The 55,908-nt window shown below is 62.0% G+C and carries 57 protein-coding genes (2 of these 57 running past the window's edge); 29 read left to right on the top strand and 28 right to left on the bottom strand.

Annotation, left to right across the window (positions count from 1 at the left end; translation table 11 throughout):
• A protein-coding gene (locus NE851_RS04645; protein ID WP_063476151.1) for a GntR family transcriptional regulator crosses the window boundary here: on the bottom strand, positions 1–613 show its 5' portion. It extends 53 nt beyond the left edge of the window; only the first 613 of its 666 coding nucleotides appear in the window; its start codon is at positions 611–613; its stop codon lies beyond the left edge, outside the window.
• Between the two features lie 130 nt (positions 614–743).
• On the opposite strand from NE851_RS04645, the gene NE851_RS04640 reads away from it, so the two are divergent.
• Together NE851_RS04640 and NE851_RS04635 are read left to right on the top strand one after the other, a co-directional pair.
• A complete protein-coding gene (locus tag NE851_RS04640; protein ID WP_097543978.1) occupies positions 744–1,940 on the top strand; it encodes a Tm-1-like ATP-binding domain-containing protein in 1,197 nt (398 codons plus the stop codon).
• Positions 1,933–2,775, top strand: coding sequence for a phosphoenolpyruvate hydrolase family protein (locus NE851_RS04635; RefSeq protein WP_132573461.1), 843 nt, complete (start codon positions 1,933–1,935; stop codon positions 2,773–2,775). Before NE851_RS04640 ends, NE851_RS04635 begins: the two co-directional genes overlap by 8 nt.
• A gap of 63 nt (positions 2,776–2,838) precedes the next feature.
• On the opposite strand, the gene NE851_RS04630 is transcribed toward NE851_RS04635, so the two are convergent.
• Positions 2,839–3,756, bottom strand: coding sequence for an NAD(P)-dependent oxidoreductase (locus tag NE851_RS04630; protein ID WP_097543980.1), 918 nt, complete (start codon positions 3,754–3,756; stop codon positions 2,839–2,841).
• A gap of 160 nt (positions 3,757–3,916) precedes the next feature.
• Between NE851_RS04630 and NE851_RS04625 the strand changes: the two genes are divergently transcribed.
• From NE851_RS04625 to NE851_RS04585, 9 genes are all read left to right on the top strand, one after another.
• The gene (locus NE851_RS04625; protein WP_097543981.1) at positions 3,917–4,384 is read left to right on the top strand and encodes a universal stress protein; all 468 of its coding nucleotides are present in this window, start codon (positions 3,917–3,919) and stop codon (positions 4,382–4,384) included.
• Between the two features lie 141 nt (positions 4,385–4,525).
• Positions 4,526–5,440, top strand: coding sequence for a DnaJ C-terminal domain-containing protein (locus NE851_RS04620; RefSeq protein ID WP_097543982.1), 915 nt, complete (start codon positions 4,526–4,528; stop codon positions 5,438–5,440).
• Between the two features lie 2 nt (positions 5,441–5,442).
• Positions 5,443–5,766, top strand: a complete 324-nt coding sequence (locus NE851_RS04615) for a chaperone modulator CbpM (protein WP_097594764.1) — start codon at positions 5,443–5,445, stop codon at positions 5,764–5,766.
• Positions 5,767–5,917: 151 nt separating this feature from the next.
• Positions 5,918–6,112, top strand: coding sequence for a periplasmic nitrate reductase, NapE protein (gene napE / locus NE851_RS04610; RefSeq protein WP_097544073.1), 195 nt, complete (start codon positions 5,918–5,920; stop codon positions 6,110–6,112).
• 3 nt (positions 6,113–6,115) lie between these two features.
• Positions 6,116–6,619, top strand: coding sequence for a ferredoxin-type protein NapF (locus tag NE851_RS04605; protein ID WP_132573463.1), 504 nt, complete (start codon positions 6,116–6,118; stop codon positions 6,617–6,619).
• The gene (locus NE851_RS04600) at positions 6,612–6,896 is read left to right on the top strand and encodes a chaperone NapD (protein WP_097543985.1); all 285 of its coding nucleotides are present in this window, start codon (positions 6,612–6,614) and stop codon (positions 6,894–6,896) included. Before NE851_RS04605 ends, NE851_RS04600 begins: the two co-directional genes overlap by 8 nt.
• On the top strand, positions 6,871–9,375 hold the full coding sequence (napA, locus tag NE851_RS04595; protein WP_254955475.1) for a periplasmic nitrate reductase subunit alpha: 2,505 nt from the start codon (positions 6,871–6,873) through the stop codon (positions 9,373–9,375). The genes NE851_RS04600 and napA overlap by 26 nt, the downstream gene beginning before the upstream one ends.
• Positions 9,345–9,845 (top strand): nitrate reductase cytochrome c-type subunit, encoded by a 501-nt coding sequence (locus NE851_RS04590; RefSeq protein WP_097622801.1) that lies wholly within the window; start codon positions 9,345–9,347, stop codon positions 9,843–9,845. The genes napA and NE851_RS04590 overlap by 31 nt, the downstream gene beginning before the upstream one ends.
• Before the next feature lie 5 nt (positions 9,846–9,850).
• Positions 9,851–10,561 carry a NapC/NirT family cytochrome c gene (locus tag NE851_RS04585; RefSeq protein ID WP_164735902.1) on the top strand — a complete coding sequence of 237 codons (711 nt, stop codon included), beginning with the start codon at positions 9,851–9,853 and terminating at the stop codon, positions 10,559–10,561.
• 18 nt (positions 10,562–10,579) lie between these two features.
• Here NE851_RS04585 and NE851_RS04580 read toward each other — a convergent pair whose 3' ends face one another.
• From NE851_RS04580 to NE851_RS04570, 3 genes are read right to left on the bottom strand one after another with little or no spacing between them, the layout of a single operon-like run.
• Positions 10,580–11,509: a phosphatidate cytidylyltransferase gene (locus NE851_RS04580; RefSeq protein ID WP_097543988.1), complete on the bottom strand. Its 930-nt coding sequence runs from the start codon at positions 11,507–11,509 to the stop codon at positions 10,580–10,582.
• Positions 11,506–12,126 carry a lysophospholipid acyltransferase family protein gene (locus tag NE851_RS04575; RefSeq protein WP_097543989.1) on the bottom strand — a complete coding sequence of 207 codons (621 nt, stop codon included), beginning with the start codon at positions 12,124–12,126 and terminating at the stop codon, positions 11,506–11,508. Before NE851_RS04575 ends, NE851_RS04580 begins: the two co-directional genes overlap by 4 nt.
• The gene (locus tag NE851_RS04570) at positions 12,123–12,752 is read right to left on the bottom strand and encodes a CDP-alcohol phosphatidyltransferase family protein (RefSeq protein WP_132573465.1); all 630 of its coding nucleotides are present in this window, start codon (positions 12,750–12,752) and stop codon (positions 12,123–12,125) included. Before NE851_RS04570 ends, NE851_RS04575 begins: the two co-directional genes overlap by 4 nt.
• 235 nt (positions 12,753–12,987) lie before the next feature.
• Here NE851_RS04570 and NE851_RS04565 point away from each other — a divergent pair, with 235 nt between their 5' ends.
• From NE851_RS04565 to NE851_RS04535, 7 genes are all read left to right on the top strand, one after another.
• Entirely contained in the window at positions 12,988–13,974 is a 987-nt protein-coding gene (locus NE851_RS04565) for a BMP family protein (protein WP_047613180.1), read from the top strand.
• An 8-nt stretch (positions 13,975–13,982) separates the two neighbouring features.
• Positions 13,983–15,395: an amidase gene (locus tag NE851_RS04560; RefSeq protein ID WP_063476141.1), complete on the top strand. Its 1,413-nt coding sequence runs from the start codon at positions 13,983–13,985 to the stop codon at positions 15,393–15,395.
• Entirely contained in the window at positions 15,392–16,924 is a 1,533-nt protein-coding gene (locus NE851_RS04555) for an ABC transporter ATP-binding protein (RefSeq protein WP_183907609.1), read from the top strand. The genes NE851_RS04560 and NE851_RS04555 overlap by 4 nt, the downstream gene beginning before the upstream one ends.
• Positions 16,914–17,963, top strand: a complete 1,050-nt coding sequence (locus NE851_RS04550) for an ABC transporter permease (protein WP_097543991.1) — start codon at positions 16,914–16,916, stop codon at positions 17,961–17,963. The genes NE851_RS04555 and NE851_RS04550 overlap by 11 nt, the downstream gene beginning before the upstream one ends.
• Entirely contained in the window at positions 17,960–18,904 is a 945-nt protein-coding gene (locus tag NE851_RS04545) for an ABC transporter permease (protein WP_063476138.1), read from the top strand. The genes NE851_RS04550 and NE851_RS04545 overlap by 4 nt, the downstream gene beginning before the upstream one ends.
• A gap of 25 nt (positions 18,905–18,929) precedes the next feature.
• Positions 18,930–20,219: an amidohydrolase family protein gene (locus NE851_RS04540; RefSeq protein WP_183907597.1), complete on the top strand. Its 1,290-nt coding sequence runs from the start codon at positions 18,930–18,932 to the stop codon at positions 20,217–20,219.
• Positions 20,220–20,552: 333 nt separating this feature from the next.
• Positions 20,553–21,545: a carbon-nitrogen hydrolase family protein gene (locus NE851_RS04535; RefSeq protein ID WP_097594771.1), complete on the top strand. Its 993-nt coding sequence runs from the start codon at positions 20,553–20,555 to the stop codon at positions 21,543–21,545.
• A 292-nt stretch (positions 21,546–21,837) separates the two neighbouring features.
• Here NE851_RS04535 and NE851_RS04530 read toward each other — a convergent pair whose 3' ends face one another.
• Positions 21,838–22,431, bottom strand: coding sequence for a TetR/AcrR family transcriptional regulator (locus NE851_RS04530; RefSeq protein WP_088930365.1), 594 nt, complete (start codon positions 22,429–22,431; stop codon positions 21,838–21,840).
• 109 nt (positions 22,432–22,540) lie between these two features.
• Here NE851_RS04530 and NE851_RS04525 point away from each other — a divergent pair, with 109 nt between their 5' ends.
• Entirely contained in the window at positions 22,541–23,602 is a 1,062-nt protein-coding gene (locus tag NE851_RS04525; protein WP_183907595.1) for an SDR family oxidoreductase, read from the top strand.
• A gap of 87 nt (positions 23,603–23,689) precedes the next feature.
• On the top strand, positions 23,690–24,094 hold the full coding sequence (locus NE851_RS04520) for a nuclear transport factor 2 family protein (RefSeq protein ID WP_132573471.1): 405 nt from the start codon (positions 23,690–23,692) through the stop codon (positions 24,092–24,094).
• A 351-nt stretch (positions 24,095–24,445) separates the two neighbouring features.
• On the opposite strand, the gene NE851_RS04515 is transcribed toward NE851_RS04520, so the two are convergent.
• Both NE851_RS04515 and NE851_RS04510 read right to left on the bottom strand, forming a co-directional pair.
• Positions 24,446–25,144, bottom strand: coding sequence for a ribonuclease activity regulator RraA (locus tag NE851_RS04515; protein ID WP_132573473.1), 699 nt, complete (start codon positions 25,142–25,144; stop codon positions 24,446–24,448).
• A gap of 27 nt (positions 25,145–25,171) precedes the next feature.
• Complete coding sequence (locus tag NE851_RS04510) at positions 25,172–25,957, bottom strand: SDR family oxidoreductase (protein ID WP_132573475.1); 786 nt, start codon at positions 25,955–25,957, stop codon at positions 25,172–25,174.
• A 93-nt stretch (positions 25,958–26,050) separates the two neighbouring features.
• Between NE851_RS04510 and NE851_RS04505 the strand changes: the two genes are divergently transcribed.
• Positions 26,051–26,923 carry a LysR family transcriptional regulator gene (locus NE851_RS04505; protein ID WP_063476130.1) on the top strand — a complete coding sequence of 291 codons (873 nt, stop codon included), beginning with the start codon at positions 26,051–26,053 and terminating at the stop codon, positions 26,921–26,923.
• A gap of 6 nt (positions 26,924–26,929) precedes the next feature.
• Here NE851_RS04505 and msrA read toward each other — a convergent pair whose 3' ends face one another.
• Positions 26,930–27,439 (bottom strand): peptide-methionine (S)-S-oxide reductase MsrA, encoded by a 510-nt coding sequence (msrA, locus tag NE851_RS04500; protein ID WP_018448987.1) that lies wholly within the window; start codon positions 27,437–27,439, stop codon positions 26,930–26,932.
• Positions 27,440–27,626: 187 nt separating this feature from the next.
• Between msrA and NE851_RS04495 the strand changes: the two genes are divergently transcribed.
• From NE851_RS04495 to NE851_RS04480, 4 genes are read left to right on the top strand one after another with little or no spacing between them, the layout of a single operon-like run.
• Positions 27,627–28,772 carry an extracellular solute-binding protein gene (locus NE851_RS04495; protein ID WP_183902959.1) on the top strand — a complete coding sequence of 382 codons (1,146 nt, stop codon included), beginning with the start codon at positions 27,627–27,629 and terminating at the stop codon, positions 28,770–28,772.
• Positions 28,772–29,662: an ABC transporter permease gene (locus tag NE851_RS04490; RefSeq protein WP_183902960.1), complete on the top strand. Its 891-nt coding sequence runs from the start codon at positions 28,772–28,774 to the stop codon at positions 29,660–29,662. Before NE851_RS04495 ends, NE851_RS04490 begins: the two co-directional genes overlap by 1 nt.
• Positions 29,659–30,486 (top strand): ABC transporter permease, encoded by an 828-nt coding sequence (locus NE851_RS04485; RefSeq protein WP_132573481.1) that lies wholly within the window; start codon positions 29,659–29,661, stop codon positions 30,484–30,486. The genes NE851_RS04490 and NE851_RS04485 overlap by 4 nt, the downstream gene beginning before the upstream one ends.
• 34 nt (positions 30,487–30,520) lie before the next feature.
• Positions 30,521–31,600 (top strand): ABC transporter ATP-binding protein, encoded by a 1,080-nt coding sequence (locus tag NE851_RS04480; RefSeq protein WP_063476125.1) that lies wholly within the window; start codon positions 30,521–30,523, stop codon positions 31,598–31,600.
• Between the two features lie 19 nt (positions 31,601–31,619).
• On the opposite strand, the gene NE851_RS04475 is transcribed toward NE851_RS04480, so the two are convergent.
• From NE851_RS04475 to NE851_RS04400, 16 genes are all read right to left on the bottom strand, one after another.
• Positions 31,620–32,453, bottom strand: a complete 834-nt coding sequence (locus NE851_RS04475) for an inositol monophosphatase family protein (protein WP_132573483.1) — start codon at positions 32,451–32,453, stop codon at positions 31,620–31,622.
• A 97-nt stretch (positions 32,454–32,550) separates the two neighbouring features.
• The gene (locus tag NE851_RS04470; RefSeq protein ID WP_132573484.1) at positions 32,551–33,444 is read right to left on the bottom strand and encodes a ribokinase; all 894 of its coding nucleotides are present in this window, start codon (positions 33,442–33,444) and stop codon (positions 32,551–32,553) included.
• A gap of 23 nt (positions 33,445–33,467) precedes the next feature.
• The gene (locus NE851_RS04465) at positions 33,468–34,115 is read right to left on the bottom strand and encodes a TenA family protein (protein ID WP_047613150.1); all 648 of its coding nucleotides are present in this window, start codon (positions 34,113–34,115) and stop codon (positions 33,468–33,470) included.
• Between the two features lie 2 nt (positions 34,116–34,117).
• Positions 34,118–34,960 carry a BtpA/SgcQ family protein gene (locus NE851_RS04460; protein WP_254955474.1) on the bottom strand — a complete coding sequence of 281 codons (843 nt, stop codon included), beginning with the start codon at positions 34,958–34,960 and terminating at the stop codon, positions 34,118–34,120.
• A 35-nt stretch (positions 34,961–34,995) separates the two neighbouring features.
• Positions 34,996–35,769, bottom strand: coding sequence for a glutamine amidotransferase (locus NE851_RS04455; RefSeq protein ID WP_127430081.1), 774 nt, complete (start codon positions 35,767–35,769; stop codon positions 34,996–34,998).
• Between the two features lie 36 nt (positions 35,770–35,805).
• Positions 35,806–36,885: a phosphotriesterase family protein gene (locus NE851_RS04450; RefSeq protein WP_097544005.1), complete on the bottom strand. Its 1,080-nt coding sequence runs from the start codon at positions 36,883–36,885 to the stop codon at positions 35,806–35,808.
• Between the two features lie 4 nt (positions 36,886–36,889).
• On the bottom strand, positions 36,890–37,894 hold the full coding sequence (locus tag NE851_RS04445) for an ABC transporter permease (protein WP_063476118.1): 1,005 nt from the start codon (positions 37,892–37,894) through the stop codon (positions 36,890–36,892).
• Entirely contained in the window at positions 37,891–38,712 is an 822-nt protein-coding gene (locus NE851_RS04440) for an ATP-binding cassette domain-containing protein (RefSeq protein ID WP_047613142.1), read from the bottom strand. The genes NE851_RS04445 and NE851_RS04440 overlap by 4 nt, the downstream gene beginning before the upstream one ends.
• Entirely contained in the window at positions 38,709–39,662 is a 954-nt protein-coding gene (locus NE851_RS04435; protein WP_097544007.1) for an ABC transporter substrate-binding protein, read from the bottom strand. The genes NE851_RS04440 and NE851_RS04435 overlap by 4 nt, the downstream gene beginning before the upstream one ends.
• A 38-nt stretch (positions 39,663–39,700) precedes the next feature.
• Complete coding sequence (locus tag NE851_RS04430) at positions 39,701–40,723, bottom strand: LacI family DNA-binding transcriptional regulator (RefSeq protein ID WP_183907593.1); 1,023 nt, start codon at positions 40,721–40,723, stop codon at positions 39,701–39,703.
• Between the two features lie 226 nt (positions 40,724–40,949).
• Positions 40,950–42,020 carry an ABC transporter ATP-binding protein gene (locus tag NE851_RS04425; protein WP_063476115.1) on the bottom strand — a complete coding sequence of 357 codons (1,071 nt, stop codon included), beginning with the start codon at positions 42,018–42,020 and terminating at the stop codon, positions 40,950–40,952.
• On the bottom strand, positions 42,017–42,844 hold the full coding sequence (locus NE851_RS04420) for a carbohydrate ABC transporter permease (protein WP_047613138.1): 828 nt from the start codon (positions 42,842–42,844) through the stop codon (positions 42,017–42,019). Before NE851_RS04420 ends, NE851_RS04425 begins: the two co-directional genes overlap by 4 nt.
• Positions 42,841–43,743 carry a carbohydrate ABC transporter permease gene (locus tag NE851_RS04415; RefSeq protein WP_047613136.1) on the bottom strand — a complete coding sequence of 301 codons (903 nt, stop codon included), beginning with the start codon at positions 43,741–43,743 and terminating at the stop codon, positions 42,841–42,843. Before NE851_RS04415 ends, NE851_RS04420 begins: the two co-directional genes overlap by 4 nt.
• Positions 43,744–43,918: 175 nt before the next feature.
• A complete protein-coding gene (locus NE851_RS04410; RefSeq protein ID WP_183907591.1) occupies positions 43,919–45,151 on the bottom strand; it encodes an ABC transporter substrate-binding protein in 1,233 nt (410 codons plus the stop codon).
• Between the two features lie 62 nt (positions 45,152–45,213).
• The gene (locus NE851_RS04405; protein WP_047613133.1) at positions 45,214–46,116 is read right to left on the bottom strand and encodes a sugar phosphate isomerase/epimerase family protein; all 903 of its coding nucleotides are present in this window, start codon (positions 46,114–46,116) and stop codon (positions 45,214–45,216) included.
• Between the two features lie 11 nt (positions 46,117–46,127).
• A complete protein-coding gene (locus NE851_RS04400; RefSeq protein WP_183907589.1) occupies positions 46,128–47,162 on the bottom strand; it encodes a Gfo/Idh/MocA family protein in 1,035 nt (344 codons plus the stop codon).
• Between the two features lie 238 nt (positions 47,163–47,400).
• Here NE851_RS04400 and NE851_RS04395 point away from each other — a divergent pair, with 238 nt between their 5' ends.
• Positions 47,401–48,444: a substrate-binding domain-containing protein gene (locus NE851_RS04395; RefSeq protein WP_183907587.1), complete on the top strand. Its 1,044-nt coding sequence runs from the start codon at positions 47,401–47,403 to the stop codon at positions 48,442–48,444.
• Positions 48,445–48,507: 63 nt separating this feature from the next.
• On the opposite strand, the gene NE851_RS04390 is transcribed toward NE851_RS04395, so the two are convergent.
• Positions 48,508–49,842, bottom strand: a complete 1,335-nt coding sequence (locus NE851_RS04390) for an LLM class flavin-dependent oxidoreductase (RefSeq protein WP_063476110.1) — start codon at positions 49,840–49,842, stop codon at positions 48,508–48,510.
• A gap of 323 nt (positions 49,843–50,165) precedes the next feature.
• Between NE851_RS04390 and NE851_RS04385 the strand changes: the two genes are divergently transcribed.
• Entirely contained in the window at positions 50,166–51,383 is a 1,218-nt protein-coding gene (locus tag NE851_RS04385; protein WP_183907585.1) for an SfnB family sulfur acquisition oxidoreductase, read from the top strand.
• A gap of 81 nt (positions 51,384–51,464) precedes the next feature.
• Here the strand turns inward: NE851_RS04385 and NE851_RS04380 are convergent, their stop codons facing one another.
• Both NE851_RS04380 and NE851_RS04375 read right to left on the bottom strand, forming a co-directional pair.
• Positions 51,465–52,673, bottom strand: a complete 1,209-nt coding sequence (locus NE851_RS04380; RefSeq protein WP_097594790.1) for an acyl-CoA dehydrogenase family protein — start codon at positions 52,671–52,673, stop codon at positions 51,465–51,467.
• 76 nt (positions 52,674–52,749) lie between these two features.
• A complete protein-coding gene (locus NE851_RS04375; RefSeq protein ID WP_063476107.1) occupies positions 52,750–53,796 on the bottom strand; it encodes a substrate-binding domain-containing protein in 1,047 nt (348 codons plus the stop codon).
• Between the two features lie 233 nt (positions 53,797–54,029).
• Here NE851_RS04375 and NE851_RS04370 point away from each other — a divergent pair, with 233 nt between their 5' ends.
• Together NE851_RS04370 and NE851_RS04365 are read left to right on the top strand one after the other, a co-directional pair.
• Positions 54,030–55,514 carry a sugar ABC transporter ATP-binding protein gene (locus NE851_RS04370; protein ID WP_097594791.1) on the top strand — a complete coding sequence of 495 codons (1,485 nt, stop codon included), beginning with the start codon at positions 54,030–54,032 and terminating at the stop codon, positions 55,512–55,514.
• Positions 55,511–55,908: the start of an ABC transporter permease gene (locus NE851_RS04365; RefSeq protein WP_097594792.1), read on the top strand. The gene runs 664 nt beyond the window's last position; the window shows 398 of its 1,062 coding nt (coding positions 1–398); the start codon lies at positions 55,511–55,513; its stop codon lies beyond the right edge, outside the window. The genes NE851_RS04370 and NE851_RS04365 overlap by 4 nt, the downstream gene beginning before the upstream one ends.

Raw genomic sequence — 55,908 nt, 5'->3', positions numbered from 1 at the left:
CGCTGATATGAGCGTGCATCAGGGTCTTTGCGCGGGTAATGTCGCGTGCCCGGAACGCCTGCAGGATCTGATCGCGCTCCTCGGCCGCCCTCTCGGCCAGATCGCGGCTCTCGTTGGCGATCGAGCGGCAAATCTGGATCTGCAGCGCGAGCCGCGCCAGCGTTTCGATCAACGGCGCGCTTCCCGAAAGCTCGGCGATGGTCTCGTGAAACTCCTTGTCGCGAATGCCGTAGGTCTCCATGTCGCCGCGGCGAAGTGCCGCCACCGCCTCATCGAGGATGCGCTCGAAACCGGCGATGTGCCGGTCGCTCATCTGTGGAACGGCGAGCTCGACGGCGAAGCATTCAAGCGTCTTGCGTAGATCGTAGAGATCGTCGATCTCCTTCGGCGTGAAGCTGCGCACGAAGAAGCCGCGATACGGCTTGATCTCGATCAGCCCTTCCTTGGCGAGCGTGCCGATCGCTTCGCGAAACGGTGTGCGGCTGACCTGCAGGCGCTCCGTCAGTTCCTTTTCATCGATCGAGACGCCGCTCGGCAGCTCGCCGGAGACGATCAGGCGAACGATTTCCTCGTAAATCCGCTCGCGAAGGGTGAGGTGGCGCGGTGCGTTCATGGTCTCCATTTCCGTCTGGCATTCGTGATTTGAGTATGCAATATACGAAAGAATATACAATATGGAAAATACAAAATCGGGAATTTTATCTAGAGAATGTCGGAGATCGATCAAAAAGGGAGGAAAACCAATGGGAAAGGTCTATATCGTCGGCACTTGCGACACCAAGGGTGCTGAACTGAGCTACGCCAGGGAGGTGGTTCTTTCGGCCGGAACCGAGGCTGTTCTGGTCGATGTCGGCACGCTTAGGGAAGGCACCGGCGCCGATGTCCAGGCGCGTGACGTCGCCGCATTTCATCCTGAGGGCGCTGCGGCCGTGCTCGGGCAGACCGATCGGGGAGCGGCGGTTTCGGCCATGGCCAAAGCGCTGACGGCATTCCTGAAATCGCGCAACGACATCGGCGCCGTGCTCGGCCTTGGCGGCACCGGCAATACCGCGCTGGTGACGGAGGCGATGCGAACGCTTCCGATCGGCCTGCCGAAACTGATGGTCTCGACGGTCGCCTCGGGCAATGTGGCGCCCTATGTCGGCCCGAATGATCTCACCATGATGTATTCGGTCGTCGACATCGCCGGCTTGAACGCCATCTCGCGCAAGGTAATCGGCAATGCGGCAAATGCGGCGGCCGGCATGGCCCGCAACCCCATCCCCGTCTCCAGCGATGATCGGCCGGGCATCGGCATGACCATGTTCGGCGTCACCACCTCCTGCGTCACCCAGCTCCGCGAAATGCTCGGCAAGACGCATGAAATCTACGTCTTCCATGCGACCGGCGTCGGTGGCCAGTCGATGGAGAAGCTTGCCGATTCCGGTCTGTTGCAGGGCGTAATCGATGTGACGACGACGGAGGTGCCCGACCTTCTCATCGGTGGCGTCTTTCCGGCGACCGAGGATCGCTTCGGCGCCATTATCCGCACCGGCCTGCCCTATATCGGCTCGGTCGGCGCCGTCGATATGGTGAATTTCGGCGCGCGGGACACCGTGCCGGCGCCCTTCCGCGACCGCAGGCTGCACGTCCACAATGCACAGGTGACCCTGATGCGCACCACCCCGGAGGAAAACCGCAGGATCGGCGCTTTCATCGTCGAGCGGCTCAACCAGATGCAGGGTCCGGTCCGCTTCCTGCTGCCGCTTCAGGGCGTTTCAGCGATCGACGCCGCCGGTCAGCCATTCCATGATCCCGAAGCCGACGAGGCGCTGTTTTCTGCCATTCGTGGCGGCTGGCGCGAGGCGCCGAACAGGCGCCTCGTCGAGATAGACGCCCATGTCAACAGTCCGGAATTCGCCACGGCACTCGTTGCCGGCTTCCATGAGATCCATGCCTGAGGAGAGAGTTTTGACCCGCATCGACAGAAACGACATTCTGAGCGAGCTTCGCCGCAAGATCGCCGAAGGCCTGCCGATCATCGGCGGTGGCGCCGGCACCGGCCTTTCCGCCAAGAGCGAAGAGGCCGGCGGCATCGATCTGATCGTGATCTATAATTCCGGCCGCTACCGCATGGCCGGCCGCGGCTCGCTTGCCGGCCTGCTCGCCTATGGCAATGCCAACGAGATCGTCAAGGAGATGGGCCGCGAGGTCCTGCCGGTCGTGCGCCACACGCCGGTGCTTGCCGGCGTCAACGGCACCGATCCTTTCATGCTGCCCGATCACTTCCTCGACGAGCTGAAGGCAATGGGTTTTGCCGGCATCCAGAACTTCCCGACCGTCGGGCTGATCGACGGCACGTTTCGCGCCAATCTCGAAGAGACCGGCATGGGCTTCGATCTGGAAATCGATATTATCGCCCGCGCCAACGCCAAGGACATGCTGACGACACCCTATGTCTTCAGCAGCGAGGACGCGATCGCGATGACCAAAGCCGGCGCCGACATCGTCGTCTGCCATCTCGGCCTGACCACAGGCGGCGCGATCGGCGCTGAAACGGCGCTGACCCTCGATGGATGCGTGGAGAAGATCAACGAATGGTCGGATGCCGCAAGGTCGATCCGCGACGACGTCATCGTGCTCTGCCATGGCGGGCCGATCGCCATGCCCGCGGACGCGGCCTATGTGCTTGCACGCTGCAAGGGTTGCAACGGCTTTTACGGCGCGAGTTCGATGGAGCGTTTGCCGACCGAGGTCGCGATCAGGGCGCAGGTCGAGGACTTCGTGAAGATATAGGCGCGGCTTGGACCGGCCGTACACCAGCTGCCGGTGCCTCCATTGCCAGCGCCGGCAGCGACATTATGGCATGACCATCGCGTCGCGGGTTTCCCTGGAGCCAAGGATCTCGTCCAGCTGACCGACAAGAACACGGCTGCCCTCCACGTCGGAAGCCATCCTGGAGAAGAGGTCCGCCATGCCGCGGAAGATGGTCGCCGCCGGATCATCTTCTCCCAGGAAATCGGCAATCTCCTGCATTTCGGCGACCCATCGATAGGCTTTCGGGTACATGTCGGGAATGGATTTCGACAGCTTGCGGTCGACGTCGGGAAGGCTTTCGGAGAGTTCGGCTTTCAGGCTTTCGGCAGCACCCGAACGCGATGCGGCAAGCAGCATGGCAGTGCCGAGGCCGATAAATCCCTTGTTGATGCCGGCATAACACATCTTCAGTGCCGAGGCGGCGCCGAGCGGTCCGTCGAGCCTGCGGATCCTGAGGCCGCAATCCTCAAGCAGCCGGCTCCGCTCGGCACGATCGCCGCTGATATAGATGGTCGGACCTGATTTGCCGGGAACCGGCGGCCCGCCGATGATCGCGCCATCGAGCACCTCCACGCCGCTGCCGTCGAACCGTGCCGCCAAAGCCTGCATGGTTTTTGGCGCAATCGCGTTGAGGTCGATGAAGGGCGGCGGCGCCGGCATCCTCGACGATATGTCCGCGACGAATTCGGCGACCTTGATCGCCTGCGCCGGCGGAACGATCGACAGGATCAGCTCGGCCTTTGTCAGCTCCTGGCGTCCGACCGGCACCATGCCGGCTGCCATTGCCCGCGCAATCGTCTGCTCGCTTCTGCCCTCGAGATGGGTCAGCACCGTGGCGCCGCGGTCGATCAGCCGTTTGGCGACAGCGCTTCCCATCGCACCCGATCCGATAATCGCAAAATGCGGCATGTGAACCTCAATAAGTGACGACATCGGGTTAGAACTGTTGCTGATGGCCATATCGTCAACTGCGACGATTCAGCCGGAGGTCCCGTTCTAAGCAAATGGCGGTTTTGTGAGGGCTACCGTTGCGAGGCCTTTCCTTGACATTCGTCAATGCCGCGAAGGTTGAGACCGGTATGATCGGCGCTATCATTCGCATTCGAGGATATGGATTTCAATGTATCGAACAATCATCTGCGGCATCGGCACGGGTTCGAGGCAAACGGCAATCCGGCTTTTGCGCCGGGCTGCGGCATTGGCGGATGAAGGCGGAAGCATCGTCGTCATGCATGTCATCGAGAATATCCCGCGCCGTCACCTGACGGAGCTTCCCGAGGCATTCGAAACGACCGCCATCGTCGACGCCGAAAAGAAACTTGCATCGCTCTGCAAGGAAATGGGGATTTTGGCGACGATCGAGGTTCGCATCGGCATTGCCGCTTCCCAGCTCGTTTCCGTCGCAAGGGAGAAGTCGGCCGATCTCATCCTGCTGTCGTCGCATGTGACCGATATCACCGACTACGTCTTCTCCTCGATTGTCGACAAAGTCGTGCGCCACGCCGGGTGCTCGGTTCTCATCGATCGGCGTTTAGATCACGCATATGAGGGCGCGGCGTCTCAAGCCGAAGACGTGGCATTGTTCTAATCTCCACTGCGCTGGCGTGACCGCAGTGGCTTTGTCGCGCTGATATCGTCCGGCGACCAATTTACCCTCCCCGGCGGCGGCCCGGCAACCTATATCATCCCCAAGCCAACCAGCAGTATACGCTGCCCTCAGGAGATATGTATGAGCCAGGATCCCTATGAGCTTCTGGGCGTGAAACGGGATGCGACGCAAAAGGATATTCAAAGCGCGTTCCGCAAGCTCGCCAAGAAACTTCACCCCGACCTCAACCCCGGCGACAAAAAGGCAGAGGAGCGGTTCAAGGAAATTTCAACCGCTTATGAGATCTTGAGCGACGAGGAAAAACGCGGGCGTTTCGACCGCGGCGAGATCGATATTTCAGGCGCCGAGCGGGCGCAGCGCAATTATTACCGCGACTATGCCTCGAAGAGCGGCCCTGGCGATCCCTACCACAACAGTGCCGGATTTGCCGATTTCGGCGATGCCGACGATGTCTTTGCCAACTTCTTTTCACGCCGGGCCGGAGGCGGCCAGAGCCGTGGTCGTGGCCGGGACCGCCAGTTCTCGATGGAGGTCGATTTTCTCGAGGCCGTCAACGGCACCAGGACCGAGGTCAAGCTTCCTGGCGGCCCAGCGCTTGACGTGCAGATCCCGCCGGGAACGCGCGATGGCCAGACCTTGCGGCTGCGCGGCAAGGGCGAGCCGGGCATCGGAGGCGGTCCGGCGGGTGATGCCCTGATCGAAATCCGTGTAGGCCCGCACCGCTTCTTCACGCGAGACGGCGACGATATCCGCCTGGAACTGCCGATCTCGCTCAATGAGGCCGTGCTCGGCGGCAAGGTTCGTGTGCCGACGCCGTCTGGGCCGGTCAATCTGACGCTGCCGCCGCATTCGAACACCGGCAAGGTCCTGCGCCTCAAGGGCAAGGGTGTTGCAAAACGCAGCGGCGGACATGGCGACGTTTATGTCTCCCTGAAGATCGTGCTGCCTGACAATCCCAACGAGCGGCTGACGGATCTGGTGAAGGAATGGGCGACGGCAAACTCGTATGATCCGAGAAAGAACATGGAGGCTTGATCATGGATGATCTCGAATTCCGTCTTTACTTGAAAATCGACATCGACCAGCTCGACCTCTGGATCGAACAGGGTTGGTTGATCCCCGAGACCTCAGGCGGCCAACGGCAATTTCGCGACGCCGACGTCGCGCGAGCGCGGCTGATCCTGGACCTCATGGGAAACATGGGCGTCAACGAAGCCGGCGTCGATATCGTCATGGAGCTGGTCGACGAGTTGCACGGCCTGCGGGGAACGATGGGCAAGTTGATGACCGCCATCGGCAGGCAGGAGCGGGATGTTCAGCGCCGGCTGTTCGACAGCCTCGAGGAGGTCGACCGGGTCTAGAGTTACTTGCGTGCAGGCGTTTTCTTACGACGCTCCATGACGGCGACAATGCGAGCCTGCTGCCTGCGAGAGGAGGCAGCAGGCTAGTGGAATGCAAGTCATCTGGTCATGGATGACTGGGCATGGTATCGTCCGCGCCTGGGGGCCTGTCATGTCTGAATTGCTTCAAAAAGCATCGGGGCAGAGCGATCCGCGCGCGAAGCGCCGGGCGGAAGTGCTGGCTTTCCTTATCCTTGCATTCGGAATATGGCCTCTGGTCGCCGTGGGTGTCGTCGGCGGCTACGGTTTCCTCGTATGGATGTTTCAAATCGTGTTCGGCCCTCCGGGGCCGCCGGCGGGGCATTGAGCCATGTCCCAAGTGCCGATGTCTCGACGTCAATTCCTCTCAGTCCGGCCGGCAACGACCGATCACAGGATTTGTCCGCCAGGAGCATCGATGCAAAGCCTTGCCGCGGCATGCACGGGGTGCGGACGATGCGAGGAGCGATGTCCCACCAAGATAATCCGTCTGGTGGACGGACTGCCGTTGCTCGACTTTATGCGAGGCGAATGCACGTTTTGCGGTGAATGCGCGGCATTGTGCCCGCAACCCGTTTTCACCACAGAGCGGATCGATCGTTTTGCCCATGTCGCCGCGGTTGGTGATACCTGCCTGGCGAAGCGCGGCATCACCTGTCAGTCCTGCGGAGAAGCTTGCCCTCAGCAGGCGATCCGTTTCCGGCCCCGCGTCGGCGGCCCGTTTCTTCCGGAACTTCGCACCGACATTTGCAATGGATGCGGAGGGTGCATCGCCGGATGTCCCGTCAACGCCATCGTGTTGCAGCCGAGCGGGATGGAGGCGGCCGATGCCTGAGCGGGGTCTGCGCTATCACATATCGAGTGCCGTGATCGCGACCATGCCGGCCCGCACCGGGGCTGTGCTGGCGGCCATCGCCGAGATGCGGAATGTGGAAGTCCACGCTCACGCCAACGGAAAGATCGTCGTCACTATCGAGGGAACGAGCACGGGCATGCTCGGCGATCGTCTATCGCAAATCTCGCTCCTGGACGGCGTGATTGCGGCAAACATGGTGTTCGAGCATGTCGAGGAGGAGATGCAAGGCCATGACGGGAGAATTGAACAGGCGTGAGCTTCTGAAGGCCCAGGCCGCCGCCATCGCCGCGGCCGCTGCCGGAATAGCGATGCCGGCTGTCGCGCAGCCGGTGCCCGGCGGCGTCGGTGCATTGGAAATCAAATGGTCGAAGGCCCCCTGCCGCTTCTGCGGCACCGGTTGCGGCGTCATGGTGGGCGTCAAGCAAGGTCAGGTCGTTGCAACGCATGGAGACATGCAGGCGGAGGTCAATCGCGGCCTTAACTGCATCAAGGGCTATTTTCTCTCCAAGATCATGTATGGCGAGGACAGGCTTCAGACCCCTCTGCTGCGAAAGCGGGACGGCCGCTACGCCAAGGACGGCGAGTTCGAACCGGTGAGCTGGGACGAGGCCTTCGACGTGATGGCCGAGCAGTGCAAGAAAGTGCTCGAGGACAAAGGCCCGACGGCTGTCGGCATGTTCGGCTCCGGCCAGTGGACGATCTTTGAAGGATATGCCGCGACAAAGCTGATGCGGGCCGGCTTTCGTTCCAACAATCTGGACCCCAATGCCAGACACTGCATGGCCTCGGCCGCTTACGGGTTCATGCGGACCTTCGGCATGGACGAGCCGATGGGCTGTTACGACGATTTCGAAAACGCGGACGCCTTCGTGCTCTGGGGCTCGAACATGGCGGAGATGCATCCGATCCTCTGGACACGCCTCGCCGACCGCCGGCTTGGGCAACCGCATGTGCGCGTCGCGGTGCTTTCGACCTTTACGCACAGGAGCATGGATCTCGCCGATATTCCCATCGTTTTCAAACCGGGAACAGATCTGGCGATTCTGAATTTCATTGCCAACCACATCATTCAAACAGGACGTGTGAACGAGGACTTCGTCCGCGACCACACGAAGTTTGCAAAAGGCGTCACCGATATCGGCTACGGCCTGCGCCCGGACAATCCGGTTGAAATCGCAGCGGCCAACGCCAGCGATCCCGGCAAGACCGAACCGATGGATTTCGACGCCTTCAAGGCGTTCGTTAGCGAGTACACGCTGAAGAAGACGTCCGAACTCACCGGGGTCGATCCCGAATTCCTGGAGCAGCTTGCGGAACTCTATGCCGATCCTGACCGCAAGGTGATGTCGCTTTGGACGATGGGATTCAATCAGCATGTCCGCGGCGTTTGGGCGAACCAGATGGTCTACAACCTGCATTTGCTCACCGGGAAGATCTCCGAACCGGGCAACAGCCCGTTCTCCCTCACCGGTCAGCCCTCGGCCTGCGGGACGGCCCGTGAAGTGGGAACCTTCGCGCATCGCCTTCCCGCCGACATGACGGTGACGAACCCCGAGCACCGCAAACATGCCGAAGAAATCTGGCGTGTCCCGCAGGGGATCATTCCGGAGAAGCCAGGATATCATGCAGTCCAGCAGGACCGCATGCTGAAGGACGGCAAGCTGAATTTCTATTGGGTGCAGGTCAACAACAACGTCCAGGCCGGACCGAATACGAGCAACGAAACCTGGCAGGGTTATCGCAACCCCGAGAATTTCGTCGTGGTTTCGGATGCCTATCCGACCATAACGGCGATGAGCGCAGACCTGATCCTTCCTGCGGCGATGTGGGTCGAGAAGGAAGGCGCCTATGGAAACGCCGAACGGCGCACCCATGTCTGGCATCAACTCGTTCAGGCCAAGGGCGAGGCGCGATCCGACCTCTGGCAGATCGTCGAATTCTCGAAGCGATTTACCACCGATGAGGTCTGGTCGAAGGAAATCCTCGATGCCAATCCGGCGTATCGAGGAAAAACGCTTTTCGACGTGCTCTTTCGCAATGGCGAGGTCGACCGGTTTCCGCTTGATGAGATCAGGGCCGAATACGACAATGCCGAGGCCAAGGCGTTCGGATTCTACATCCAGAAAGGCTTGTTCGAGGAGTATGCCTCCTTCGGGCGCGGGCACGGACACGATCTGGCGCCCTATGACCTCTATCATGAGGTCCGTGGACTGCGCTGGCCGGTGGTCAACGGCCAGGAGACGCGCTGGCGATACCGGGAAGGTTACGACCCCTATGTGAAGCCCGGCGAGGGCGTGAAATTTTATGGTCAGAAGGACGGCAGGGCCGTCATTCTGGCCGTGCCCTACGAGCCGCCGGCCGAATCTCCCGACGACGAATTCGATTTTTGGCTGGTTACCGGCCGTGTGCTCGAACACTGGCACTCGGGATCGATGACCATGAGGGTGCCGGAGCTTTACCGGGCATTTCCCGGCGCGCGATGTTTCATGAATGCCGAGGATGCCCGCAAGCGCGGCATCAATCAGGGGGCGGAGGTGCGGATCGTTTCCCGCCGCGGCGAGATCCGCTCGCGCATCGATATCAGGGGCAGGAATCGAATGCCGCCCGGCGTCATCTTCGTCCCCTGGTTCGACGCCAGCCAGTTGATCAACAAGGTCACGCTCGACGCCACCGATCCCATCTCCAAGCAGACGGATTTCAAGAAATGCGCGGTCAAGATTCTCCCCGCCGTTTAAGGCGACCGGAATGGCAGGCAATCGCAGCCGGCGTCGTCGTTTTCCTCGCGACGGCCGCCTTCGGTCAGGTGATGCAGCAAACCGTCCCCCAGCTGGAGGGCCCGACGCCCTCGATGGAAACAGGGGCCGCCAAGCCGCTGCCGAAATGGATCGTCGACGACAAGCGCAGGATGCGCGCCTATCCCGACCAGCCGCCGATCATTCCGCATTCGATCGAAGGTTACGAACTGTCGGTCAACGCCAACCGCTGCCTCTCCTGCCACAAGCGGGAGTTCACGCAGGATAGCGGCGCGCCGATGATCAGCGTCACCCACTATATGACGCGCGACGGCCAGATGCTCGCCGACGTCTCCCCTCGCCGCTACTTCTGTACGGCGTGCCATGTGCCGCAGGCGGACACCCAGCCACTCGTCCCCAATGCGTTCAAGGACATGAGCGAGCTCGGTTTCAAGCCGGCCGGAAGCGAGTGACCGTCATGATCGCATTTATCAGGAAAGCGGTTCTGTGGGCGTGGTCGATCCTGACGACGCCGGCGGCAACGATCGGGCTCGGCGTCCTGACGCTGGGCGGCTTCGTTGGTGGCGTTCTCTTCTGGGGCGCGTTTAATACCGCGCTGGAACTGACCAATACCGAAAACTTCTGCACCTCCTGTCATGAAATGCACGACAACGTCTATCAGGAGCTTTCGCGCACCATCCATTTTTCCAACCGATCGGGGGTGCGGGCGACATGCCCGGACTGCCACGTGCCGCATCAATGGACCGACAAGATCGCCCGCAAGATGCAGGCCTCCAAGGAGGTCTGGGGCAAGATATTCGGCACGATCAACACCCGGCCGAAGTTTCTGGAAAAGCGGCTGGAACTTGCGCAGCATGAATGGGCGCGCATGAAGGCCAATGACAGTCTGGAATGCCGCAACTGCCATTCGTCGGTGGCGATGGATCTGCAGAAGCAGACACAACGCGCCGCCGAGATCCATACCCGATATCTGCTTTCCGGCCAGGCGACCTGCATCGACTGCCACAAGGGTATCGCTCACGAATTGCCGAACATGGAAGGCATCGATCCCGGCTGGAAAATGCCGAAGGAACTCGAGGGCAGGAAGATGGTGAATGCGACGCCTATCGCCGACCTTCAGGAGGCCATGGCGAGGGCTCACGCGTCATCCATGGAGGATGCGAGATAGGCTTTCGCGGATGAATTGTCAGACGGTGTACCAGTAGCGGACGATGTGGAAGAACAGCGGCGCTGCGAAGGTGATGGAATCCAGCCGGTCGAGCACGCCGCCGTGACCCTCGATCACATAGCCCCAGTCCTTGGCGTTCAGATCGCGTTTGATGGCCGAGAGCACGAAGCCGCCGAAGAAGCCCGCGACGACGATGACCGTGCTGATGGCCGCCGCCTGCAGCGGCGAGAACGGCGTCAGGCGATAGAGCAGCGTTCCCACAAGGATGGCCGAGGCGCCGCCACCGAAGAGGCCTTCGAGCGTCTTCGATGGGCTGATGTTCGGCGAGAAGCGATGCTTTCCCAGGAGCTTGCCCCAGACATACTGGAAGACGTCGCTGAGTTGCACCACGATGACGAGATAGACGAGAAGCAGGGCGGATGGCGTACCGGTCTGCAGCATCAGAAGTGCGGGAGCATGGCTGATCGAATAGACCGTCAGCATCAATCCCCATTGCACCCTGGCGGTCCGGGCCAGGAATTCGTTGACGTCGCCCGTCAAGGTCGCCACCGCCGGCAGGATCAGGAAGGCATAGACCGGGATGAAGATCGCAAATAGGCCGTACCACGCCGTTCCGAGCAACAGGTAATGAAGTGGCAGGACGACGAAGAAGGACAGGAACAGCGCCAGGTGATCGCCGCGCCGCGATGGCGTCAGCGTCCAGAATTCGCGAAGCGCCATGAAGGACAGGAATGCGAACAGGACGACCACCGCGGTATCGCCGAGCAGAATCGCGCCGCCGAATATCGCGACCATGATCCACCATGAGCGAATTCGGGCATTGAGATTGTGGACGGTAGCGACGGATCCGGGCTCGGTCGCCCGCCGCTGAAGGGTGAAGCCAATGGCCGAGGCGACGGCCAACAGGCCGAGGATCGCGGCAAGCACGATGGAGAAATGGCTGGTCATGCGATGCGTTCTCCGTCTGCTAGCTCGATGACCGCGGCACGGGCGCGGGCCAGGAACGCGTCTTTTCCTTCGCCCGGTTCGACGCGGAGCGGCTTGCCGAAGCGCGCCGTGCAGGTGATCGGGACGATCAGCCAGCTTCCCTTGGGCAGGATGCGCTGAAGATTGTCGAGATGGATCGGCACGAGATCGACATCGGGGAAACGGCATGCAAGGCGATAGATGCCGCTGCGGAAGGGGGCGATCTCATCGCTGGCGCTTCTCGTGCCTTCCGGGAAGATCAGGACCGAGCGCCCCTCCTCGAGCAGGCGCTCGATCGGCTCCAGCGGGTTGCTGTCGGGCAGAGGCTTGCGGTCAATCAGGACGGCGCGCAGGCCTTTCTCGGCGATGAAACGGCGAAAGGCGGTCGTTCCCCAATAATCGCGCGCCGCAACCGGATGGGTCAGCCGTCGCACCGGCCACGGCAGGGCGGCCATGACGGCGACGGTGTCGACATGGCTGTTGTGATTGGCAAAATAGATGCGGCGGCGGGGGTCGGGCGTGCAGCCCCGCCACTCGCTGCGGGCGCCGACCACGATGCGGACGAAAAGCACGAGAAGGCGACGGATGAGTGCGATCATAATCTCTCCAGCGAGCGGGCAAGTCTTATCGTCCGCGTGGTGCAGGTGACGAGGCTTCCCGCCGCGATGATGACGGAGGCAAGGAGCAGCGACCAATGGCTGGCCGATATCAGCGTCTCCACGCTCTGGGCGACGAGGCCCGCCGTCAGTACCGCCATGCGGCGCTGCTTGGCCATGATGCCGCTGAAGTCCTGGGGAAGACCGACCGCTCCTCCGAAGACCCTGATATAGGCGGTGAGTGCGGCGAGCAGCGCAGCCAGCCAGCCGAGCCAGGCAAAGCCGCAGGCATAACCGGCTGCGACGAGAAGCAGGCTGTCGGCGATCCGGTCGGGGAATTCATTGTAGAGCGGCCCGCTCTTGGTTTTCTTGCCGCCTTCGATCGCGACCATGCCGTCCAGCAGATTGCAGACGAGCCGCATCTGCACCGAGATCGCGGCGCAAACCATGGCGATCGGATGGGCCGTGAAGAGGATGAGCGCCGCGCCGAGGCTGGCAAACAGGATCGAGAAAAGCGAAATGCCGTTTGGCGTGACACCGGTGCGTGCCAGCCACGCACTCAGGCCGATCGCCCAGGACGACGACCGGCTCGCGATCGGCCGCCGCGAGGCGTCTTCTTCATCACCCATTTCAATTTCCCCAACCCGATAGTTCTATGCATATCCTGCCGGAGTCGTCGCGCCAAGCCCCTGTAGATCCTGCCCGGCAAGCACGGTGGCGCCGAGCGTGCAGCCTGCCATGCCTCGTTTTTTCAGTCAGGTCGCGGTGGCCGATCAGCCTGATTTTTAAGCCCATTCGCGGCTTGACACATTTTTAGGCGCTACTATGATTTTTGAACCAAATGGTAAAAAAGGGGAACAATCAATGACCAAAGATATCCTGATTTCACGCCGGGCAGTGATCGCATCCGGCATTGCGCTTGGGGTCAGCGGCTTTGCCCCGCTGGCAAGAGCGGCCGCGCCGCTGAAAGTTGCCGGCATTCATGCCTCGCCGGTTGAAAATGCCTGGAACTCCTGTCTGCACAAGGCCCTGCAGGACGCGGCCAAGGAAGGCGTTATCGAATATGTCTTCTCCGAAGGTGTTTCCGGCACCGATTATCCCCGCGCCATGCGCGAATATGCCGAACAGGGCAACAAGCTGATTATCGGCGAGGCCTATGCGGTGGAGAAAGAGGCCCGGCAGGTCGCGGCCGACTATCCCGATACCGCCTTCGTGCTGGGTTCGAGCGGCGAGCAGGCCGGCGATAATTTCGGTGTCTTCGGCACCTGGAACCATGACGGCGCCTATCTTGCCGGCATGCTGGCGGGCAAGATGACCAAGTCGAATATCGTCGGTTCGGTCGGCGCTATTCCGATCCCCGAGGTCAACATGTTGATCAACGCGTTCGCGGCCGGCGTCAAGGCCGTCAACCCGGAGGCAAAACACCTCGTCTCCTTCATCGGCACCTTCTTCGATCCGCCGAAGGCCCGCGAAGCCGGTCTTGCCCAGATCGACGCCGGCGCCGACATCCTGTTCGGCGAACGTATCGGTACCGCCGATGCCGCCAAGGAACGCGGCATCAAATCGGTCGGCTCGCTGATCGACTATACGCCGCGCTACCCTGACACTGTGTTTGCCAACGCCATGTGGTATTTCCGCCCGATCCTCAACGCTGCGATCGCCGATGTCGCGGCCGGAAAACCGGTCGGTAGGAACTACACCTCCTACGGCCTGATGAAGGAAGGCGGCAGCGATATCGTCTTTGTGAAGGGCGTGGCGCCCGCCGATGCGGAGGCTGCGATGGAAGCCAAGCGGGCGGAGATCAAGGCCGGCACCTTCGAGGTTCCGAAGATGATGGACGAGCCGAAGTAATTCGACTCATGCAAAGCGATGCGACCGACCTGGCGGCAGCGATCCGGCATGGCAAGCTGAGCGCTGCCGAGGCGATGCAGGCTTCTCTTGAGGCCGCTGCGCGGCAGGCGGCGCTCGGCGCGCTCGCCTATCTCGATGCCGCCATGGGCCTTGCCTCGGCGGACGACCGCGACCGGGAGCGGCGGAGCGCGCCGGATCGCTTTTCCATCAGGCCCTTTGCCGGTGTGCCGAGTTTGGCGAAAGATCTTGGCGGCCCCTTCGCCGGTCTGCCGGTCACCGCCGGTTCCCGTCTCTTCGAAAGAAAGGGCGGCGAAGCGGATTCCGATCTGGCTGCTCGTTTCCGCGACGCCGGCTTCTGCCTGTTCGGCCTGACGACGAGCCCGGAATTTGGGCTGTCGCTTGCCAGCGAACCGGCGATCGGGCCTCTCTGCCGCAACCCGCTCGATCCGGCCCGAACCGCGGGCGGCTCCTCCGGCGGTGCGGCGGCTGCGGTTGCCGCCGGGATCGTTGCGATCGCACATGCCACCGACGCGGGCGGCTCGATCCGTGTGCCCGCCGCCTGCTGCGGCCTCGTCGGAATGAAGCCGACGCGCGGCGCCATCCCGGGCGGCCCCTCCTTTGGCAACCACCTCGCCGGTATCGCCAGCGAACTCGCGGTCTGCCGTTCGGTGCGGGATACGGCGCTGATATTCGACGGGTTGGCCGGCGATTCACGAGGACCTTTTCCGGACCCCTCCTCTGTCGATAGCAACGACGGTCGTTTGCGAGCCGGCCTGCTGGTTGATACTGGGCCGGTCTATCCGACGGAGGGTGATCGGCTCGCAGCCGTCGAGGATGCGGCTCGTGCGCTCGAGAATGACGGACACCTGATCGTTCCGTTGAGCTGGGCCGAGTTCGAAGGAAGCGTCACGTCAAGCGGCCGCGCCTTCGCCGATATCGTCTCCGCCAACCTTGCGGCGCTCATCGAGGCGGCGGCTCTGGATGAAAGCAGGGCCGAGCCTCTGACGCAGGCTTTTGCTGCGCGCGGACGAGGGCTTTCGGTCACATCGCTCTGGAACACGCTGAACGAGGCCGTTCTGGTGAGCCATAAGCTCTGGACGCTGTTCGACAAGGTCGATTGCATTCTCATGCCGATGCTTTCGTCTGCGCCTCTTGCGATCGGCTCCTTTCCGTCCGATCATACCGACACGGATCTGCATCTCGAGCGGATGACGGCCTTTGCGCCGCTTGCCTGCCTCGCCAATATTTCGGGTTTTCCTGCTTTGACGCTGCCTTTCGGACAGGATGAGCACGCCCTGCCGCTGCCGGTGCAGATCATGGCGCCGATGGGTCACGAACCGCGCCTCCTGTCGCTTGCCGCACGCTTGGAGTCCGAGGGGCGGTGGCAGCATCGGTTTCCCGTCGCGGGACTGCCGTCATGACCGGGCCGGTGCTGGAGATCACAGGCGTCAGCAAGCGTTTCGGCGCCAATCTCGCCAATGACGATATTTCCATGACTCTTGCCAAGGGTGAGGTCGTGGCGCTGCTTGGCGAGAACGGTGCGGGCAAGACCACGCTGATGAGCATCCTTTTCGGCCATTACATGCCGGATGCCGGCCGAATTCTGATCGAAGGCAGAGAGGTGCCGCAGGGCAAGCCGCGCGCGGCGATCCAGGCCGGCGTCGGCATGGTGCATCAGCATTTCTCGCTCGCGCCCAATCTGACCGTTCTCGAAAATGTCATGACCGGCACGGAAAGACTGTGGTCCTGGCGCTCGGGAACTTCCGCGGCGCGCAAGAAGCTGCTGACGATATCCGAGCGCTTCGGCCTCAAGGTCGATCCGGATGCGCGCCTTGGCGACCTGTCGGTCGGTGAGCAGCAACGCGTCGAGATCCTCAAGGCGCTCTATAACGATGCCCGCATCCTGATCCTCGACGAGCCGACGGCGGTGCTGACCAATATCGAGGCCGAACGACTGTTCACGACGCTGAGGGAAATGGCCCGCCAGGGCCTTTCGTTGATCTTCATCTCGCACAAGCTCGACGAGGTGATGGCAGCGGCCGACCGCATCGTGGTCTTACGCGGCGGCAAGATGGTCGCCGAACGCAAGACGTCGGACACCAGCAAAGAGGAACTCGCCGAACTGATGGTCGGGCACCGTGTGACGCGGCCCGTGCGCGAGCCGTCGACAGCCGGCGCCATTGCCCTCGAAGCGGCCGATGTGACGGTGCGCAGCGGCGGCGTCGATCGGCTGAAGTCGATCAGCTTCCGGCTGCATGCGGGAGAAATCCTCGGCATCATCGGTGTTTCGGGCAATGGTCAGGCGACATTGGCGCATCTTCTCTCCGGCATGCTGGCGCGCAGCGCCGGCGACCTTCTGCTGTTCGGGGAAGCCGTCGGCAATCTCGGTGTCGCCGATGTCGTCGACGCCGGCATCGGCCGCATTCCCGAGGATCGCAACGAGGAAGGCGTAATCGGCGAAATGGCGATCTGGGAAAACGCCGTGCTGGAACGCATCGCCTCATCGGCCTTTTCGCGCCGTGGTCTCGTCAATCGCAAAGCGGGCATGGCCTTCGCCAGGGAGATCATCGACGGATTCGATGTCCGCGGCGGCGGCCCGGCCATTCGCACCCGGCTGCTCTCCGGCGGCAATATGCAAAAGCTCATTCTCGGCCGCAACCTGCATCGGCGGCCGCGGATCCTGATTGCGGCGCAGCCTGCGCGCGGTCTCGATGAAGGGGCGGTGGCAGCCGTGCACGCCCGCTTGCTCGAAGCCCGCAGGCAAGGGACCGCCGTGCTGCTGATCTCCGAAGACCTCGACGAGGTGATCGCGCTTGCCGATCGCATACAGGCGATCGTCGGCGGCCGGCTGTCGCCGCCCGTCGAGGCTGAAGACGCCGATGCGCGCAGGCTGGGGCTGATGATGGCCGGCGAATGGCAGCAAAACCCAGAGGCCGGCCATGCGATTTGAGCGCCGCGAACACCGTCCGCTTTCCCTGCTGATCGTCACGCCCGTCATCGCGGTGATCGCAGCCCTGGCGCTTTCGGGCATCCTGATATCAATTGCCGGCGCGCCCGTGCTCGATGCCTATTGGCGCATCCTGACCGGTGCTTTCGGCTCGCGGCTGTCGGCAACCGAAACGCTGACGCGGGCAACGCCGCTGATGCTGACCGGGCTTGCCGCGGCCGTCGCCTTCCGGGCACGACTCTGGAATATCGGCGCCGAGGGCCAGTTCTATCTCGGCGCCATCGCCGTTGCGGCGGCAAGCTCGAAACTGCTCGGCAATCTTCCCGCCCCCATTCTCATTCCATTGCTACTGCTGATCGGCGCCATTGCCGGCATGGTGCTGATCCTGATCCCGCTCTGGCTCAGGCTGCGCTTCTCGGTCGATGAAGTCGTCACCAGCCTGCTGTTGAACTTCATCGCCGTGCTCTTCGTCTCGATGCTGATCGATGGCGTTCTCAAGGATCCGCTCGCCTTCGGCTGGCCGCAGTCGCAATCGGTCAGCGATCACGCCATGCTGCCGAAGCTGATCGCCCGTTCGCGCCTGCATATCGGCTTTGCGATCGCAATCGCGCTGGCGATCCTCGTCCATTTCATCCAGTCGCGCACCGTGTTCGGCATGCAGTCGCGCGCGGCCGGCCTCAATCCGGGCGGCGCTGTTTTTGCGGGCGTGCCCCTCGGCAGAACGCTGGTGAAGGTCGCCTGCCTCTCCGGCGGGCTTGCAGGGTTGGCAGGAGCGATCGAGGTGATGGGGGTCAAGGGTTACGTGACGACCGACCTGTCGCCCGGTTTCGGCTATGCCGGTATCGTCGTCGCCATGCTCGCCAACCTCAATCCACTCGGCGTCGTCTTTGCCGCCATTTTCACCGCCACCATGTTCGTGGGCGCCGATGGCATGAGCCGAGGCCTCGGGATCCCGACCTATATCGCCGACGTCACCGTGGCGCTGTCGCTGCTGACGATGCTGATCGCATTGTTCTTCACCCAATACAGGATCCGGCGATGATGCAGCTCTTCGACATCATCGCCTCCGCTGGGCTCTGGGCGGCAATCCTGCGGATCGCCACACCGCTGATTTTCGGCACGATCGGCGCCCTGCTCTGCGAACGGGCCGGCGTGCTCAATCTCGGCATCGAGGGCATCATGACCTTCGGCGCGATGATCGGCTGGCTTTCCGTCTATCACGGCGCCGATCTCTGGACGGGCCTGCTGATTGCCGCCATTGCCGGCGGCGTCTTCGGCCTGCTGCATGCGGGCCTGACAGTGACGCTCGGCCTCTCCCAGCATGTCGCTGGTCTCGGCGTCACCCTCTTTGCCTCCAGCTTCAGCTATTATGTCTTCCGGCTGATCGTGCCGCTTGCCAATACGCCGCCCACCATCGTGCCGTTCCAGCCGATCGCCATTCCGGGTCTTTCGACTCTGCCTTTCATCGGGCCAGCCTTCTTCACGCAGACGGCGCCGACCTATCTCGCGATCGCCATCGCCCTACTGATGGCCTACATCATCTTCCGCACGCCCGTTGGGCTTGCGATCCGCATGACCGGTGAAAATCCGCATGCGGCGGAAGCGCAGGGCGTCAATCCGATGAAGGTGCGCTATGGCGCGGTGATTGCCGGAAGCGCACTGATGGGAATGGGCGGCGCCTTCCTGACCCTGTCGGCGTTCAACAGCTTTTTCCCGACCATGGTGCAGGGGCGCGGCTGGATCTGCATCGCGCTCGTCGTCTTCGCTTCCTGGCGGCCCGGTCGCGCGCTGTTCGGCGCCCTGCTCTTCGCTTTCTTCGATGCCTTCCAGCTCCGGCTGCAAACCGCGCTGAGCGGGCTTGTACCCTATCAGCTCTTTTTGATGACGCCCTATATCCTTTCCATTGCCGCCCTTGCCGTCATGGCCCGCCGCGCCCGCGTACCGCAGGCACTGATGCAGCCCTATCGTCGCGGCGAACGCTGAACCACTTCTGTCCAATGAGGCTCCGATGTTCGATCTGATCGTCAGAAATGCAAATCTCCCTGATGGCCGAAAGGGCGTCGATATCGGCATCCAGGGCGGCAAGATCATCGCGGTCGAGCCCAATCTCCAGGCGCAGCCGAGGGAAGAAATCGACGCGTCAGGCCGGCTGGTCAGCCCGCCCTTCGTCGATCCGCATTTCCATATGGACGCGACCCTGTCGCTCGGCCTGCCGCGCATGAACCTATCCGGCACCCTGCTCGAGGGCATCGCACTCTGGGGAGAGTTGCGCCCGATCGTGACGAAGGAGGAACTGGTCGATCGTGCACTGCGCTATTGCGATCTGGCGGTCACGCAGGGCCTGCTCTTCATCCGCAGCCATGTCGACACCAGTGATCCGAGGCTTGTGACCGTCGAGGCGATGATCGAGGTGCGCGAGAAGGTCGCGCCCTATATCGATCTGCAGCTGGTCGCCTTCCCCCAGGACGGTTATTACCGCTCGCCGGGGGCGATCGACGCGCTCAACCGCGCCCTCGACATGGGCGTTGATATCGTCGGCGGCATTCCGCATTTCGAACGGACGATGGGTGAAGGCACGGCGTCGGTCGAGGCGCTCTGCCGCATCGCCGCCGATCGCGGCCTGCCGGTCGATATGCATTGCGACGAAACCGACGATCCGCTCTCGCGCCATATTGAGACGCTGGCTGCGGAAACCATCCGCTTCGGCTTACAGGGACGCGTCGCCGGCTCGCATCTGACCTCGATGCACTCGATGGACAATTATTATGTCTCCAAGCTCATTCCGCTGATGGCGGAGGCCGAGATCAACGTCATCCCCAATCCGCTGATCAACATCATGCTGCAGGGCCGGCACGACACCTATCCGAAACGCCGCGGCATGACCCGCGTGCGGGAGCTGATGGATGCCGGGCTCAATGTTTCCTTCGGGCACGACTGTGTCATGGACCCCTGGTATTCGATGGGATCGGGCGACATGCTGGAGGTCGGCCATATGGCAATCCATGTCGCACAGATGGCCGGCATCGACGACAAGAAGAGGATCTTCGACGCGCTGACCGTCAATTCGGCGAAGACGATGGGGCTTGAAGGCTACGGCCTGGAAAAGGGATGCAAGGCCGACCTGGTCATCCTTCAGGCGAGCGACACGCTGGAAGCGCTGCGGCTGAAGCCGAACCGGCTGGCGGTGATCCGTCGCGGCAAGGTCATCGCCCGCTCGGCGCCGCGCATCGGCGAGCTTTTCCTGGAAGGGCGCCCAGCCCGGATCGACGGCGGTCTGGATTACGTGCCTCGTTGTTGAGGTGTCGTGGAGGCTACCGGCTTACCGGAGCAGCTTCCATCTGCGCCAAAACAAAAAGGGCCGCGCGCCTGACCGTCGCATCACATCGGGTTTTGCGACATCGCAAATATCATTCGCAAAACCATCGCTTCAATCGGGATTATCGCAACAGCTTGACGAATCAGCATCTGCTCGACAATTTTATTTCGGCGTGGCCTGCGCCTAACCTCCCAGACCTTCCCCAGCATGGTCTTGAACGGAGGCAAAGGGACTTTCGTCTCAGTCCGTTGTCTTGGTCCGATCGTTTCGGGCGGGTTGCTGGGGAACTGCGTCCGAGGCGTGAAAGGCCTGACAATGACGCAAAACGGAAATCTCAAACGCCTTGTACGTGCTCGCGCAGCCAAAACCGGCGAATCTTACACCGCAGCTCTTCAACATATCCGCCAACGACCGGACGAAGCCGTGATCCGTTCGATACGGATCGCTGTCGCCCAAACATCGCTGTTCAACGATCCTCGTGATATTTCGGCGCTCCGTGCCAGCGGAGTGGAAATGCGCCGCCTTATGGAGGAAGCGCATAAGACAGGCGCTCGCCTCATACACTTCCCCGAGGGAGCGACCTGTTCGCCAAACAAACGCATCATGTCTGAGAATGGGCCTCGGGAAATTGGCCCGTCCAATTGGACGCGCTGCGAATGGAGTATTTTGCGGGAGGAACTGGAGGCAACCAGAAAATTTGCGAGCGAACTTAAGCTATGGACGATATTCGGCTCCGTCCATCAGCTCACTTCGCCACATCGACCGCATAACAGTCTCTACGTGATATCCGATCGTGGAGAACTGGTGACACGCTACGACGAGCGTCTGCTATCGAATACGAAAATCTCTTTTATGTACTCGCCGGGAAAAAATCCGGTGACCTTTGAGGTGGATGGTCTCCGTTTCGGCTGCTCGATGGGCATGGAACTGCATTATCCGGAAATTTTCACAGAATATGAGCGGCATGATGTCGATTGCGTCCTCTTCTCCACCACAGGCGAGGCGCCTTCAGCGCCTTCACTGGCTTTCGCCGCGGAGGCATTGGGACACGCTGCAAGCAATTCCTACTGGATCAGTTTTTCAGCTCATGCGCCGCAGAGCGTCACGGTCCCTTCCGGAATAGCTGCGCCTGATGGGCAATGGGCGGTACAATGCCCCACAAGTGGGGAAGCTGCGATCGCTGTTACGACCATCAGAAATGATCCGGAGTCTCCCGCAAGACCTTGGCGGCGAAACGCCCGTGCCAACCTTTACACGCCACACCAGATAGATGGTGATCCGAGGAGTGACGGTCGCAACCTATTCTGACGAATAGGTATTGGTCAGCGGGGTGGTTTACCCGCTGACCTCCCGGTGCGCGGCAAGGAACTTTTCTGCCTTGTCGCGAAGATCCTGACTTTCGAACGCGGCAAAAGCCGGGACTTTTGCAGCACACGGGTAGCGGCACAGATGGGGGAAGCGGAAACGGCTTTTGGACGAGCTCGTGACAGAGCTGACGTTGATACGATTGCTGATGTGTGGCCGGCCGTGTCGGCCCGACAGATTCGGTTGCCTAACAGCAAAAAGCGGGTACCGGGGCTTGGCAATAGCGTAAATGCGCCTACTGGCTAGTCCTTGACGTCACGGCCACCCGCAGGAGGCGCATGAATAGTTTCGTGTCGTCCGCAAGGCTGGAGCCGTCAACTCGCGCGTGTTTGATCCCATCCATTGCAGCCACAATGATATTGGCCAGTTGCGCGGGCGGGGCCTGCAGCGGTTCAAGTTCGATCTCATCGCTCTCCACGGCGGCTATCAAGGTCTGTGTCAGCATGCTTAATAGCTTAGTCCGCGCCTCGAGCGTGATATCCGCAGCCAAGGCCATATTGGCAGCAAACAGCTCTTCCGGATCGGCACTACCGCCAAAGGGGGCGATCAACTCCCGCTGAAAGACCGATATGGCCATTTCTATTCGATCAATTGCCCTCCCCTTGCCCTCCAGAACTGCTGCCACTTCATTCAGTGTCCGGGTATGCGCTCGCATTGAGCCGGCCCGAAACAACTCTTCTTTGCTGCTGAAGCTCAGGTAGAGCGAGGCGCGCGAGATTCTCGCAGCGCGCGCAATGTCCGCCATCGAGGTTTTTCGAAAGCCAAAGCGCACAAACACCGGCAAGGCGGCGTCCAAAATCTGCGTTATTTTTTGCTCGGCTTGCATCATGTGGGCATATTGACACTTTTGGTCCATGCTGTCAAAAGGACGATTAGACAAATATAGTATATGTGTCTAATTTGATTGAGCCGCCCAGACGTGGTCACAAGGAGCTTCGATGAACACAGCGACGGACGACCCCACAACTGTAACGGTCTTGGTGACGGGCATTGGAGGGTTCCTCGCCGGGCACATCGGCTTGCAGTTGCTTGATCAAGGATATCGGGTTCGAGGCAGCCTGCGTCGCCTTGACAAGAGCGATGCCGTACAAAGCCAGTTTCGCGCGCAAATTCACAAGGATGCTCTTGAGCGCCTCAGCTTCGTTCAGGCTGATCTTGACAGCGACGATGGCTGGACTGCGGCTGTCGAAGGATGCAGCTATGTCATTCATAGGGCGTCACCTTTCCCCCCGGGGTTTCCTGAAAATGAGGATGCGCTTATCCAGACAGCCCGTGACGGTGCGTTGCGGGTACTCCATGCGGCGCACCGCGCGCGCGTTAAGCGTGTGGTACTCACCTCCTCCATAGCCGCCACCAACCATGGCGACGGGAAGGCGCCTTTCACCGAAAAAAACTGGACAGACCCGGAAGGCCAACGGGCGACGCCCTACTACAAGTCGAAGACCCTGACCGAGCGGGCTGCCTGGATTTTTGCGCATGAGGTTGGCCTCGATCTGGCGGTCATCAACCCGAGCATGATTCTTGGGCCGTTACTCAGCGCGAATTTCGGGACGTCCGTGGGCCTGATCCATCATCTGATGACGGGACAATTCGAGGGCATTCCACGCTTCGGCTTCTCTGTAGTGGATGTGCGCGATGTCGCAGACGCTCACATTCGAGCGATGACCCATCCCGTGGCCAAGAGCCAACGTTTCATCGTCGGGGGCCGATTTTTCTGGCTCAGAGATTTGGTGGCCGTTCTTGCGGCTTCTTTCCCTGAGTACGCCGCCCGGCTGCCGTCAGGCGAAGTTCCCGATGAGGTCGTCAAGGCCATGGCGCAGTCGGACCCCAATGCCCGAATTATCGTTCACGAACTCAATCGAGATCTGAGTGTTAGCGCAGAAAAAGCCCAGCGTGTCCTGAACTGGCGCTCGCGCCCGGAGGAGGATGCCATACGCGCCAGCGCCCAAAGCCTCATCGACCTGGGATTGGTCCGCCGTCGGGGGGAACCGGCAATGTGATCACTATGCTCTGAAGCATTTCTACCGCGCATATCGGTCGCCCGGTGAGGGATCGAGCGATCTCTCGTTTTCAAATGGAGAACACGCATGACAGTCTCGTTCGCCGACGCCCTTTCCACAACCAATGACGCCGACCTTCTCCGCGAAACTGAACGCGCCAGACTGCGCGCACTCGTTAGCGCGGATATTGTTCGGGCAAGACAGCTTCATGCTCCAGACTTTCAATTGATAACGCCGATCGGCGCAGCGCTTTCAAAAGACGAATACCTGGGTGCGATTGCCTCCGGACAAATCAGGTATTTGACGTGGGAGCCCGCCGAGATCGATGTGCGCCTATACGGCAGTGGGGCGGTCATTCGATATCGCGCCCAACTGGAAGTTATCTTCAGCGGCCACAAAGTCCCCCTCCATGATTATTGGCACACCGATGTCTATGAGCGTCGCGACGGGCAATGGATGGTCGTCTGGTCACAGGCGACCACCGTCAGATAGCGGGAAGTCTTGCTGGCTGTGGCGAACGCTTTCCATGGATCGAGGCACAACTGTTCAAAGGACACCAACGGTGCTGGCGGGCCGGCTCTCAATAGAGGATGCCAACCGACGGCGGCCGAGGTGCCGCCATCAGTAAAAGAGGTCCGTCCAGGCACCACCTACAAAGACCGTTGATGTTGGCAGCCGATCGTTGGCAGGGGGCATTGCTGCAACTGTCCCAAGTCTGTGAATGACCGCTTCTGAATGTGGGGCGATCATTCCTGGACGTCTTACTTAGGTAGGAGCCGGCCACTCAAATGTCGCAAAAATCCCAGGCTTCGCGATAAAGTTGCCACCGTCTTGGCCCGGAGCCTATTTCTTCGAGGCCTCGTAGAGCGCCTTGGTTTCGGCGTTCATCGGATAGAGGCCGGGCAGCGGCACGCCTTCATCGATCCTGGTCATGATCCAGGCTTCCATCCGCTCCTGTTCCGGCGCTTCATCAAGCACGGTGTCGAGCATATCGGCCGGGATTAGCACCGCGCCGTCCTGGTCGACGACGATGATGTCGTCGGGAAAGACCGCCACGCCGCCGCAGCCGATCGGCTGCTGCCAGGCGACGAAGGTCAGACCGGCGACCGAAGGGGGGGCTGCGACGCCGCGGCACCAGACCGGCAGGCCGGTGTCGAGCACGCCGGCAAGGTCGCGCACCACGCCGTCGGTGACGAGTGCGGCAACGCCTCTCTTCTGCATGCGGGCGCAGAGGATATCGCCGAAGATGCCGGCCTCGGTGACTCCCATCGCATCGACGATGGCGACGCAGCCTTCCGGCATCGCCTCGATCGCAGCGCGCGTCGAAATCGGCGAGGCCCAGGATGCCGGCGTCGCGAGATCCTCGCGGGCCGGTACGAAGCGTAGCGTGAAGGCCGGACCGACGATGCGCGGCTGGCCGGGCTTCAAGGGAGTGGCGCCGCGGATCCAGACGTTTCGCAGGCCCTTCTTCAGAAGAACGGTCGTCAGTGTCGCGGTCGAAACGGTCTTGAGGGTTGCTATCGCTTCAGCGCTAAGGGCCATCGGTTGTCAGTTCCAATTGGGTTTCTGTCAGACACTCTGGATCATGCCGCCATCGACGCGGATCACCGATCCGGTGAGATAGGAAGCAGGCTCGCTCGCCAGGAAGGTGACGACATTGCCATATTCTTCCGGCCGGCCATAGCGGCCGAGCGGAATGTTGCCGGTGCTCTCAGTGACGATGTCGTCGATGGAACGGTTTTCGCGTTTGGCCTTCTGCTCGTCGAGGAAGGTGATGCGGCCGGTGGCGATCCGGCCCGGCAGGACGATATTGACGGTGATGCCGTCGCGCCCGACCTCGCGCGCCAGTGTTTTCGACCAGCCGACCAAAGACAGGCGCAATGCATTCGAGATGCCGAGATTGGGAATCGGCGCGACCACGCCCGACGAGGTCGAGGTGACGATGCGCCCCCATTTGCGCGCCCGCATCTGCGGCAACACGCGATCGGTAATGGCGATGACGGAGAGCACCATGCTCTGGAAATACTGGTTCCAGAGCATCGGATCCTGGCCGGAGACGGTGGTCGGCGGTGGGCCGCCGGTATTGTTGACGAGGACATCGACCGGTCCGAACTGGCGCTCGATTTCAGCGACATGCGCATCGATCGAACCGAGATCGGAAAGGTTCCATTGCAGCGCCAGCGCCTTGCCACCTTCGGATTCGATCGCAGCCGTGGTCTTCTCAGCGGCGGCGAGATCGATATCCGCCGCGGCAATTCTGGCGCCTTCACGCGCAAGCTTGACGGCAATCGCGCTGCCCAGTCCGCCGCCGGCGCCAAGCACCAGGGCCGTCTTGTCCTTCAGGCCGAAATCCATTTCATCTCCTCATGTGGTCGGGCCATCTTTCGGAGCAATGGATCGTAAATAAAATATGGCTTCTGCTTCGTTCAAGAGATAGAAAAACTATCGATGGACACACGCTTTCTCGAAACCTTCATTATCGTTGCCGAGCGGCACTCGCTGGCGGAGGCGGCGCAGCGGCTGAACCTCACGCCTGCGGCCGTCGCCCAGCGCATCCGCGCATTGGAGGCCGAGCTCGGGGTGCGGCTGCTGGTGCGTTCCGGTCGCGTCATGCGGCCGACGGAGGCGGGTTTTGCCATTCTCGAACGTTGCAGGGAGCTGGTGCGCGATACACGCGATCTGAAGGCGATGGCCGGCACCGCGACGATTTCGGGCGAGATGCGGATCGGGGCGATCAATACGGCGCTGACCGGTCTCGTTCCCGACATTCTCCACCGCCTCGCCCAGGATTACCCGCTGATCGAGATCTTCCTCAAGCCGGGCTCTTCGATGGACCTCTATGCCGAGGTTCTGAACGGCGCGCTGGACGCGGCCTTCATCATCGAACCGCGATTTCCGATGCAGAAGACGCTGACCTTCAACAAGCTGCGCCAGGAACCCCTGGTGCTGATCGCTCCGCCGGACTGTAAGGGGGTGGATCCGCTCGAACTGTTGAAGACCCTGCCCTTCATCCGCTACGACCGCAACCAATGGGGTGGTCACATCGCCGATGAATATCTGCGCGAGATCGGCATCCATCCGGTCGAGCGTTACGAACTCGACGCGCTGGAGGCGATCGCGGTGATGGTAGACCGCGGTCTCGGGATCTCGATCGTGCCGGATTGGGCGCCGCCCTGGCCGGCTGGCCTTGATATCCTCAAGCTGCCCCTGCCCCGCTCGTCCGCTATGCGCACCGTCGGCATCGTGGCGACGCGATCCTCGCCACGGGCAAATCTCGTCGCCGCGCTTCTGGAAACCAGCCGCGCGGCGATGGGAGCCTGATCAATTTCAGGCGATCTTCTGACGAACCGGCAGTTTCCAGCCGGGCCGGACGAAATGGCAGGTATAGCCGTTCGGAATCCGCTCCAGATAATCCTGATGCTCGGGTTCGGCCTCCCAGAAATCGCTGACCGGCACGACTTCGGTGACGACCTTGCCGGGCCACAGGCCTGAGGCGTCGACATCGGCGATCGTATCCTTGGCGACGCGCTCCTGCTCGGGGGTGACGTAGAAGATCGCCGAGCGGTAGCTCAAGCCAACATCGTTGCCCTGGCGGTTGCGCGTGCTCGGGTCGTGGATCTGGAAGAAGAATTCGAGGATTTCCCGATAGCTGATCCTTGAGGGGTCGAAGATGATCTCGATCGCCTCAGCATGGGTTCCGTGGTTGCGGTAGGTGGCATTCGGCACATCGCCGCCGGTATAGCCGACGCGGGTTGAAATCACGCCCTTGTATCGGCGGATCAGGTCCTGCATGCCCCAGAAGCAACCGCCGGCGAGGACTGCACGTTCTTCGGTCATTGGATATCTCCTTGTTTGCCGAGAGATAGTGTTTCCCGCCGAAGATTTCCATACGGCGGAATTCAGCACAGCTGTGCAATTTCCCTCAGATACGCCCGATCTGTCATGTCGATGTTACGCGCCGGCGCTAGCAAGGCCTTGAACATTCCTGCGGAGGCTGAGCCTCGACACCTGATGGAGACGGGTTATGAATAGACGCGAATTTCTGATCACATCATCAGCTGCAGCCGGTCTGCTGGCTCTTCCGCGTTTCGCATCGGCCGCGGCCGGCACGATCGATCTCTACAGCGGTTCGGATGCCAATATCGTCGACCTCTGGAACAACACCATCCGCCCCGCCTTCGAAAAGGCGCATCCAGGCGTTGCCCTGAAGGTGACCGATGCCGGCGACAATAACGGTTTGCGCGCCATCGCCGACCGTGCGCTCGCCGCACTGAAGACGAAGACCGATCCGCAGGCCGACCTGTTCGAGGTGTTCGATCCGCGCCTGCCGTCCGGCGGCATCGATGCCGGCCTCTGGGTCAAGTTCTCCGCCGAGAATATCGAAGCCTACGACCATATCAATCCGCTTGCCTTCGATACCCCTTACTCGCTTCCCTACCGCGGTTCGCAGGTGCTTCTCGCCTACGACACCACCAAGCTCGATCCGAAGGATGCACCGAAGAGCTGGGAGCAGCTCACCGCATGGATCAAGGCCAATCCCGGCCAGTTCATCTACAACCGTCCGGACAAGGGCGGCTCGGGCGGCAACTTCGTCCGCCGGGCGATCCATGAGGCCAATGGCCGCGATCCGAAGAAGTTCAAGATCGACAATTTCACCGCCGACTTCGCCACGGAAGCGCTGACGCCGGCCTGGAAGATCCTCAACGACCTCGAGCCCGCGCTCTACGACAAGGGCGCCTATACCGCCGGCAACACCCAGTCGATCCAGTTGCTCGCCCAGGGCGTCGTCACCATGGTCCCGGTCTGGTCGGACCAGGTGCTGCAGGCGATCTCCCAGGGCGTGCTGCCGGAGACGACCGGCCTCGTGCAGCTTACTGATCTCGCCCTTTGCGGCGGCTTTTCCGGCATCACGGTGTTCTCGAACGGCGCCAACAAGGATGCGGCGCTGAAGCTGGCCGCCTTCATGCTGACGAAGGAAATGCAGGAAGCGATCATCACTCAGATCGGCGGCTTCCCCGGCATCTCCTGGGACCATATCTCCGACGATCTCCGCAAGAAATATGCCGACGTCATTCCATCGACCATCCCGACCTTCCCGGGCGGCGACTGGGAAAAGGCAATCGCCGACGGCTGGTACCGCAACGTCGCTCCGGGCATCAGCCGAACCTGATGTCCACCGAAACTGCGCCGGCGGTTTCCAGCCGTCACCCGTCCATCACCAGGGGGAGCTCCATCGGGCTCCTCCTCGTCGCCCTACCGGTCTTCCTGCTCGCATGGCTGATCATCTTTCCGATCTTTTCGGCGGTCGTCGGCACCATCTTCGTTCGCGGTCCTGACGGAGCGAAAGAAGTCTCGCTTGCCTCCTATCGCTTCTTCTTCACTGACGGCTACAGCCTCGGCAATCTCTGGCTGACGCTTTGGACGACCGCCGTCTGCGGCATCCTGCTTCTGGCGATCGGCCTTCCGATCGCGCTTTACCTTCGCTTCTCGCAGGGGCGTCTTGCCGCCTATGTGCAGGCTCTTGCGATCTTCCCGATGTTCGTGCCGTCGATCATCCTCGCCTATGCGCTGATCCGGACGATCGGGCCGAACGGCACCGTCGACCTGTTGCTGAATTCAGTCGGCCTGCCCAAGCTGCGCACGCCCTATCTGACGCCGTGGGGACCGGTCATCGGCCTCGTCTGGGACAATCTTCCGCTGACGGTGCTGATGCTGACGGCCGGGCTCTCCTCCATCTCGAACAGCGCCGTCGAGGCCGCCCGCGATGTCGGCGCAAGGCCGTTTCGGGTCTTCATCTCGATCATCCTGCCGCGCATGGGCAATTCGCTGCTGGTGACGGCGTCCTTTGCGGTGCTTGGCATCTTTTCCGCCTTCACCCTACCCTATGTGCTCGGCTCGGCATCGCCGGAGATGATGGGGCCGTTCATGCAGCGCACCTTCGCTGATATGAACGACCCGCTTGATGCCATGACCCAGGCCGTCATCACATTCGCCTTCTGCCTGGTTTTCGGCATTTTCTACATCCGGTCGATCGCCCGCAACCGCGAGGCCCAGCTATGACGACCGGCAGATCGAGCATGGATCTTCGCTTCGACTGGATCGGCTTGCTCTTCGCGTGCCTGCTGACACTGTTCATCGCGCTGCCGTTGATCGTGGTCGGCACATGGGCCTTCACCGAAGTCTGGCGTTATCCCTCGGTCATCCCGCAGCAGTTCGGCCTGCGTTTCTGGGGGCAGACGCTGGCGCGGGGGGATGTCTGGGACGCGCTCTTCCTCAGCCTGCGGCTGACGACGACGGTGACCATTCTCTCCGCCGTCATCTGCCTTCCCGCGGCCTACGCCTTCGCGCGCATGCGTTTTCCCGGCAGGAACATTCTGTTTCTGTCGTTCCTCGCATCGCATGCCTTTCCAAAATTCGGCCTGCTCGTCGCTATTGCCGGCATCTTCCTGCAGTTCGGCCTGATCAGCACCTTCTGGGGCGTCGTGCTGATCCAACTCGTCGGCACGCTGATGCTGATGATCTGGATCCCAGTCGCTGCCTTCCAGAATGTCGACCGGCGCATGGAAGAGGCGGCGCGCGATGCCGGCGCCACACCGCTGCGCGTCTTCTGGTCGATCACCCTGCCGCAGGCGGCACCGACGATATCAGCGGCGCTGCTTTTGACCTTCGTCGGCACCTTCTACGAGACCGAAGGCGCCTGGTTGATCGGCGCGCCGGAGATTCGCACCATGCCGGTGCTGATGATCAGCTTCATCAACAACCAGATCGTCGTGCAATACGGCGCCGTGCTCTCGGTCATGCTGTGGGTGCCGTCCTTCATCGCGCTGATGTTTGCACGCCGCGTGATCGGCACCGGCGCCCTTGCGAGAGGTTTCGGCGCATGAAATACCACGCGTCAGTCCAGGGAAGGGTTTGAGAATGGCACATCTGGCGATCGAGGGCGTTTCGAAACTGTTCGGGACCAGTTTTGCCGTTCGCGACTTCTCGCTCGAAGTCGGCGACGGCGAACTCGTCTGCCTGCTCGGCCCATCCGGCTCCGGCAAGTCGACGCTGCTCAGAATGATCGGCGGCTTCGAGCGCCCAAGCGGCGGGACGATCCGCATCGACGCGAAGGATGTGACGACGCTGCCGCCCGAGCGGCGCCCGACCGGCATGGTGTTCCAGAGCCATGCGCTCTGGACGCACATGGATGTCTTCAACAATATCGCCTTCGGCCTGAAGCTGCGCCGGCTGCCGAAGGCGGAAATCCGCGAGCGTGTCGAGAGCGCATTGGCGCTGGTCGGCCTTGCCGATTACAGCAGGCGGATGACGACGCAATTGTCCGGCGGCCAGCAGCAGCGTGTCGCCCTTGCCCGCTCGCTGGTGCTCGAGCCGAAGATCCTGCTGCTCGACGAGCCCTTCGCCAGCCTTGACCAGCACTTACGCGAAAGGCTGCGGGAGGAGGTGCGCGATATCCAGCAGCGCCTCGGCATCACCACGCTCTTCGTCACCCACGGCCAGGATGAAGCCTTGGCGCTCGCCGACCGCATCGTCGTCATGCGCGATGGGCGCACCGAACAGATTGCGCCGCCGAGCACCATCTACCGGCAGCCCCAGACCGCTTTCGTCGCCGGCTTCATCGGCTCGATGAATTTCGTCCAGGGGCGCACCAGAAATGGGGTCTGCGAACATCCGCTCTTCCCGCTTGCAATCCCCATCGAGGATGGGCCGGTGACGCTGGCCGCCCGCCCGGAAGCGCTGACGATCCGTCCCTCGGATCGGGCGGAGGCCGCGACTGTCCATCGCATCGTCGATTTCGGCACCCACAAGATGGTCGATGTCGATCTTGCCGACGGCACCCGCCTGAAGGCGATGGTGGCGCCGGACGATCGGATCCGGGCCGGGATGAGGGTCGAACCGCGCCTCGCCAGCTTTTTTGTCTTCCGCGACAATGAACTTGCCCATCAGTCGATGCCGGCCGCCGCCAAAGCCGAGATCGAGGCGCTCCAGCGGGTTTAAACCGCTGGAATACGCAGGTTCACGCCTTGCTCTGGAAACCTTCCAGTAGCCAGGGGTGCAGCGCCTTGCTGGCAGCCAGTATATCGCCTCGCCCGTCGATTTCGGTCCCGGAAAACCGGGTGACGATGCCGCCCGCCTCTTCGACCAGCAGCGCTGACGCGCCGAAATCATGGATCGCGAGCCCGTCTTCGAAGAACCCGTCCAGACGGCCGCAGGCGACATAGGCGATCGACAGCGCCGCCGAGCCGAGGCGGCGCACGCCTGCCGTGTTGGCCATCAGGCGTTTGATGGCGTCGAAATAGGTGTCTTCGGCAACCGCCTTGACCTGGCCGGGGATCGGCAGGCCGGCGCCGACAAGCACGTTCTCGATGTCGCCGACATTGGCGCAGCGGATGCGTTCGCCGTTGAGATAGGCGCCGCCGCCGATTTCGGCGCTGAAGAGTTCGTCCTGCATGGCGTCATAGACGACGCCGATGACCAGCCTGCCGTTTTCGACGATCGAGATCGTCATGCCGAAATGCGGAATGCCCCAGGCGTAATTGGTGGTGCCGTCGATCGGGTCGATATAGATGATCGGCGTCTCCGGAGCGGCCGTGCGGTTGCCGACGGCTTCCTCGCCCTGGATGGCATAGTCCGGGAAGGCTATCGTCATCTCGTCGACGATGATCCGCTCGACGGCCACATCGATTTCAGTCTGATAGTCGCGCGGCGCCTTGGCGAGCATTTCCTGGGATGTCCGCCGCCGCAACGAGCCGCGGGCGGTTTCGCCCGCCTTCAATGCCGTTTCGGCAAGCACGACGAGGCGGGACGAGGCAGTCGGGGAAAGACGCGCGGAAATTGAGAGTGATGTCATGGGGAATGTCCGGATGTAACGGAGGGAATCGCGAGAAGCCCATCCCTTCGCAGAGGCTGATGATGGTTTTATGAAGCTGCCCGCCATAGCGGGGCGGTTATCTCAGGATCGCTTCAAGCTCGGAAATGGTCGGAAACGCCTTTCTCGTTCCATGCCTTGAGACGGTGATGGCTGCGGCTGCGGCCGCGTGCTCGATGGCCAGCCTGTCCAGCCGCTGATCGCGCAACGCGCAGGATGCCAGGGCTGCGGCCATGAAGGTATCGCCCGCACCCGTCGTATCCACAACATCGCAGGCGCGGGCCGGCACGTCGATGCTGCCGTTCCGGTTCACGAGCGTCGCGCCGTCTCCGCCCAGCGTCAGGACGATTTCACGCAGACCCCGGCCGAGCAGATATTGGGCAGCATCCTCACTTGTCGTTCCCGTCAAAGCCTGTGCCTCACCCTTGTTGAGGAAGGCGATGTCGATGAGGTGCCAGAGATCGGAGAAATAGGAACGCACCGGCGAGGGATTGAAGGCGGTGACCATGCCGATCGCTCTTGCATGTTCGAGGATGTCGCGGGTCGTCTGGTCGGACAGATTGCCCTGCAGCATCATCAGATCGCCGGGACGGGCCGTCGACAGGATCCGCCTGACATGGGAGAGGGACAGGCTCTGCGCCGATTCCGTCGTCGTGACGATGGCATTTTCACCGCCAGGCAGTCGGAAGATGATCGAGACATCACTCGATGCCCCATCCATTTCGATCAGTTCACTCCGAAGCGGCTCGTCGGCGAGGTAACGGCGGATACTATCGGCCCGCCCATCCCTGCCAATAGGCGCCACCAGCGTTGTCGGAACACCGCAGCGGGCCATGACAACAGCCTGGTTCGTGCCCTTGCCGCCAAGATCGCTGCCACCGGCATTGCCAAGGATGGAGGCACCGATGACGGGAAGTTCGGAAACGGCGATGGTTTCGTCGATGGCGACGTTACCGACTATGTAGGCGCGCATGCATCTGCTTTCGCAAGGTGAAGCTAAAGGTAAGGCGCATCGTGAAAATCGATCTCGAGCTGCATCGCCCGGCCGAAGATCGCGCTGAGCCGCGCTTTTTCATCCTCTTCCAGCGTTTCTCCTGCCATGTCGAGTTCATTCTTCAGCCATTGCGCCTGGGCGGCGAAATTCGGATCGACATGCAGGTCGACCCATTCCTTCAGCAGCGGATCGCCGATCGGGCAATTGGCGGCTTCCTTCGACCAGGTCCAGTACATCCACTCGGCTGCAAACATCGCCGCGACGGTGTCGAGGAAGCCGCCTCGGCGGGCGATCTCCAACATGCCGGCGCGAAAGGCCTCGACCTCGGCGATGCCGGTGTCGAAGGACGAGGGATCGATGCCGCGGCTGGCGAAGGTGCGTTCGAAATAGCTGATCTGCTCGTTGGCAAGCGCATCGAGAACCGCGATCAGCCAGCGCTTCTGCGCCATCGTCCTGGCGGTCGCCGCCGCATAGGCAAAGATCGAGATGGCGCTGTCGACAAAAGCGCCTTCATAGACGAGGTACCGTTCGAAAGCCTCCCTGCTCAACGTGCCGCTTTTGACGTCCTCGACGAAGCGGTGGCTCAGCATCGCGCGGAAGACGGCATCGTTCTCGCGCAGGATGCGGGCCGAAAGGCTCTCTGCCGCCATGCTCAGCCCTCCAGTCCCGGCTCGGCTGCTGCCCGGAAGGCCCGCACGCGTTCGATATCGACAGGGTTCCACCAGACGCCGCCGTGCTTCAGCGAGGAGGCGACGATGACGCCATTGGTGCGGCTCAGAATATCGACGATATTGTCCTTGTTGACGCCGGAGCCGACGAGCAGCGGCAGATGCGTGGCGGCGCCGATCTCCTCGATCTCCCCCATCGTCGCCGAATGGCCGGTTCGCTGGCCGGTGGCGATGACGCCATCGGCATCGAAGAAGGCGAGGTCGCGCGTCAGTTCCTGGATCGAGCGGTCGGCGACGATGGCGTGGCTGCCATGCTTGACGTGGCTGTCGGCGAAGACCTTGATATGCTCGGCCCTGAGCAGCGAGCGGTAGCGCATGGCTTCGGCCGCCCTGCCCTCCATGAAACCTTCATTGGCGACATAGGCATTGGCCCATTGATTGACGCGGATGAATTTGGCCCCGCCGGCCATGGCGATGGCGAAAGCCGGGATCGGCGCGTTGGCAAGCACGTTGATACCAAGCGGGATGCCGGCTGCGCGGGCGATCCGGTCGGTGACGACGGACATGAAACCCGTCGTCTCGGGGCCGATATCTTCGGGCTTCGAGAACGGCACGTCGCCATGATTTTCGATGATCAGCCCATGCAGGCCGCCTTCCATGCAGGCTTCGGCGTCGCGCATGCACGCGTCGTAGATCGCGTCCATTGCCGCACCCCTGTAGCGGGGGGCGCCCGGAAAGGCCGGGCAATGGATCATGCCGATCAGAACCTTGTCCCTGCCGAAGATGTCCCGGATGGCGTTGGACGGCCTGTCTGAAATTTCCTGCATGTCATTCCCTTTCCAATTCCCGCCGCGTTGAGACATCACGCCTGCTTTTCGGTGAGCCAGCCGAGGATGTTTTTCCAGAGCCGGCCATAACCTTCCCATTCGCAGAAAGCAGGCGACAGCCAGTGCGGGCCGATATCCGAGGTCCAGGCCGCCGTCCGGCCGGTGCCATGCGTGCCGAGGACGAGCAGCGGATGGCCGCCCTGATCGTCAGGCAGGCGTGCAACGATCTCGACATCGGCCCGGTCGCGCACTTCGACCTCGTTGACGCCGAGAAGCACCGGCCAGGCGCCTTCGAGACCCCGCATCGTCGGATGCTCAGGCTTCACCACTTCGGCGACGGTTCCCTCGGGGATTTCGACGCGGTCGTCGTAAGGCAGGCACGTGACGGGCAGCGTGTCTTCGACCGGGGTACGCCGCCAGCGTGCCTTGCCGTCGATGCCCTGGAAGGAGAAGTAGCCGCCGACCATCAGCAGGCCGCCGCCCTTCTCCACCCAGGCCTTCAGAAGTTTCAGCCGGTTCGGCACGGTGCGTGAGTGCAGCCACACGTCCGGCGGCAGCAGCAGCGAATTGGCGCCGATATCGGAGAGGATGATGGCGTCATAGGCGTCGAGCCCGGTCATCTCGAAAGGGAATTTCTCCACCGCCTCGTGCGCCGGCATATAGGTGAGCTCGAAGGCGCTGCCGGCGAGTGCCTTGACCAGCGGTTCGGCGCCGAGATGGAAGGTGACGCTGCCGAACTGATCGAAGCCTTTGTAGTGCGTGGCGGAGCTGACCCAGCTCTCGCCGACAAGGAGGATTTTTTTTGTCATGGTCTGCCGTACCTGTGATCGATTGAATTGGTGGAGCTAGGCTCCGGCACAAAAGACGCGGCGCGGATTGCTGCGCATCATCTCGTCGAGAACCGTCCTGTCGATGCCGTGGCGCTGAAGACGGGGAAGGAAGTGGCGAAGGATGTAGGCGTAGCCGTTGCCGCCGTAATGCGTCAGCATCATCTTCAGAAAGACGTCGTGCGACAGCAAAATCCGGTCGAGATAACCAGCCTCGATGAGACGCACGATCGCGCGCGCCGCCTGCTCGTCGCTCGGGCATTGCACCTGCTGGTCGGCATAGAAGAAATCCATGCCGATCATGTCGTATTCGATGAAGGCGCCGCGCTCCGCCAGCTCGCTCTGATAGGCGATGTCGTCATGCGACGGGTTCATGTGGCAAAGCACGGTGTGGCGGAGATTTGCCCCTTCTTCGGCGACCACGTCGAGAACGCGATGGCCGAGACGGAACCAGCCCGGCAGATGCACCATCAGGGGAAGTCCGGTCAGCACCTGCGCCCGCGCCGCGCCGCGCAGCGATTTCTCTTCCTCGGCGGTGAAATCCGAGGAGACGCCGATCTCGCCGATCAGGCCGATCCTGACGTCGGTGCCGTCGACGCCTTCCCTCGCCTCGCGAACAATTTCCCGCGCGATGTCATCGACCCCCATTGCCGCGACGCCTTCCGGATGCGAGGAACCGAGGTAATAACCCGCCCCCATCACGATGTTCAGACCGGATGCTTTCGAGATGCGCTGCAGCGCCAGCGGATTGCGGCCGATGCCCTTGCAGGTCGGCTCCACCACCGTGCGGCCGCCGGCTGTTGCGAAATCCTGGAGTTCGGAGATCGCCAGATGTTCGTCGTCGAGCGTGATATTGTGCTTGTTGACGAAGGGATCTTGCCGGAGTTCGCCTAGGATCTCCATGCAGACGAGGCTTTCGGCGAGATATTGACGCTCCGGGGTCTTCGGCGCATGCCACCAGCAGCGGCAGTCGTTGAGGATATGCTCGTGCATCAGTGTCACGCCGAGCGCATCGGCCGAAACGGGGCCGGTGACGGTCATCACCTTGCCGGATCGGATATGCGCTTCGGAGAGGCTCTCAGCTGTCTGCTCGCTCATCGCCTCATCCTTTCCTGCGCATTCCGAAATGGAAATTGGCCGTGAAGATGCGCGTGTTCAGCCAGATGGCGACGAGGATGATGGCGCCGGTAACGATCTGGGTGAAGAACGGCGATATGTGCATCAGGATCAGGCCGTTGCCGATGACGGCGATGGTCAGCGTGCCGAGTACGGTGCCGAGGATGGTGCCGCGTCCGCCCATCAGTGACGTTCCGCCGAGCACCACGGCAGCGATTACCTGCAGCTCGAAACCCACGGCAGCATTGGATGATCCGGAACCGAGCCGGGCGGCAATCAGCAGGCCGGCGACCGCGCAGGCGACGCCGGAGATGATATAGACCGAGGCGATGATCCATTTGGCGGGCATGCCGACACGCCGCGCCGCCTCCATGTTGGAACCGACCGCCACGACCTGCCGGCCGTATTTGGTCGCGGTGATGACGACATAGCCGAGAATGGCGATGATGACGGCGATGATGGCCGGGATCGGGAAGCTGAGGATTTCGCCCCGGCCGAGCGCGAAGAAGCCCGGCGCGTCCTTGATCGGGATGGAATAGCCCTGGGTCAGATAGAGCGCCAGGCCGCGCAGGATCGAGAGGCCAGCGAGCGTCACGATGAAGGCTGGAATGCCCTGATAGGCGGTGAACCAGCCCTGGACCAATCCCATGAAGGCGCCCAGCACGAGCATGCCGATGACGACGGATGGCCAGGGTATCCCCATCGCCATGACGATCGCCGCGACCGCATTGACGAGGGCGACCTGCGAGCCGACCGAGAGATCGATGCCGCCGGTGATGATGACGAAGGTCATGGCGATGGCGACGATCAGGATGGGTGCCGCCTGCCGGACGATGTTCAGGATGTTGCCGAGCGTGAAGAAGGTTTCACTGCCGATCGAGAAGAAGATCATGCAGGCCAGGAAGAAGATGGCGATCGACAGGACCTGCGCATGTTCGCCGAAGAAATCGGCGACGCGCGAACCATGGCCGCGTTCCGTATAAGCCGTCATTGCCTGGCTCCTTCACCGACGATCAAATGAACGAGATCCTCAAGGTTGGTGCTGCCGATCTGCCGTTCGGCCACCTTCGTGCCCTCGTACATCACCGCAATGCGGTCGCAGACCCGGAAGAGGTCCTGCAGCCGGTGGGTGATAAGGATCACCGAGACCCCGTTCGCCTTGACGCGGTTGATCAGGGCCAGAACCGCCTCGACCTCGGCGACGGCAAGCGCTGACGTCGGCTCGTCCATGATCAGCACCTTCGGCTTGAAGGAGGCGGCGCGTGCGATGGCGATCGCCTGACGCTGTCCGCCGGAGAGCTGGGCGACCTTGCCGGTCAGTCTAGGGATACGGATCTCAAGCGAATCCAGCATCTTGCGGGCTTCCGACAGCATCGTCCTGGTGTCGAGAAACGGCCCGCGGCTGAGTTCGCGGCCGAGGAAGAGATTGCCGACGACATCGATGTGGTCGCACAGGCTGAGATCCTGGAACACCATTTCGATGTTTCTGCCGCGCGCATCCGCGGGACCGGAGAAGCGAACCTCCTCGCCTTCCATGGTGATGGTGCCGGCATCGGGAATGTAGGTTCCCGAGATGATTTTCGTCAGCGTCGACTTGCCGGCGGCGTTATCGCCGACAAGCCCCAGGCATTCGCCGGGGAAGATGTCGAGATCGACACCGCGCAGGGCCTGGTGCGAGCCGAAGGACTTGCGGATGCCGCGCAGCGAGATGCGCGGGTCGGATCGGGGGCCGCCGGATGTTCCGGTTCCGGAGGATGCGACCCCTCCGGAACCGGCGGCAGCGATGTCACGCTGTCCGCTTTCGATCATTTGAAGACGGCCCGATACGGCTCGACATTCTCCTTGGTCACGATGGTGATCGGCACAGAGATCGTCTTGGTGACGGCTTCGCCGGCCGAAGCCTTGACGAGCGCGTCGACGGCGGCACCGCCCATTGCGGCCGGATCCTGCTGGACGACCGCGACGACGAAGCCGGCATCGATGCCGGCAATGGCTTCGGCAGTCAGATCCCAGCCGAATACCTTGATCTTGTCCTGCTTGCCCTGGCTCTGGACGGCGGCGATCGCTCCCATCAGGGCCGGTTCGCCAGTGGCGTAGATCGCGGTCAGGTCAGGATTGGCAGTGATCAGGTTTTCGGCCGCCGCAAGAGCGTTATCCTGGATGTTCTGGCCGTCGACGACGCCGGCCATTTCGATGCCGTCGACGCCTTTCAGGGTCTTCTCGAAGCCCTCCTGGCGGATGTTCTGGATGAACGAGTTCAGCGCGCCGACGACGCCGAGCTTGGCCTTGCCGCCCATGTTCGCCTTGACGTAGTCGAGGAAGTATTTGCCCATGTCGGCGCCGGCTGCGGCATTGTCCACACCGATCTGCGCCTTCTGCGGACCATCAGGCAGGATCGCGTCGATGGCGACGACCGGAATGCCGGCATCGGCGGCCTGCTTGACCGCCGGCATGATGCCGTTGACGTCGATCGCCACGACGGCAAGGCCGGAGACCTTTTCCTGGACGTAGGTTTCGATGGCGCTGTTCTGCGCTGTTGTCTCGTTATTGGCGTTGAAGATCACCAGTTTGACGCCGGCGGCGTCGGCCGCCTTCTGGGCGCCCTCATTCATCTGATTGAAGAAAAGCGCCTGCTGGTTGATCTGCACCAATGCGATGGTCTTCTTTTCCTGTGCCGCGGCGCTGGACAGGCCGATAAAGGTCAATGCCGTGAAGCCGGCGGCTGCGATCATCGTTCGTCTCGTCAAATTCAATGTCATGTTCTCATCCTCTTTTGGTTTTTTGACGTTGCTGATTGTTATTTCGCAGGCGGCGCAACGGAGTTCCGCACCACGATTTCGACAGGCACCAGTTCCTCCGAAGCGGATGGTTTCCACTCGTGCCAATTGGTTTCCAGAAGCAGCTCCAGCGACCGCCGGCCGATCTGGCGCACCGGCTGGCGGATGGCCGTCAGCGGTGGCGCAAAGAGATGAAGCGGGCCGACATCGTCGAAGCCGATGACCGAGATGTCATCAGGGATCGAGACGCCCTGGCTTCTGAAGACCTCGACCACCCCGATGGCGATCTCGTCGGAGCTGGCGAAGATCGCCGTCGCTTTTCGGTCTCCCGAGAGATAGTCGAGCGCCGCCGCCCGGCCGTATTCGATCGTATATTCGCCGGCATAGCGGTCGGCTCTGGCCTCGCTGCCATGCCGCTCCTTGAGCGCCTTCAGCAGACCGCCAAAACGCCTGCGGGCGCTGATCATGCGCTCGTCGCCGCCAATGAAGAGGACATGGCGATGACCCTGCTCGGCCAGATGCAGGCCGGCGAGATAACCGCCCTGCTCGTTGTCGCAGAACAGCTTCGGCGCCTTCGAATCGGGGATGTCCTCGTCGACGATGATGACCTTGCCGGTGCCGTTGATGAGAGCGGCCAGCGCACCGTCATCCGGATGGTTGGTGACGAAGATCAGTCCGTCGACGTGATTGCGCTCGATCAGCTGCAGATATTCGATCTCGCGCCCCGGCCGGTTGAGGGTGGCATGCAGCGAGACGGCGAGTTTCCTTTCATCGGCCGCCTGCTCGACGGCGGCGACAAGGGTCGAGAAGAAGGGATTGGCGATATCGGGCACGACAAGGCCGATCGTGTCGGAGCGGCCCCTGCTTAAGCGGCGCGCATGCGGGTTCGGCCGGTAGTTCAGCGTCTGGATCGCATCCTCGATGCGCTTCTTCGTCTGAAAGGGAAGATCGAGGCTTCCGTTGACGAAACGGGACACCGTGGTGACCGACACGCCGGCGGCGGCCGCAACATCCTTCAAGCTTGGGGTCGTTCCCTTGGCCATTGACTGGACCTGTTGTAAAGCGGTTTAGTAAAACGCTTTACAAGACAATATGGAATGTTCGCTGTTGTCAACAGCAATGACTGTGCGGGCTCTGTTTTCTTATAAAACAATGGAAGCTCGACCGGCGATCCTCGTTGGCAATCGTCGGGTCGAGCTTGTCGCGCAACCGGGCGCCGGTGGTGCCCGGTTCGATTTTATGACAATTCCAGCCGACAGGCTGTTGCCCTTATATGGCACGGTCCGTCGAGGCGTCGAAGAGATGGATCTGATCCGGATCGACCGACACGCCGATCGTGTCTCCCGCCTTGACCCTGTCGCGCCGCGTTTCGACGATCGTCAGCTCCGGCTGGGTCTCCGCGACGATGAAGGTCGAGGAGCCAGTCGATTCGACGAAGGCGATCGGTATATCGAAACTGCCCTGCCCGGGCGCGACGACGCCGATATGCTCCGGGCGGATGCCGGCGATGAGCTTGCGGCCGGGTTCGATGGCGCGGGATATCGCAAGCTTTTGCTTCACCGCGCCAAAATCCAGGATCAGGTTCCTGCCGTCTTCTGCAGCGATCGCGGGAATGAAATTCATCGCCGGCGAACCGATGAAACCGGCGACGAAGCGGTTCGCCGGCCGGTCGTAGAGATCAAGCGGCGCGCCCTGCTGTTCGATGATGCCGTCGCGCATCACCACCACATGGTCGGCCATCGTCATCGCTTCGACCTGGTCGTGCGTGACGTAGACAAAGGTTGCGTGCAGCCGGTCGTGCAGCGACCGGATTTCCTTGCGCATGTGGACGCGCAGCGCAGCATCGAGGTTGGACAGCGGCTCGTCGAACAGGAAGGCCTTGGGATGGCGGATGATGGCCCGGCTCATGGCAACACGCTGGCGCTGACCGCCGGAAAGCTCGCGCGGATAGCGCTTCAGCAGATGTGAAAGACCTGTCGTCGCCGCCACGTCCTCGGCGGCCTTCTTGGCCTCTGCCTTGGCAATGCCGCGGATGCGCAGGCTGTAGGTCAGGTTCTCCTCGACCGTCATATGCGGATAGAGCGCATAGGACTGGAAGACCATGGCGACATCGCGCTTGCGCGGCGGCACGCCGTTCATCAACTCGCCGGCGATCCTCAGATCGCCCGTCGAAATGCTTTCGAGGCCGGCAAGCGAGCGCAGCAGCGTGGACTTGCCGCAGCCCGACGGGCCGACGAGCGCAACGAAGGTGCCCTTGGCGATCGAAAGGTCGATATTCTTCAGGGCATGGAAGGCGCCGTAATATTTGTTGACGCCTCTGAGCTCGATCTGCGTGGTCATTTGAGGGCTCCAGAGGTGAGGCCGGATACGATGCGGCGCTGCAAGAGAACGAAAATGGCGAGGATCGGCGTCACATACATCGTGGCATAGGCCATGATGTTGTTCCACTCGTTGGTGTTCGGCCCCATGAAGGAATTGAGGCCGACGCTTGCCGGCTGAAGCTCGACCGCCTGGATCATCGACTTCGAATAGACGAATTCGCCGAAGGCCTGCATGAAGATCAGGATGGCGCTGACCAGGATGCCGTTGCGGGCAAGCGGCAGGACGATGTTGAAGAAAGCGCCGACACGTGAATTGCCGTCGACGAGGGCCGCCTCCTCGAGCTCCTGGGGAACGCTCATGAAGGTGGCGCGCACCAGGATGACGAAGAAGGGCATGCTCTTTGCCGCGACCGCGATGATGACGGCAAGCCTTGGATAGTCCAGCATGCCGATCTGCGAAAAGCCGACGAAGATCGGCGTGATCATCAGCGAGGCCGGCAAGACCTGCAGCATCAGGATCAGGAACAGGCCGATATCCACCCAGACATTGCGGTATCTGGCGAGCACATAGGCGCAGCCGACCCCGAGCAGGGTGATGAGCGCCATGGAGCCGAGTGCGATCACCAGAGAATTCCAGAGATAGCGGCCCATGTCGCGGCTTTCCCAGACATAGGCATAGGTGGCCCATTGCGGCGCGGCTGGCCAGAAGCTCGGCGGTGTCGCGAACATCTCCGAGCCGCTTTTCAGCGCGGTGATGTACATCCAGTAGAGCGGGAAGAGATAGATCGCCGCCATGACGACCGATATGGCGAGCATCAGGCGGTCGCGGTTGGTCGTATTCATCCGCGTACCTCGTGGCGTGTGGACCGGACATAGACGACGGAGGCGAACATGACGAAGACAATCATGATGACGGAGATCGTCGCACCCTTGGCGAAGTCGTATTGTCGGAAGGAGAGATCCCAGGCCCAGTATTGGGTGACGTTCGACGAGTTGTTCGGCCCGCCCGAGGTGATCGCGGCGAAGAGATCGAACTGCTGCAGGGTGAAGATCAGGCCGAGCGCGATGATCGCGCCGATGGTCGAGCGCATCATCGGCAGCGTGATCGTCCAGAAGCGCTGCCAGATATTGGCGCCGTCGAGTTCGGCCGCTTCGTAGAGATCGGCGGGAATGCCGGCGAGACCGACGGACAACAGGATCATGTTGAAGGAAGTGCCGAGCCAGATATTGGCGATGATGACGGCATAGAGCGAATAATGCGGGTCCGAGCGCCAGAAGATGTTGCCGGAGATGATGCCGCTTTCCCTGAGGATGAAGTTCAGCACGCCGAAATCGCCCGAGAGAATCCAGTTCCAGATGGCGCCGACGACGAGGCCGGGCATCACCCAGGAGACGAGGAACAGTCCGCGCATCCAGGAGGCGCCGGGGAAATTGACCCAGAAGAACAGCGCCAGCCCGAAGCCGATCAGGAACTGGCCGGCAATGGAGCCGGTGACGAAGATGACGGTGTTGTAGAGGATCGGCAGCGTTTCCGGCTGCGCGAAGAGGTCAGTATAATTCTTGAAGCCGACGAAGGGACGCGAGAAGGTCCCGAGGCTGAACATGTCGACCTCCTGGAAGCTCATCACGACATTGTAGATCAGCGGCAGCCCCGCCATCAGGAACAGAAAGCCGAGCGGGAAAGCGACCAGCACGATATCGAAACCGCGACCGTCCCTGACGCTCATCAGGATCCTTTTCATGGGTCCTCCGATACTCCGAACGGGGCCGCCTGGCGCATGATGCGGAAGACGGCCCCTGCCGGGAGGAAATGAAGAGATGAACCGAGGCTCATCCGGTTAAAAGACGCGTTGCTTCCGGTCCCTCTTCTCCCCGCGGGGGAGAAGAGGGAGCAAGCGGCTCGCTCGCAGCCAATGATCAGCCTAGTACTGCCTTGATCTTGTCGGCGGCCTGGTCGAGCGCGTCCTTCGGGCTCATCTGGCCGGTCAATGCCGCCTGTATGGCGTCCTGGATCGCCTTGGAGATCTTCGGCCATTGCGGATGCGGACCGCGCGGCTTGGCGTATTTCAGCTGTTCGAGGAAGACCTTGAGGGCGGCATCCTTCAGCGGTTGGCCGCTTTCGGGGATCGAGATGTCGGAACGGGCCGGAAGCTGGCCGAAGTTCTTGAACATCTTGTCGTCCTGCGAGGCGAAATATTCGAGCGCCTTGAAGGCTTCGGCCGGATGTTTGCTGGTGGCAAAGATCGCCCAGTTGAAATCACCCATGGCCGAAGAGCGTTCGGCCCCTTCCTTCGGAACTGGGAGCAGGGTGACGCCCCAATCGAATTTCGCTTCCTGCGTCATGCGGTCGAGCTCCCACGGACCGGAGATCGCCATGGCCGCATTGCCCGAGTTGAAGGTTCCGGTCGAATCCCACTGACCGCGCGTCAGCGTATCGGGAGAAGCGAGCTTCTCGTCCATGATCGTCTTCCAGATCTCCAGCGCCTTCACCGCGCCGTCGGCATTGATGTGCTCATAGCTGCCGCCGCCCATCTGGGCCCAGGGAAGGAACTGGAAGGTGCCCTCCTCGTTGGCCTTGGCCGAGAAGGCGAGACCGTAGACGTTCTTGGCGGGGTCGGTCAGTTTGCCCGCATCCTCGACCAGCTCGTCCCACGTCTGTGGCGGTTTCGCCGGATCGAGGCCCTTCGCCTTGAACATGTCCTTGTTGTAATAGAGCGCGATCGTGTTGGTCGCCTTCGGCACGCCAAAATACTTGCCGTCCCACTCGACCGATTTCAGCGGTCCGGGGAAATAATTCTCCGGCTTGATGACGGTCGACTTGGCGATCATGTCGGTAAGATCGAGGAAGGCGCCGCGCGACGAGAACAGCGCGTGCTCGGGATTGTCGACGGCGATGATATCGGGCGCCTGGCCGGTGGCATAGGCGCGCATCGCCTCGGTGACGACGTCGTCGAACTGGATCAGCCGGTATTCGATCTTGATGCCGTTGTTCTGGGCGTTGAACTCCTTGACGAGGTTCGGCGCCGGCTGGGTGTCCTTGTCAAGCGACCAGAGCGTCAGCGTGACGTCCTCGGCCTTGGCCGAAAGACCGAACAGCGAGACGCCTGCAAGGGCAAGCGCTCCCAGAATTGCATATTTGCGGATAGCCATGGTTCTCCTCCTTTGTGGTTATCCCCGTATCCGGCAATTCCTCCTTGCCGGAAACGATGTCATCAGGCCGGATCGACGACGAATTCGCCGCCCCGGGCATGCTTGAGGTGGTTGAGCGCATAGACCTGGCCGGTCATTTCAAGCGCGTCGCGATAGACCGGGTCGTGCCAGCCTTCGATATCGATCGAGCCCGACCAGCCGGCCAGGCGCAGCTCGGAAATGATATCGGTCCAGTTGCTGTCGCCGAAGCCCGGCGTGCGCATGAAGACGAACTTCTCCTTGCCGAAGATGCCGTGTTCCTTGATGACCTCCCAGCGGATGGTCGCGTCCTTGCCGTGGACATGGAAGAACTTGTGCGCCCATTTGCGGATCTGCGGCAAGGGGTCGATCAGATAGACCATCTGATGGCACGGTTCCCATTCCAGGCCGATATTATCATCAGGCGTCTCGTTGAAGATCAGTTCCCACGCATCGGGATTGTGGGCGATGTTCCAGTCGCCGGTCGCCCAATTGCCGTCCATGGCGCAGTTTTCGAAGGCGATCTTGATGCCCTTGTCGGCGGCGCGCTTGGCAAGCTCGCTCCAGATCTGCTTGTAGCGCGGCAGGCTGTCGGTCAGCGGTTTGCCGCGGATGCGGCCGGTGAAGCCGGCAACGCAGGTGGCGCCGAAGTGATGGGCATTGTCGATGCAATCCTTCCAGCCCTGCAGCGTTTCGAGGTCGATTTCGGTTTCCTCAAGCGGATTGCCGAACATGCCGAGCGTCGAGATGGTGATGTCGCGGTCGCCGATCGCATCGAGGCAACGCTTGCCGAGTTCGGCAAGGTCCTGGCCCTTGGTCGTTTGCCAGAAGAAGGGTTCGAAGCTTTCGAAGCCCATATCGGCGATATCGCCGATGCGGCTTGCGGCATCGCCCTTGTTGCCGCTGACCATGGTGCCGATGCGAATGGATTTTGCGGGGTTGCTCACGTCATGTCATCCTATGCTGAAATTTCGACGCGCTTGCCGGTCTTGGCGCTTTCGATTGCGCCGAAGACCATGGCAAGGCTTCTGATATTGTCGGAATTGACCGTCTCGGGCTGCTTGCCGGTGCTGATCGCCGCGATGAAATCGGCGATGACGCTGGCGTGGCCATGGGTTTCTTCATCGTGTTCCGGACCGGGAACGTTTACGGCTGCAAAGCCATGCAGAAGGCCGGGCTCTTCGCCGGCAACGGCCGCCTTGAAATTCTCTTCGCCATCCCAGGTGAGCATTCCCTTCGAGCCGACGAGGCGCCACTGGCTTTCCCAGCTGGTTCGCTCGCCCTCGGCGCACCAGGAGCCGCGATAGGTGAAGACGATGTCATCGGAAAATTCGAAAATGGCGTTGGCCGAGGCGCCGTGCCGATACCACGAGCCCTTTGGATTGCGCTCGACGCAATAGACGGCGAGCGGCTTCCTATCGGCGACGTAGCGCGCCGCATCGAAAGTGTGGATCGCCATGTCGAGAAGCAGGACGTTAGCCATCTCTTCGCGAAAGCCGCCGAAATGCGGCGCGATGAAGAAGTCGCAATGGATGCCGGTAAGGTCGCCGATCGCGCCGCTGTCGACGAAACGGCGAAGACGCCGGACCCCCGATATGAAGCGGCGGTTCTGGATGACAGCGTGGATGCGCCCGGTCTCGGCGGCAAGATCGATCAGCGCAGCGCCCTCGGCAAGCGAAGCGGCCATCGGCTTTTCGCTGAGCACATGGCAGCCGGCCTTCAGCGCCGTCGAGACGACGTCGTATCGAGCCGACGGAATGACGATGTCGAAGACCAGATCGGCCTTGGTGGCGGCGATGACGTCAGCCAGGTCCGAACCGATGACGGCGTCCTCGAGGCCGAACTCCGCGGCAAGCGTTTCCGCCGTCTTCCGGTTCAGGTCGACGAGGCCGACAATGGTGATGGCATCGGCCAGCAGAGGGTTGGAAGCGATCGCACGCAACCAACCTTTGGACATAGCTCCGCACCCGCACAGAATGGCACTGAATTTCACGATTTCCTCCGAGGGAATGGCGCCAACTCCTAGTGACACGCACTCCGTAAACGTTTACGACTGTATGCGGAAACTTTTTGCCGTGTCAATAGAGGTCAGATGCCAAATTGATCCGGATGATTTTAGGCCGGGTCGGCCTAAAATCTGAATCCTGATCTAAACCAAAGAAACAGAGCATGATGTCGTCCGAAAACCGCGCACACTTTTCGGCATCATGCTCTAGGGAAAATCGCCACCGATGAAGGGGATTCGCCAGCTCGCCGACCACCTGGATATTTCGATCGGCACGGTCTCGCGTGCCCTGAACGGCAAGCCCGATGTCAACGAGGAAACCCGCCGGCGCGTGCTGGCTGCGGCCGAGGAACTCGGCTATGTCGCCAACCAGTCTGGGCGGAGCCTGCGTCAGGGAGAGACGAAGGTCATCGGGTTGATGATCGAATCCAGCAAGGAGACGGTCGAGAATGCCGACAACTTCTTCCTTGGCGTCACCAGCGGCCTGCAGAGCGTCTTTGCCCGCCATAAGCTCGACCTCGTGATGTTGCCCTGCCCGAGCGACGAGGACCCGCACGAATATCTGAAGCGGATGGTGGCACGGCACATCGTCGATGCGATGATCATCGCGGACACGCAGCGCGTCGACCGGCGCATCGACTTTCTGTCGCGGGCGAAGATCCCCTTCGTGGCGCTCGGCCGCAGCCTTTCGGCCGGCGATTTTCCATGGATCGATCTCGATTTCGAGGGCGTGGCCGACCATGCCGTCGAGCGGCTGGTCACGCTGGGGCATCGTCGGATCGCGATCACCGCGCCGTCGAGCGAAGCCAATCTCGGTTATCTCTTTGTCGAAAGTTATCGCCGCGCACTCGAACGACACGGTATCGCATTCAACCCGGCACTCGTCATCCGCGTCAAGTCGAGCGAACGGGGTGGTTACCAGGCGGCCCATGAACTGCTGCTGCTCGAAGAACGGCCGACGGCGGTGATCCTGATCTATGAGCTGATGGCGATCGGCCTTTACCGCCGCCTGATGGAATCAGGTGTCATGCCCGGCCGCGATCTTGCGGTGATCGGCTTCCGCGACGCTCCTCGTGCACGGTTCTTGCAGCCGTCGCTCAGCTGCTTCCGTATCTCGCTCTACGATCTCGGCGTCGCGCTCGGCCGAATGCTTCTCGCCAACATGCAGGCCTATAGGGAATTCTATCCGAACGAGAGCCGCAACATCGTCTGGCCTCTCGAACTGATAATGGGTGAGAGCGATGCGTTTCAGGTCGGGGTCATGGCCTGAGCGCTATCGGCTCGCTTCCGGAAAGCGGAAGCGAGGTTCGTCCATTCCAGCGGCGGCGACGCCTCATGTGCCAGCAGGGAAGAACCGGTTTTCCGGCCGCGGCAATCCGAGATGTTCGCGCAGTGTCGTGCCTTCGTATTCGCTGCGGAACAGACCGCGGCGCTGCAGCTCGGGAACCAGCCGTTCGGTGACGTCGAGGAGACCCTGCGGCAGATAGGGGAAGACGACGTTGAAGCCGTCCGAACCTTGCTCGTCGAGCCAGCGTTCCATCTCGTCGGCGATACTGGCCGGGGTGCCGACGAAGGCAAGGCCGGCATAGCCGCCATAGCGCTGCGCCAGCTGACGCACGGTCAGATTTTCCTCCGCCGCAAGCTTCAGCACCTGAGCGCGGCCGGTCTTGCTGGCATTGGTGTCGGGAATATCGGCCGGCAGCGGCGCATCGGGATCGAAGCCCGAAGCGTCGTGACCGAGCGCGATCGAAAGCGAGGCGATGGCGCTGTCGTAATGCACCAGACTGTCGAGCGTGGCGCGTTTGGCGCGCGCCTCCTCGATGCTGTCGCCGACGATGACGAAGGCGGCGGGCAGGATCTTCAGATGGTCGCGCTTGCGGCCGATGGCTTCCATGCGGGTCTTGATGTCGGCATAGAGCGCCTTGCCGGCGGCAAGATCGCGCGGCGAACAGAAGACCATCTCGGCGGTCTCGGCGGCAAGCTGGCGGCCGGGATCGGACTGGCCGGCCTGGACGATGACGGGCCAGCCCTGCGGCGGCCGGGCGATATTGAGCGGCCCGCGGACGCTGAGTTCCTCGCCTTTGTGGGCGAGCACATGCATCTTTTCCGGATCGAAGAACTGGCCGCTCTCCCGGTCGCGGATGAAGGCATCGTCGGCGAAACTGTCCCACAGCCCGGTCACGACATCGTAGAATTCCCGCGCACGGTGATAACGTTCGCCATGCTCCACATGTTCGTCCAGGCCGAAATTGAGCGCGGCGTCGGGGTTGGACGTCGTGACGATATTCCAGCCGGCGCGGCCGCCACTGATATGGTCGAGCGAGGCGAAGCGACGAGCGATGTGATAGGGCTCGTCGAAAGTGGTGGAAGCGGTGGCGACGAGGCCGATACGCTCCGTCACCGCCGCCAGCGCCGATAGCAGCGTGAAGGGCTCGAAGGAGGTCACGGTGTGGCTGCGCCTCAGCGCCTCCACAGGCATGTTGAGCACGGCAAGGTGATCGGCCATGAAGAAGGCGTCGAATTTCGCCCGTTCCAGCGCCTGCGCGAAGGACTTCAGATGGGCGAAATTGAAATTGGCGTCGGGATAGGAACCGGGATAGCGCCACGCGCCGGTGTGCAGGCTGACGGGACGCATGAAGGCGCCGAGGCGCAACTGCCGTGGGGTCATGACTTTCCTCATGGATCGGGCAAGGCGGTCGCCTGCCCCGCATTGGGCGTTCTTTCTGCAACCGTCGCGGCGACGGAGCGGGATATCGGTTACGTAGGAAGTCGCCGAAATCAAATCGAGACCGGAAGCGGCAATTCCGGGTGGGAATTTTATCGCTTGCCAAGCTACCTGGGCCGCGCCGGTGCAGAACGCAAACCCTAATCGCGGCGGTTGGAGACTGATAAGCAAACACTTTTCATTTTCGATGGCTTCTATAGAATTTGTGCTCTTATCTCGACGCTCGATTTCTTTCACCGATAGGCTCGTCAGAATTGGAGACATCGATGAACACAGTGCTGAGGTCAACAGATCAGATCCGGCCCGTGGCCGCCCGTATCGGCAGCGACGAGGAAGCGATCGCCACCGCCCGCAGACTGGCGGCCCAATTTGCCGCGCGCGCCGCCGAGCGCGATGCCGACCGGATCCTGCCGTTTACCGAACTCGATCTTCTCGCCCAGTCCGGTCTGCTCGCGATCACCGTGCCTGCGCAATATGGCGGGCTCGACGTCTCCAACGCAGTGCTTGCCGAGATCACTGCGATCCTGTCGGAGGCGGATGGTTCGATCGGCCAGATCCCGCAGAACCATTTCTATATTCTTGAGGCGCTTAGAACCGATGGCGGCGAGGAGCAGCAGCGTTATTTCTTCGGCCGTGTGCTGGCCGGCGATCGTTTCGGCAATGCGCTTTCCGAGCGCGGCACCAAGACGGTCGGCCATTACAACACGCGCATCACCCGCGATGGTCCGGGCTACCGGATCAACGGCCGCAAATTCTATTCGACCGGCGTTCTCTTCGCCGACTGGGTCACCGTCTTCGCGCTCGATCCGGAGGATCGGCTGACAATGGCCTTCGTGCCGAAGGGCACCGAAGGCGTCGAGATCGTCGACGACTGGGACGGCTTCGGCCAGCGCACCACCGGCAGCGGCACGACGATCCTCGACAATGTCTATGTCCGCGCCGATTCCGTGGTCTTCCATCACAAGGGTTTCGAGCGGCCGACGACGATCGGTTCCGTCGGCCAGATCATCCATGCCGGTGTCGATCTCGGGATCGCGCGGGCGGCCTTTGCCGAAACGCTTGATTTCGTCAGGACGAAATCCCGCCCGTGGATGGATAGCGGCCTCGATCGCGCTTCCGACGACCCGCTGACGATCGCCAAGGTCGGCCAGATCGCCATCCGGCTGGAAGCCGCAACCGCTCTTGTCGAGCGCGCTGGCCACAAGGTCGATGCCGCGCAGGTCGAGACGACCGAGGAAAAGGTGGTTGAGGCCACACTTGCGGTTGCCGCCGCCAAGGTGCTGACAACAGAGGTGGCGATCGAGGCGGCGAATACGCTCTTCGAGCTTGCCGGAACCTCGTCGGTACAAACAGGTCTCAATCTCGACCGCCATTGGCGGAATGCCCGCACCCATACGCTGCACGATCCCGTGCGCTGGAAATACCATGTCGTCGGCAACTACCATCTGAACGGCGTGACGCCGCCGAAGAACGGTGCGCTCTGAAGCCTTCGTCGCTTTCAAACGAAAACCCCACCGCCGCTGCCGGCAGTGGGGTTTTTCATTGTCGATGAAGCCGTGGCCGCCTCAGCTATAGAGGCTGACCTCCGGTATCCGGTCGTTCAGCACGAATTCACCGACTTCTTTCGCCTTGTAGAAGACCGGGTCGTGCAGCGTGTGGGTACGGACATTGCGCCAGAACCGGTCGAAACGGTATTTGTCTGCCGTCGAGCGGGCGCCGGTCAGCTCGAAGACGCGCGAGGTGATGTCGAGCGCCACATGGGTGGCGTGCACCTTGGCGGTATAAGCTTCCGCCGCCGCCTCGCCGCGCTCGCGCGCCGTCACGTCGCTGCCACGGGCAAGACCCGCCTGCACGGCTGACGCCGCATGGTCGGCAAGGGCTGCCGAGGCCTTCAGCGCCGCGGTGAATTCGCCGACGCGTTCGAGGATATAGGGATCGTCGGCCGCCCGCTCGACGCCTGACGTGATCCACGGCCGGGTGGTGGTTCTGACGTAATCGACGGCCGCCTGCAGCGCGCCTTCGGCGGTGCCGAGATAAAAGTTGACGAAGACCAGCTGGATGAACGGCGTGTTGAAGGTCGACAATACAGGCGGCGCTGCGTCGGGGGCAGCCGGCGCACCGACGAAATCCTCCTCGTAGACCGGGAAGTCGCGGAACTCGACGCTGCCGCTGTCGGACAGGCGCTGGCCGATATTGTCCCAGTCGTCATTGGCGACATAGCCGGGGCGATTGGTCGGCACGGCGAAGCCGGCGATCTTGTCGTCGAGCGTGGCATTGGCGTTGATGTAGTCGGAGACCCGTGCCGCCGTGGAGAAGGATTTGCGTCCGTTCAGCACATAGCCGTTGCCACGACGAGTCAGCACCAGCCCGGGATCGCGCGGATTGACCGCCGCACCCCAATAGAGGTTCCTGGCGACGGTATCGCTGCCCAGCGCATGGGCACGGGCGGCATCGAGGGCCCAATAGATATACTGGCTGTTGACATAGTGGTAGCCGAGCAGCTGACCGATCGAGCTTTCGCCGCGGGCGAGAATGCGCACCAGCCTCAGTCCATCGACCCAGTCGAGGCCGCCGCCACCGATTTGGGTGGGATGCAACGCATTGAGCAGCCCGGCATTTTTCAACTTGATGATCTCGGCGAGCGGGGGACGGCCTTCGCGGTCGAGGTCTGCGGCGCGCCGGGAAAGATCGGCAGAGATATCCTCCGCACGGGCAAAGAGGTCTGCTCGGGTTGGGTTGCGGCTGGCCGCGAAGACGACATTGGACTGGCTCATGGGCGAAACTCCAATTCTCCAAAAGATGATCCGGCGGGAGCTTGAGGCTCCCGCCGGAAGGATCAGCGTGACCTCCTCAGAAAAGCTTGTCCGGAATCCAGCTCGCGGTTGCCGCATCGCTCGTGCTGAAGGCCGGAATCTTCGCAGCCAGTTCCTCGATCGTCTTGACGCCGGCCGCCCGCAGGCTCTCCTGCGTCAGAAGCGTCGGCTTCACGGTAATCTGATGGGGAACCGTCTGACCGGCGATCTCGAGGGCAGCGGCACGGATGGAGACGGCGCCGACGACGGCCGGATTGGTCGCGACGGTCGCAACCCAGGGGCTGCCTTCCTCGGTGATTTCCTGGATATCGGCGGTCGAGACGTCGGCCGAATAGATCTTCAGCTTAGCTGAAATGCCGAGATCGTTGGCGGCGAGCTTCACACCGCGGGCGAATTCATCATAGGGGGCAAAAACGACCGATATATCGGGATTGGCGGTGAGCGCGGCCTTCGCCTGGTCGGCGGTCGAGGTCGCCGTCGTGTCGCTGACATTGCCGAAACGGGCCTTTTCGACCACGCCCTTATTCTCCGACTTGAACTTGTCCCAGACCTCGTTGCGGCGGTCGAGCGGCGCAAAACCCGCGACATAGACATAACCGGCGTTGAAGTCTTTGCCGTTGTCCTTCACCACCTGTTCGAGCGCCAGCGAGGCGAGCTCGTGATCGCTCTGCTCCACCTGCGGGATCTTGGGGTTGTTGAGGTTGACGTCGAAAGCCACGACCTTGATGCCCTTGTCGAGCGCCTGCTGCACGACGTCGCCGAGCGATTCCGGAAGGCCGTGGTCGATGACGATCCCGGAGACGCCGAGATTGATCGCCTGCAGAATCTGCTCGCGCTGCTCGGCGGCGTCCTGCCGTCCGGGGAAGACGCGCAGGTCGATATCCAGCGCCTTGGCCTGGGCTTCCGCACCGGCCTGGTAGGCCTGGAAGAAATCGCCGGCCGAGATGTAGCTGATCAGAGCCACCTTGACCCCGCCCTTATCAAAGGGGGCCGGAGCGCCGGACAGGCCGTCGGCTTTTGCGCCTTGAATGAAAATGAACGGAATGACGGCGGCAGACAGTGCGAGCCGTGCGAGGGATTTCATCGTCGCGTTCCTTCTAGCAATCGGAAGCGTCGTCTGACGGGTTGGGAGCCCCGCGACGCATCGGATTATTTAGATATAATCTCTATGTTTTTAGTAGAGTAAATGATCCGATTTTCCGGGCTGCGGGAGATTCTTTGTTTCCCGGGGACAGTTTGTGAGGGAAAGGCGTGCCTGGAGTTCGACCACCCGGACGGGGCACACTCCTGATACAAATGCAGTCCCGGACATGATCGATGCCGCTTCTTCACATTGAAAATATCACCCGCAGTTTCGGGTCGACGCGGGCGCTTGCCGGTGCTGAACTGTCGCTGGAGCGCGGTGAGATCGTGGCGCTGATGGGTGCCAACGGTGCGGGCAAATCGACGCTGGTAAAGATCCTCTCCGGCGTCCTTCCGGCCGATGGCGGCACGGTCAGCTTCAATGGCCGCCCCTTTGCGCCGCGCAGCCCGGCCGACGCGGCAAAGGCCGGTGTCGTCACGGTGCATCAATCGACGGATCTCGTCGGCGCGGCTGGCCTGAGCGTTGCCGATGCCCTGCTGCTCAACCGGTTCGCCGATCGGAGCGCGCCCTTCTTCGTCTCGCGCGCCGGCATCCGCCGCGCCGCGCAGGCAATGCTCGATGCCGCCGGCTTCAGCCTGCCGATCGATCGTGATTTCGGCGACCTCGGCAGCGCCGACCGGCAACTGGTGGCGATCGCCCGGGCGCTTGCCAACCGCGCCGATCTGCTCATCCTCGACGAGCCGACGGCGAGCCTTTCCGGAGAGGAAAGCCGCCGCCTCTTCGATATTCTTCTCAGCCTGCGCAAGCGCGGCCTGGCGATCCTTTATATCTCGCACCGCACCGCCGATCTCGAAGCCATCGCCGACCGTGCGCTCGTCATGCGCGGCGGTCGCGTCGTCGGCACCTTCTCGCGGCCGATCGATTTTTCGAGCGCCATCGAGACGATGATCGGCCGCCGACTGGATGCGGCCCGGCCGGATGCGCGGCCTGCGACCGGTCCGGCGATTTTCGAGATGCGCGACATCAGCCTGCTCCCCGAAGCTGAGCCCTTCGATCTGTCCTTGCATGAGGGCGAGGTGGTGGCGATTACCGGCGTGCTCGGCGCCGGCAAGAGCCGGTTGCTCCAGGCGATCTTCGGCGTGACGGCGCTTGAGCGCGGCGCGATGTTCCTCGACGGCCGGCCTTACCGGCCGAAAAGCCCGGCCGAAGCGATCGCCGCCGGTGTGGCGATGGCGGCCGAAGACCGGCACCGTTCATCGCTGATGCCGCCGGCATGGCCCGGCCATTCGCTGTCGGCGACGATCAGCCTGCCGCATCTTGGCAAATGGTATCCGCGCGGTTTCCTGGTCGGTGGCCGTGAACGACGCGAGGCCGAGCAGGCGATCGTCCGTCTCGGCATCAAGGCCGCCGGTCCCCTCGCCTCGATCTGGTCGCTCTCCGGCGGCAACCAGCAGAAGGCGGTGATCGCCCGCTGGGAGGCTGAACCGAGCCGGCTGCTACTGCTCGACGAACCCTTCCAGGGTGTCGACGTCGGCGCCCGTCATGACATCATCCGGGCAATCCGCGCCCGCACCGACCGGGCGACGCTGATCGCGACCTCCGACCCGGAGGAGGCCTATGAAGTGGCCGACCGCATCCTCGTCATCGACCGCCACGTGTTGAGGCCCGCGGCACACGGGGCCGCTTTTGCCTCCGTAATCCAGGGAATATCCGCATGACGACGATCGACGACGACACTCTTCCGCAGGCAAGCGCCCGGCCGAAGGCATCACCGCAAGCCGATAATGGTCGTCTTGCCGCCTTCGGGGCGTTCCTCCGGGCGGGTGCGGTGTTCATCCTGCTTACGGCTCTCGTCATCGGCTTCACCATCGCCGAGCCCGCCTTCATCAATATCGCCAATCTGATGAGTATTCTGCAGGCAGTGTCCGTCGTCGCCATTCTCGGCGCCGGCGTCACCGTGACGCTGGCCGTCGGCGGTTTCGACCTGTCGATCGGCGCGGTCGCCGCATCGAGCGTGATGGCGGCGAGTTATGCGATGATCGTCTGGCATCTCGATGCCTATGTGACGGTACCGCTGGTGCTCGCCTTCGGCGCCCTGATCGGTCTCGTCAA

It is taken from the genome of Rhizobium anhuiense bv. trifolii (assembly GCF_024346605.1).
In the GTDB taxonomy this organism is placed as follows: Bacteria; Pseudomonadota; Alphaproteobacteria; order Rhizobiales; family Rhizobiaceae; genus Rhizobium; species Rhizobium anhuiense.
The sequence above is the reverse complement of the archived record's forward strand: the minus strand, read 5'-3'. Positions and strand labels throughout refer to the sequence as shown.

Bases quoted from the DNA above. Each gene is read 5' to 3' on its own strand.
- msrA (WP_018448987.1), bottom strand. From the start codon at position 27,439: ATGACCGAAGAACGTGCAGTCCTCGCCGGCGGTTGCTTCTGGGGCATG.
- NE851_RS04475 (WP_132573483.1), bottom strand. From the start codon at position 32,453: ATGACATCACTCTCAATTTCCGCGCGTCTTTCCCCGACTGCCTCGTCC.
- NE851_RS04630 (WP_097543980.1), bottom strand. From the start codon at position 3,756: ATGGCCATCAGCAACAGTTCTAACCCGATGTCGTCACTTATTGAGGTT.
- NE851_RS04540 (WP_183907597.1), top strand. From the start codon at position 18,930: ATGTTCGATCTGATCGTCAGAAATGCAAATCTCCCTGATGGCCGAAAG.
- NE851_RS04390 (WP_063476110.1), bottom strand. From the start codon at position 49,842: ATGACCCCACGGCAGTTGCGCCTCGGCGCCTTCATGCGTCCCGTCAGC.
- NE851_RS04530 (WP_088930365.1), bottom strand. From the start codon at position 22,431: ATGATGCAAGCCGAGCAAAAAATAACGCAGATTTTGGACGCCGCCTTG.
- NE851_RS04375 (WP_063476107.1), bottom strand. From the start codon at position 53,796: ATGAAATCCCTCGCACGGCTCGCACTGTCTGCCGCCGTCATTCCGTTC.
- NE851_RS04425 (WP_063476115.1), bottom strand. From the start codon at position 42,020: ATGACCACGCAGATCGAGCTCAGAGGCGTCAACAAATATTACGGCGCC.
- NE851_RS04515 (WP_132573473.1), bottom strand. From the start codon at position 25,144: ATGGCCCTTAGCGCTGAAGCGATAGCAACCCTCAAGACCGTTTCGACC.
- NE851_RS04455 (WP_127430081.1), bottom strand. From the start codon at position 35,769: ATGACAAAAAAAATCCTCCTTGTCGGCGAGAGCTGGGTCAGCTCCGCC.
- NE851_RS04465 (WP_047613150.1), bottom strand. From the start codon at position 34,115: ATGGCGGCAGAGAGCCTTTCGGCCCGCATCCTGCGCGAGAACGATGCC.
- NE851_RS04380 (WP_097594790.1), bottom strand. From the start codon at position 52,673: ATGAGCCAGTCCAATGTCGTCTTCGCGGCCAGCCGCAACCCAACCCGA.
- NE851_RS04520 (WP_132573471.1), top strand. From the start codon at position 23,690: ATGACAGTCTCGTTCGCCGACGCCCTTTCCACAACCAATGACGCCGAC.
- NE851_RS04625 (WP_097543981.1), top strand. From the start codon at position 3,917: ATGTATCGAACAATCATCTGCGGCATCGGCACGGGTTCGAGGCAAACG.
- NE851_RS04460 (WP_254955474.1), bottom strand. From the start codon at position 34,960: ATGCAGGAAATTTCAGACAGGCCGTCCAACGCCATCCGGGACATCTTC.
- NE851_RS04435 (WP_097544007.1), bottom strand. From the start codon at position 39,662: ATGACATTGAATTTGACGAGACGAACGATGATCGCAGCCGCCGGCTTC.
- NE851_RS04545 (WP_063476138.1), top strand. From the start codon at position 17,960: ATGATGCAGCTCTTCGACATCATCGCCTCCGCTGGGCTCTGGGCGGCA.
- NE851_RS04385 (WP_183907585.1), top strand. From the start codon at position 50,166: ATGAACACAGTGCTGAGGTCAACAGATCAGATCCGGCCCGTGGCCGCC.
- NE851_RS04615 (WP_097594764.1), top strand. From the start codon at position 5,443: ATGGATGATCTCGAATTCCGTCTTTACTTGAAAATCGACATCGACCAG.
- NE851_RS04410 (WP_183907591.1), bottom strand. From the start codon at position 45,151: ATGGCTATCCGCAAATATGCAATTCTGGGAGCGCTTGCCCTTGCAGGC.
- NE851_RS04585 (WP_164735902.1), top strand. From the start codon at position 9,851: ATGATCGCATTTATCAGGAAAGCGGTTCTGTGGGCGTGGTCGATCCTG.
- NE851_RS04600 (WP_097543985.1), top strand. From the start codon at position 6,612: ATGCCTGAGCGGGGTCTGCGCTATCACATATCGAGTGCCGTGATCGCG.
- NE851_RS04535 (WP_097594771.1), top strand. From the start codon at position 20,553: ATGACGCAAAACGGAAATCTCAAACGCCTTGTACGTGCTCGCGCAGCC.
- NE851_RS04490 (WP_183902960.1), top strand. From the start codon at position 28,772: ATGTCCACCGAAACTGCGCCGGCGGTTTCCAGCCGTCACCCGTCCATC.
- NE851_RS04550 (WP_097543991.1), top strand. From the start codon at position 16,914: ATGCGATTTGAGCGCCGCGAACACCGTCCGCTTTCCCTGCTGATCGTC.
- NE851_RS04640 (WP_097543978.1), top strand. From the start codon at position 744: ATGGGAAAGGTCTATATCGTCGGCACTTGCGACACCAAGGGTGCTGAA.
- NE851_RS04555 (WP_183907609.1), top strand. From the start codon at position 15,392: ATGACCGGGCCGGTGCTGGAGATCACAGGCGTCAGCAAGCGTTTCGGC.
- NE851_RS04480 (WP_063476125.1), top strand. From the start codon at position 30,521: ATGGCACATCTGGCGATCGAGGGCGTTTCGAAACTGTTCGGGACCAGT.
- NE851_RS04635 (WP_132573461.1), top strand. From the start codon at position 1,933: ATGCCTGAGGAGAGAGTTTTGACCCGCATCGACAGAAACGACATTCTG.
- NE851_RS04620 (WP_097543982.1), top strand. From the start codon at position 4,526: ATGAGCCAGGATCCCTATGAGCTTCTGGGCGTGAAACGGGATGCGACG.
- NE851_RS04450 (WP_097544005.1), bottom strand. From the start codon at position 36,885: ATGAGCGAGCAGACAGCTGAGAGCCTCTCCGAAGCGCATATCCGATCC.
- NE851_RS04565 (WP_047613180.1), top strand. From the start codon at position 12,988: ATGACCAAAGATATCCTGATTTCACGCCGGGCAGTGATCGCATCCGGC.
- NE851_RS04510 (WP_132573475.1), bottom strand. From the start codon at position 25,957: ATGGATTTCGGCCTGAAGGACAAGACGGCCCTGGTGCTTGGCGCCGGC.
- NE851_RS04395 (WP_183907587.1), top strand. From the start codon at position 47,401: ATGAAGGGGATTCGCCAGCTCGCCGACCACCTGGATATTTCGATCGGC.
- NE851_RS04525 (WP_183907595.1), top strand. From the start codon at position 22,541: ATGAACACAGCGACGGACGACCCCACAACTGTAACGGTCTTGGTGACG.
- NE851_RS04370 (WP_097594791.1), top strand. From the start codon at position 54,030: ATGCCGCTTCTTCACATTGAAAATATCACCCGCAGTTTCGGGTCGACG.
- NE851_RS04415 (WP_047613136.1), bottom strand. From the start codon at position 43,743: ATGAAAAGGATCCTGATGAGCGTCAGGGACGGTCGCGGTTTCGATATC.
- NE851_RS04590 (WP_097622801.1), top strand. From the start codon at position 9,345: ATGCGCGGTCAAGATTCTCCCCGCCGTTTAAGGCGACCGGAATGGCAG.
- NE851_RS04575 (WP_097543989.1), bottom strand. From the start codon at position 12,126: ATGATCGCACTCATCCGTCGCCTTCTCGTGCTTTTCGTCCGCATCGTG.
- NE851_RS04440 (WP_047613142.1), bottom strand. From the start codon at position 38,712: ATGATCGAAAGCGGACAGCGTGACATCGCTGCCGCCGGTTCCGGAGGG.
- NE851_RS04605 (WP_132573463.1), top strand. From the start codon at position 6,116: ATGTCCCAAGTGCCGATGTCTCGACGTCAATTCCTCTCAGTCCGGCCG.
- NE851_RS04570 (WP_132573465.1), bottom strand. From the start codon at position 12,752: ATGGGTGATGAAGAAGACGCCTCGCGGCGGCCGATCGCGAGCCGGTCG.
- napE (WP_097544073.1), top strand. From the start codon at position 5,918: ATGTCTGAATTGCTTCAAAAAGCATCGGGGCAGAGCGATCCGCGCGCG.
- NE851_RS04580 (WP_097543988.1), bottom strand. From the start codon at position 11,509: ATGACCAGCCATTTCTCCATCGTGCTTGCCGCGATCCTCGGCCTGTTG.
- napA (WP_254955475.1), top strand. From the start codon at position 6,871: ATGACGGGAGAATTGAACAGGCGTGAGCTTCTGAAGGCCCAGGCCGCC.
- NE851_RS04420 (WP_047613138.1), bottom strand. From the start codon at position 42,844: ATGAATACGACCAACCGCGACCGCCTGATGCTCGCCATATCGGTCGTC.
- NE851_RS04505 (WP_063476130.1), top strand. From the start codon at position 26,051: ATGGACACACGCTTTCTCGAAACCTTCATTATCGTTGCCGAGCGGCAC.
- NE851_RS04485 (WP_132573481.1), top strand. From the start codon at position 29,659: ATGACGACCGGCAGATCGAGCATGGATCTTCGCTTCGACTGGATCGGC.
- NE851_RS04445 (WP_063476118.1), bottom strand. From the start codon at position 37,894: ATGACGGCTTATACGGAACGCGGCCATGGTTCGCGCGTCGCCGATTTC.
- NE851_RS04430 (WP_183907593.1), bottom strand. From the start codon at position 40,723: ATGGCCAAGGGAACGACCCCAAGCTTGAAGGATGTTGCGGCCGCCGCC.
- NE851_RS04495 (WP_183902959.1), top strand. From the start codon at position 27,627: ATGAATAGACGCGAATTTCTGATCACATCATCAGCTGCAGCCGGTCTG.
- NE851_RS04470 (WP_132573484.1), bottom strand. From the start codon at position 33,444: ATGCGCGCCTACATAGTCGGTAACGTCGCCATCGACGAAACCATCGCC.
- NE851_RS04560 (WP_063476141.1), top strand. From the start codon at position 13,983: ATGCAAAGCGATGCGACCGACCTGGCGGCAGCGATCCGGCATGGCAAG.